Annotated in this window: 42 protein-coding genes and 1 tRNA gene (1 of these 43 running past the window's edge); 31 read left to right on the top strand and 12 right to left on the bottom strand. The window is 61.0% G+C overall.

Annotation, left to right across the window (positions count from 1 at the left end):
* The 4 genes in view from rsmI to Q1Y33_RS02865 are tightly spaced (at most 17 nt apart) and all read left to right on the top strand, a layout consistent with a single transcriptional unit that may run on beyond the window.
* Positions 1-485 carry the 3' portion of a 16S rRNA (cytidine(1402)-2'-O)-methyltransferase gene (rsmI, locus tag Q1Y33_RS02880; RefSeq protein ID WP_300798082.1) on the top strand. 247 nt of this gene lie to the left of the window's left edge, so 485 of the gene's 732 nt are visible here — the last part of the coding sequence; its start codon lies off the left edge, out of view; the stop codon is at positions 483-485.
* A 17-nt stretch (positions 486-502) separates the two neighbouring features.
* The gene (locus tag Q1Y33_RS02875) at positions 503-1,891 is read left to right on the top strand and encodes a DUF389 domain-containing protein (RefSeq protein ID WP_300798120.1); all 1,389 of its coding nucleotides are present in this window, start codon (positions 503-505) and stop codon (positions 1,889-1,891) included.
* 13 nt (positions 1,892-1,904) lie between these two features.
* Positions 1,905-2,825: a lysophospholipid acyltransferase family protein gene (locus Q1Y33_RS02870; protein ID WP_300798080.1), complete on the top strand. Its 921-nt coding sequence runs from the start codon at positions 1,905-1,907 to the stop codon at positions 2,823-2,825.
* Positions 2,812-3,822: a glycosyltransferase family 2 protein gene (locus tag Q1Y33_RS02865; protein ID WP_300798078.1), complete on the top strand. Its 1,011-nt coding sequence runs from the start codon at positions 2,812-2,814 to the stop codon at positions 3,820-3,822. The genes Q1Y33_RS02870 and Q1Y33_RS02865 overlap by 14 nt, the downstream gene beginning before the upstream one ends.
* 114 nt (positions 3,823-3,936) lie before the next feature.
* On the opposite strand, the gene Q1Y33_RS02860 is transcribed toward Q1Y33_RS02865, so the two are convergent.
* Both Q1Y33_RS02860 and Q1Y33_RS02855 read right to left on the bottom strand, forming a co-directional pair.
* A complete protein-coding gene (locus Q1Y33_RS02860; protein ID WP_300798077.1) occupies positions 3,937-4,518 on the bottom strand; it encodes a hypothetical protein in 582 nt (193 codons plus the stop codon).
* Positions 4,493-4,801, bottom strand: coding sequence for a DUF2089 family protein (locus Q1Y33_RS02855; protein ID WP_300798076.1), 309 nt, complete (start codon positions 4,799-4,801; stop codon positions 4,493-4,495). Before Q1Y33_RS02855 ends, Q1Y33_RS02860 begins: the two co-directional genes overlap by 26 nt.
* A gap of 294 nt (positions 4,802-5,095) precedes the next feature.
* On the opposite strand from Q1Y33_RS02855, the gene Q1Y33_RS02850 reads away from it, so the two are divergent.
* Entirely contained in the window at positions 5,096-5,914 is an 819-nt protein-coding gene (locus tag Q1Y33_RS02850) for a hypothetical protein (RefSeq protein ID WP_300798074.1), read from the top strand.
* 81 nt (positions 5,915-5,995) lie between these two features.
* On the opposite strand, the gene Q1Y33_RS02845 is transcribed toward Q1Y33_RS02850, so the two are convergent.
* Entirely contained in the window at positions 5,996-7,672 is a 1,677-nt protein-coding gene (locus Q1Y33_RS02845) for a glutamine--tRNA ligase/YqeY domain fusion protein (protein WP_300798071.1), read from the bottom strand.
* Between the two features lie 33 nt (positions 7,673-7,705).
* The gene (locus Q1Y33_RS02840) at positions 7,706-8,821 is read right to left on the bottom strand and encodes a hypothetical protein (RefSeq protein ID WP_300798069.1); all 1,116 of its coding nucleotides are present in this window, start codon (positions 8,819-8,821) and stop codon (positions 7,706-7,708) included.
* Positions 8,822-8,910: 89 nt separating this feature from the next.
* On the opposite strand from Q1Y33_RS02840, the gene Q1Y33_RS02835 reads away from it, so the two are divergent.
* Both Q1Y33_RS02835 and panB read left to right on the top strand, forming a co-directional pair.
* On the top strand, positions 8,911-9,450 hold the full coding sequence (locus Q1Y33_RS02835) for an RNA methyltransferase (RefSeq protein ID WP_300798118.1): 540 nt from the start codon (positions 8,911-8,913) through the stop codon (positions 9,448-9,450).
* A gap of 119 nt (positions 9,451-9,569) precedes the next feature.
* Complete coding sequence (gene panB, locus Q1Y33_RS02830; protein ID WP_300798067.1) at positions 9,570-10,385, top strand: 3-methyl-2-oxobutanoate hydroxymethyltransferase; 816 nt, start codon at positions 9,570-9,572, stop codon at positions 10,383-10,385.
* A gap of 111 nt (positions 10,386-10,496) precedes the next feature.
* Here the strand turns inward: panB and Q1Y33_RS02825 are convergent, their stop codons facing one another.
* The 4 genes from Q1Y33_RS02825 to Q1Y33_RS02810 form a co-directional block, all read right to left on the bottom strand.
* A complete protein-coding gene (locus tag Q1Y33_RS02825; RefSeq protein ID WP_300798065.1) occupies positions 10,497-11,975 on the bottom strand; it encodes an Omp28-related outer membrane protein in 1,479 nt (492 codons plus the stop codon).
* 21 nt (positions 11,976-11,996) lie between these two features.
* Positions 11,997-13,601, bottom strand: coding sequence for a DUF6029 family protein (locus Q1Y33_RS02820; RefSeq protein WP_300798063.1), 1,605 nt, complete (start codon positions 13,599-13,601; stop codon positions 11,997-11,999).
* 1 nt (position 13,602) lies between these two features.
* Positions 13,603-14,091, bottom strand: coding sequence for a redoxin family protein (locus Q1Y33_RS02815; protein ID WP_300798060.1), 489 nt, complete (start codon positions 14,089-14,091; stop codon positions 13,603-13,605).
* Between the two features lie 128 nt (positions 14,092-14,219).
* The gene (locus Q1Y33_RS02810) at positions 14,220-16,853 is read right to left on the bottom strand and encodes a hypothetical protein (protein WP_300798058.1); all 2,634 of its coding nucleotides are present in this window, start codon (positions 16,851-16,853) and stop codon (positions 14,220-14,222) included.
* Positions 16,854-17,581: 728 nt separating this feature from the next.
* Here Q1Y33_RS02810 and guaB point away from each other — a divergent pair.
* The 9 genes from guaB to Q1Y33_RS02765 all read left to right on the top strand — a co-directional run bounded on the left by guaB (position 17,582) and on the right by Q1Y33_RS02765 (position 33,108).
* The gene (gene guaB, locus Q1Y33_RS02805; protein WP_300798056.1) at positions 17,582-19,060 is read left to right on the top strand and encodes an IMP dehydrogenase; all 1,479 of its coding nucleotides are present in this window, start codon (positions 17,582-17,584) and stop codon (positions 19,058-19,060) included.
* Positions 19,061-19,073: 13 nt separating this feature from the next.
* On the top strand, positions 19,074-19,406 hold the full coding sequence (locus Q1Y33_RS02800; RefSeq protein WP_300798054.1) for a DUF3795 domain-containing protein: 333 nt from the start codon (positions 19,074-19,076) through the stop codon (positions 19,404-19,406).
* Between the two features lie 16 nt (positions 19,407-19,422).
* Complete coding sequence (gene guaA, locus Q1Y33_RS02795; RefSeq protein WP_300798052.1) at positions 19,423-20,952, top strand: glutamine-hydrolyzing GMP synthase; 1,530 nt, start codon at positions 19,423-19,425, stop codon at positions 20,950-20,952.
* Positions 20,953-21,854: 902 nt separating this feature from the next.
* A complete protein-coding gene (locus tag Q1Y33_RS02790; RefSeq protein WP_300798050.1) occupies positions 21,855-25,925 on the top strand; it encodes a DUF5689 domain-containing protein in 4,071 nt (1,356 codons plus the stop codon).
* Positions 25,926-26,005: 80 nt separating this feature from the next.
* Positions 26,006-27,232, top strand: coding sequence for a DNA/RNA non-specific endonuclease (locus tag Q1Y33_RS02785; protein WP_300798048.1), 1,227 nt, complete (start codon positions 26,006-26,008; stop codon positions 27,230-27,232).
* Between the two features lie 16 nt (positions 27,233-27,248).
* Positions 27,249-28,280, top strand: a complete 1,032-nt coding sequence (locus Q1Y33_RS02780; protein ID WP_300798046.1) for an endonuclease/exonuclease/phosphatase family protein — start codon at positions 27,249-27,251, stop codon at positions 28,278-28,280.
* A gap of 15 nt (positions 28,281-28,295) precedes the next feature.
* Entirely contained in the window at positions 28,296-31,127 is a 2,832-nt protein-coding gene (locus tag Q1Y33_RS02775; protein ID WP_300798044.1) for a TonB-dependent receptor, read from the top strand.
* Positions 31,128-31,142: 15 nt separating this feature from the next.
* A complete protein-coding gene (locus Q1Y33_RS02770) occupies positions 31,143-32,441 on the top strand; it encodes a DUF5689 domain-containing protein (protein WP_300798042.1) in 1,299 nt (432 codons plus the stop codon).
* A gap of 172 nt (positions 32,442-32,613) precedes the next feature.
* On the top strand, positions 32,614-33,108 hold the full coding sequence (locus tag Q1Y33_RS02765; protein ID WP_300798040.1) for a 3'-5' exonuclease: 495 nt from the start codon (positions 32,614-32,616) through the stop codon (positions 33,106-33,108).
* Positions 33,109-33,332: 224 nt separating this feature from the next.
* On the opposite strand, the gene Q1Y33_RS02760 is transcribed toward Q1Y33_RS02765, so the two are convergent.
* A complete protein-coding gene (locus Q1Y33_RS02760; protein WP_300798038.1) occupies positions 33,333-34,604 on the bottom strand; it encodes a porin in 1,272 nt (423 codons plus the stop codon).
* Between the two features lie 202 nt (positions 34,605-34,806).
* Between Q1Y33_RS02760 and Q1Y33_RS02755 the strand changes: the two genes are divergently transcribed.
* Positions 34,807-35,421 (top strand): WG repeat-containing protein, encoded by a 615-nt coding sequence (locus Q1Y33_RS02755; protein ID WP_300798036.1) that lies wholly within the window; start codon positions 34,807-34,809, stop codon positions 35,419-35,421.
* 104 nt (positions 35,422-35,525) lie between these two features.
* Complete coding sequence (gene tpx, locus Q1Y33_RS02750) at positions 35,526-36,032, top strand: thiol peroxidase (protein WP_300798034.1); 507 nt, start codon at positions 35,526-35,528, stop codon at positions 36,030-36,032.
* Positions 36,033-36,214: 182 nt separating this feature from the next.
* Here tpx and Q1Y33_RS02745 read toward each other — a convergent pair whose 3' ends face one another.
* The gene (locus Q1Y33_RS02745; RefSeq protein WP_300798032.1) at positions 36,215-36,787 is read right to left on the bottom strand and encodes an RNA polymerase sigma-70 factor; all 573 of its coding nucleotides are present in this window, start codon (positions 36,785-36,787) and stop codon (positions 36,215-36,217) included.
* Between the two features lie 213 nt (positions 36,788-37,000).
* Between Q1Y33_RS02745 and Q1Y33_RS02740 the strand changes: the two genes are divergently transcribed.
* The 7 genes from Q1Y33_RS02740 to Q1Y33_RS02710 all read left to right on the top strand — a co-directional run bounded on the left by Q1Y33_RS02740 (position 37,001) and on the right by Q1Y33_RS02710 (position 48,093).
* Complete coding sequence (locus tag Q1Y33_RS02740) at positions 37,001-37,972, top strand: FecR family protein (protein ID WP_300798030.1); 972 nt, start codon at positions 37,001-37,003, stop codon at positions 37,970-37,972.
* A gap of 314 nt (positions 37,973-38,286) precedes the next feature.
* Positions 38,287-41,499: a TonB-dependent receptor gene (locus Q1Y33_RS02735; RefSeq protein ID WP_300798027.1), complete on the top strand. Its 3,213-nt coding sequence runs from the start codon at positions 38,287-38,289 to the stop codon at positions 41,497-41,499.
* A 12-nt stretch (positions 41,500-41,511) separates the two neighbouring features.
* Positions 41,512-43,086 (top strand): SusD/RagB family nutrient-binding outer membrane lipoprotein, encoded by a 1,575-nt coding sequence (locus tag Q1Y33_RS02730; protein WP_300798024.1) that lies wholly within the window; start codon positions 41,512-41,514, stop codon positions 43,084-43,086.
* Positions 43,087-43,115: 29 nt separating this feature from the next.
* Complete coding sequence (locus tag Q1Y33_RS02725) at positions 43,116-44,003, top strand: glycoside hydrolase family 18 (RefSeq protein ID WP_300798022.1); 888 nt, start codon at positions 43,116-43,118, stop codon at positions 44,001-44,003.
* A 6-nt stretch (positions 44,004-44,009) separates the two neighbouring features.
* A complete protein-coding gene (locus tag Q1Y33_RS02720; protein ID WP_300798020.1) occupies positions 44,010-45,350 on the top strand; it encodes a DUF1735 and LamG domain-containing protein in 1,341 nt (446 codons plus the stop codon).
* Positions 45,351-45,382: 32 nt separating this feature from the next.
* Entirely contained in the window at positions 45,383-46,954 is a 1,572-nt protein-coding gene (locus Q1Y33_RS02715) for a DUF1735 domain-containing protein (RefSeq protein WP_300798018.1), read from the top strand.
* Between the two features lie 107 nt (positions 46,955-47,061).
* Positions 47,062-48,093 (top strand): glycosyl hydrolase family 18 protein, encoded by a 1,032-nt coding sequence (locus Q1Y33_RS02710; protein ID WP_300798016.1) that lies wholly within the window; start codon positions 47,062-47,064, stop codon positions 48,091-48,093.
* Here Q1Y33_RS02710 and Q1Y33_RS02705 read toward each other — a convergent pair.
* On the bottom strand, positions 48,065-48,412 hold the full coding sequence (locus Q1Y33_RS02705; protein WP_300798014.1) for a hypothetical protein: 348 nt from the start codon (positions 48,410-48,412) through the stop codon (positions 48,065-48,067). The genes Q1Y33_RS02710 and Q1Y33_RS02705 overlap by 29 nt on opposite strands.
* A 141-nt stretch (positions 48,413-48,553) precedes the next feature.
* Positions 48,554-48,645, bottom strand: a tRNA-Ser gene (locus Q1Y33_RS02700).
* A gap of 118 nt (positions 48,646-48,763) precedes the next feature.
* Between Q1Y33_RS02700 and Q1Y33_RS02695 the strand changes: the two genes are divergently transcribed.
* The 6 genes from Q1Y33_RS02695 to Q1Y33_RS02670 all read left to right on the top strand — a co-directional run.
* A complete protein-coding gene (locus tag Q1Y33_RS02695; RefSeq protein WP_300798012.1) occupies positions 48,764-50,155 on the top strand; it encodes a hypothetical protein in 1,392 nt (463 codons plus the stop codon).
* Positions 50,156-50,157: 2 nt separating this feature from the next.
* Positions 50,158-51,330, top strand: a complete 1,173-nt coding sequence (locus Q1Y33_RS02690) for a DUF4861 family protein (protein WP_300798010.1) — start codon at positions 50,158-50,160, stop codon at positions 51,328-51,330.
* Between the two features lie 118 nt (positions 51,331-51,448).
* Positions 51,449-53,128, top strand: coding sequence for a glycoside hydrolase family 28 protein (locus Q1Y33_RS02685; protein WP_300798008.1), 1,680 nt, complete (start codon positions 51,449-51,451; stop codon positions 53,126-53,128).
* 25 nt (positions 53,129-53,153) lie between these two features.
* Positions 53,154-55,043, top strand: a complete 1,890-nt coding sequence (locus Q1Y33_RS02680; protein WP_300798006.1) for a pectate lyase — start codon at positions 53,154-53,156, stop codon at positions 55,041-55,043.
* Between the two features lie 70 nt (positions 55,044-55,113).
* Positions 55,114-56,757 (top strand): pectinesterase family protein, encoded by a 1,644-nt coding sequence (locus Q1Y33_RS02675; RefSeq protein WP_300798004.1) that lies wholly within the window; start codon positions 55,114-55,116, stop codon positions 56,755-56,757.
* Positions 56,758-56,796: 39 nt separating this feature from the next.
* Positions 56,797-57,671 (top strand): two-component regulator propeller domain-containing protein (locus tag Q1Y33_RS02670; protein ID WP_300798001.1); only part of this gene is annotated, 875 nt, incomplete at its 3' end.

The following is a 57,671-nucleotide window of genomic DNA, read 5'->3' as shown; positions in this document are numbered from 1 at the left end:
CCGGAACCCCCGGCATCTCCGACCCGGGGTTCCTGCTCGTGCGCACGTGTGTGGAAGAGGGGATCGAGGTCGAGACGCTGCCCGGTGCCACGGCGCTGATTCCGGCGCTCGTGCAGAGCGGCTTCCCGTGCGACCGTTTCTGCTTCGAAGGCTTCCTGCCCCAGAAGAAGGGGCGTGCGGGCCGTCTGCAGGCCCTCTCGGACGAGGAGCGGACGATGGTCTTCTACGAGTCGCCCTACCGCGTGGTGAAGTGCCTCGAGCAGTTTGCCGAGACGTTCGGTGCGGACCGCCCCGTCTCGGTGTCGCGCGAGCTGACCAAGCATTTCGAGCAGACCGTGCGCGGCACGGTGGCCGAGGTGCTCGAACATTTCCGTCAGACGGAGCCCCGCGGGGAGTTTGTCCTCGTCGTGGCCGGGAAACCCCGCGCGAAGCGTCTTCGTGGCGGGTGCGATACGGAGGGTGAAACGATTTCTGAATCCGAATAAAAAACAACATGGAAGAGATGGAAAACAAACCTCAAACGAACGATACGGAACCGGCAAAAAGCGCCTTCTCGACCTGGATCGGCGAGGTGCGCGAGTTCCTCAAGGACCGGTTCAGCCTCGACGAGGATACGGCGCAGCGCGACGAGGTCGTGGCCTCGATTTCGAAAGGCGTCGAGTTCCGGGGCGTGAACCTCTGGGTGCTGATCTTCGCGGCGATGGTCGCGTCGCTGGGTCTGAACGTCAACTCGGCGGCCGTCATCATCGGCGCGATGTTGATCTCGCCGATCATGGGCCCGATCATGGGCGTCGGCCTTTCGCTGGGCATCAACGACTTCGACCTGCTGAAAAAGTCGCTGCGCAACTTCGCGCTGATGTTCATCGTGGCGATCATCACGGCGACGACCTACTTCTTCATCTCGCCCCTCTCGTCGAACAGCAGCGAGCTGCTGGCCCGCACCATGCCGACGACCTACGACCTGCTGATCGCCTTCTTCGGCGGTCTGGCGGGCATCGTGGCGCAGACGCGGCAGGACCGCACCTCGACCGTTATCCCGGGCGTGGCTATCGCCACGGCCCTCATGCCGCCGCTCTGCACGGCCGGCTTCGGCCTGGCGACGGGGCAGATACGCTTCTTCCTCGGGGCCTTCTACCTCTTCTTCATCAACTCGGTCTTCATCGCCCTGGCCACCTACCTCGTGGTGCGCTTCCTCAAGTACGAGAAAAAGGTCTTCATCGACAAGGTGCGCGAGCGCAACGTCAAGCGCCTGATGATGGCCATCACGCTCGTGACCTTCATCCCGAGCGTCATCATCGGTTTCCACATGGTCCGCGTGTCGCTTTTCGAGGCGACGGCCGACAAATACGTGGCGCAGGTCTTCAACTTCCCCAATACGCGCGTGATCGAGTGCAACAAGCACTATGCGCGCGGCAAGCACCCCTCGCAGATCGAGCTACTGCTGCTCGGCGAACCCCTCGACGACGAGGTGATCGAGAATGCCCGGGCGCAGCTGGCAGGCTTCGGGCTGGAGCGGGCCGAACTGGTCGTTCGGCAGGCCAATACGGCCGACCGCGTCGACGTGGCGTCGCTGCAGCAGAGCTATACGGAGCTGCTCGAGGAGAAGAACCGCCGCATCGGCGAGATGACGGCCCAGCTGCGCCGTTACCGCGTTACGGATGTCGAGGTGGACGACATTTCGCGCGAAGTGGGGGCCATGATGCCCGTCGTGCGGGCCATCTCGCTCACCAAGGGCGTGACGTTCGACGTCGGGGGAGAGCCCCTCGATACGACGCTCGTCTGCGTGGTGACGCCGCGCAACCCCGGCGACTCGATCGACCGCACGACGCTGGCGCAGTGGCTCCGCATCCGGACCAAGGTGGCGAATGTCAAGCTTTTCGTCGAACCCTGACCCCGCCGGACGCATGAGGAGCAATGAACTGAACGTCGCGCAGCGCGTATGGCTGGAGTGTCTGTGGCAGACATCGCGTCTGTTTGCCATGATGCCCTACTGGTTCAAGTACTACGTGGTCGAGAACCTGCTCTTCGTGCTGCTCTACTATTGCCTGCGCTACCGCATGAAGGTCGTGCGGCGCAACCTGCGCAACTCCTTCCCCGGGAAGAGCGAGAAGGAGCTCGCCGTGATCCGCCGCCGCTTCTACCGGACGCTGGCCGAGATATTCGTCGATACGATCAACATGGCCCACATGAGCGAGGAGAAGGCCCGCACGGTGCTCACCGTGAAGGATCTCGACGCACATTGCGCAGCCGTGCACGGACGCGACTGGATCGCCCTTTCGGCCCACTACGGCTGCTGGGAGTACAGCTCCTACTGGGGACTGTACGAACGTTCGCAGATGCTCGTGGCGGTCTACCATCCGCTGCGCAGCGCCGTGATGGAGGAACTCTACCAGCGGCTGCGCAATTCGGACTGTGCGATGACCGTCCCGATGAAGGACAGCCTGCGTTTCTACCTGCGCAACCGCGAGCGGGGCGTCGACGGCAAGAATCTTGTAATGGGTCTTATTGCCGACCAGAATCCGCCCAAGCGGCCCGACAGCCACTGGTTCCGTTTCCTGAATCAGGATACGATTTTCTTTGACGGCGGTGAGAAACTCGCGCTGCGCTGCCATCTGCCGGTCTTCTTCGTGCGGATGCGCCGCGTGCAGCGGGGCCGCTACGAGATGTCGTTCGAGCAGATTTATGACGGTGAGGAGGAGGTGGCCGCATACGAAATCACGGAGCGTTACGTTTATCGTCTGGAGGCGATGATCCGCGAACAGCCCGAACTGTGGATGTGGTCGCACCGCCGCTGGAAACACAAACGTCCGAATGTCAGTCGTTAAAATCGTCATACTCAACTGGAACGGAGCCGGCCACCTGCGCCGCTACCTGCCGAGCGTCGTGCAGACGGCGCCGTCGGGCGTGGAGGTCGTCGTCGCCGACAACGGATCGACCGACGACTCGCTGGCGCTGCTTGCCGCCGAGTTCCCGACGGTGCGCGTCGTGCGGCTGGACCGCAACTACGGCTTTGCCGGAGGCTACAACCGGGCGCTGGAGCAGATCGAGGCGGACTGCTATGTGCTGCTCAACTCCGATGTCGAGACCCCCGCGGGGTGGCTCGGGCCGCTGCTCGATACGCTGGAGCGCCATCCCGACGTCGCGGCCGTCGCCCCGACGCTTATCTCGTGGCTGGACCGCAGCCGCTTCGAATATGCCGGTGCGGCGGGCGGCTACATTGACTTTCTGGGCTATCCCTTCTGCCGGGGGCGCATCCTGCGCACGGTGGAGGAGGACCGGGGGCAGTACGACGATGCGCGCGACCTGTTCTGGGTGAGCGGCGCGGCCTTCTGTTGCCGGGCCGACGTCTTCCATGCGCTGGGGGGCTTCGACGACGACTTCTTCGCCCACATGGAGGAGATAGACCTCTGCTGGCGCATGCAGCTGGCGGGCTACCGCGTGCGGATCGTGCCCCAAAGCCGGGTCTACCACCTCGGCGGCGGCACGCTCCAGACCGACACCCCCTCCAAGGTCTTCTACAACCACCGCAACAACCTGGCGATGCTCTACAAGTGCTCGTCTCCGGGGCAGCGGGTGCTGGTGGCCCTCCTGCGTCCGGCGCTGGACCTCTTGGCGGCGCTGTCGTACCTCGTGCAGGGGCGTGCCGACAACTTCCGGGCCGTCTTCCGGGCATGGCGCGACTTCCTGCGCTGGCACGGGGCACTCTCCCGCAAGCGGCGGGCGATCCGCGGGGCCCGCAAGTCCGAATCCCGGTATATCTACCGCGGCTCGATCCTCCTGCGCTACCTGCTGGGCCGGCGGGTGTTCGGTGAGCTGATGTGATTTCCGGCTGCGGCGGCTTTTGCAGGAAAGGAACCCGATGTGCCGACAAGTAGAACAAGAAAGAGAGGAGTGCAGCTGCCTGCACTCCTCTCCTTTTTCATTGTTGCCGGCGTGTCACCATTCGGCGATCCAGGCCGTGCACCAGCCGCCGAGGACCTCGGCAAGCACGTAGCAGACGATGTAGCTGACAACGGCCTTCCATCCCTTGAGGTTGGCGGCAACGGCATATCCCCGGTAGCTCCAGGCGTAGAACCAGATGAGAAATACGAGTGAGGCCAGCCCGAAGCAGAGCAGGCCGACCGGGGGATTGGCTGCAAGTTCCAGCGGCGTGGTTTCGGTCAGTTGCAGCGCGGCATTCCGCAGCGGCGGCAGAGCCCCGACGAGCAGGATCGGGAGCAGGGCCAGGCGTGCGAGCAACTGGTTGCCGTAGAGGTCGACCGCCCGGATGCGGGATTTCGACAGCAGGCGGGCCGCGATGTAGAGCAGCGTGGCGAGCACGAGCCAGGCGGCGAGAATCTGGCAAAGCGCCTGCAGGAAGGTGAGGTCGGCGTATCCCGACGAGACGACGCCGCGCGTGGTCTGCCCGCCGAGACGGTTGATCGCCGCCATGACGATCCATCCGACGGCTCCGACGGCGAGGGTCTTCTCTCCGGACCAGTAGTTGAACGGGTCAGCGATTTTCCTGATATTTTTCATGTTGCAGCGTATTGAGGTGTTCGATGATTTCGTCGAGCCGGTTGCGGACGGTGGGGTAGCTCAATCCCTGTCGCGAGGCCATCTCCTTGAGCGAGCCGCTGCACGCCACGAAATCGAGGATAAATTGTTGTTCTCCTGCCGTCAGCAGCAGAAAAACCGGAAGAGGGAATGCCCCTTCGATCCGTGTTTCGCACTCCGCACAGGCGAGTGTCTGCACGTGAAGAGCCCCTCCGCACGCAGGGCAGGAGGTCGGAAGACGTTTTACGGCTGTTTTGCGGTCCATGGGATAGCGTGTTTTGTTGCATAAAGTTAAATCTATTTTTAATAATATGCAATAAATGTTTAATTTATTTTAACTATATGTTTTGGATTTATCTGTTTTCATGCGAGGAGTCTCCGTCGACGGAATGGCTCTTGCCGGAGTTTCCCGTACAGGATGCATTGGCCGTGCCGCGGCGAATATCCGGCTGTTGCGGGATGACTGCTTGCCGGTCTCTGCCCGTTTTTTTGCGGGTGCGGTTGCCGGACCGGTGGAAAAATCGTATCTTTATTCCATACCAACCAAAATCGACTGGATATGAAACGGATTCTTTTGCTGTTGGCGGCGCTGTGGCTTGCGATGCCGTCATTCGCCACGATGCAGTTCCCCGAACAGTTGATCGTGGGCCGCGATACGATGCACCTGTTTGTCCAGCCGCTGGACATGGCCGACCGTGCGACGCAGGCGCGTCTCAAAGAGCGCATGAATGAGGTCGATACCCTCTTTTGTTCGGCATGCTGGCGCGGCTACATCGGTTATTGGCGATTGGAGGAGGGGCAGCTGTGGCTTGACCGATTGGTGACCTGTGAAGGAAAACCTCTTTTTACGGCGGAGGAACTCTTCCCGGGGCAGGCCGAGCAGGGGCGTGTCCGCGCGTCGTGGTTCAGCGGCGAGATATGTTACGGCCGGGGGAAAGTCGTTCTTGTCTGGGATCGCAATTTTTTCGAGGAGGAGTGGACCGCCACCGTCGAGGCAGGCCGTGTCGGAGACATCCGCTCCTTCAGAAACTGGAGGAGCAAGCGCTGCCCAGATACACAGGAGAATGTCCGCCGGGTTTCCAAGGCCTTCGACCGGCTTGGCCCCACGGATTCGCTGCCTTCGCAAGTGCTTCTCTCCGTGAGGTTTGTTCCGGATTCCACGGGACGTCCGGCCCGAATCAAGAGAGCTACACTCTCTACCGAGGAGTCAAGCATCACGGACCCCTCCGATCCGTTGGTGCAACGGGCCTGCCAGGCCTTCCGGGAGGCGTCGGTATGGGATGTTGTCTGGATTCATGGGGAAATCCACGAATATAACTACAGGATTCCCCTGCGAAAAGACGGTGCTCCGGTATCGCCGGCGAAGGCATCCGAATGACATGTCCGGCCCGAAAACATGAAACAGGCGGAGATTCGTGCGAATCTCCGCCTGTTTCCGTCTTGAGCCCAAGGCTCGGGGTTACTTGTTGATCTTGGCCCAGGAGTCCTTGAGCGTGACGGTGCGGTTGAAGACCAGGTGCTCGGGTGTCGAGTCGGTGTCGGGGCAGAAGTAGCCCACGCGCTCGAACTGCACGGCCTGTCCGACGGGAATCTCGCGCAGCGACGGCTCCAGATAGCCCGTGATCTTGACCATCGACTCCGGGTTGAGGTTGTCCTCCCAGGTCTGGCCCTCCTCCACGTCGTCGGGGTTCTCCTTCGTGAAGAGCGGGTTGAAGAGGCGGATTTCGGCCTCCACGGCATCCTGTGCCGACACCCAGTGGATGACGCCCTTCACGCGGCGGCCGTCGCTCGACGAGCCGTTGCCCGACATCGGGTCGTAGGTGCAGCGCAGTTCCGTGATGTTGCCCTCGGCATCCTTCACGACCTCCTCGCACTTGATCAGGTAGGCGTAGCGCAGGCGCACCTCGCCGCCCGGCTGCAGGCGGAAGAACTTTTTGGGCGGGTTCTCCATGAAGTCGTCGCGCTCGATGTAGAGCACCCGCGAGAGGGGAACCTGGCGCGTGCCGGCAGCCTCGTCCTCGGGGTTGTTCACCGCGGTGAAGAGCTCGGTCTTCCCCTCGGGGTAGTTCGTAATCGTCACCTTGAGCGGGTTCAGCACGGCCATGCGGCGCTCGGCGACCTTGTTCAGGTCCTCGCGCACGCAGAACTCGAGCTTCGCCAGGTCGATGACGTTGTCGCGCTTGGCCACGCCGACCATCTCGGCGAAGTTGCGCACCGAGGCCGGGGTGTAGCCCTTGCGGCGCAGGGCGCAGATCGTCGGCATGCGGGGGTCGTCCCAGCCCATGACGGCGCCCTCCTGCACGAGCTTGAGCAGCTTGCGCTTCGACATCATCGTGTAGGTGAGGTTCAGCCGTGCGAACTCGTACTGGTGCGAGGGGTAGATGTCCAGCGCCTGGATGAACCAGTCGTAGAGCGGGCGGTGTACGTCGAATTCGAGCGTGCAGATCGAGTGGGTGATACGCTCGATCGAGTCGCTCTGCCCGTGGGCATAGTCGTACATCGGGTAGATGCACCACTTGTCACCCGTGCGGTGGTGCGTGGCGTGGATGATGCGGTACATGATCGGGTCGCGGAAGAGCATGTTCGGATGGGCCATGTCGATCTTCGCGCGCAGGACCTTCGACCCGTCGGGGAATTCGCCGTTCTTCATCCGCTCGAAGAGGTCGAGGTTCTCCTCGACGCTGCGGTCGCGCCACGGCGACGGCGTGCCCGGTACGGAGACCGTGCCGCGGTTCTCGCGGATCTGCTCCTGCGTCTGGTCGTCGACGTAGGCCAGCCCCTTCTTGATGAGGACGACGGCCCACTCGTAGAGCTGGTCGAAGTAGTCCGACGCATAGCGCTCGATGGCCCAGTCGAAGCCGAGCCAGTGGATGTCGCGCTTGATCGAATCGACATACTCCACGTCCTCCTTGACGGGGTTCGTGTCGTCGAAGCGCAGGTTGCACTTGCCGCCGTATTTCTTCGCCAGGCCGAAGTTGATGCAGATGCTCTTGGCATGGCCGATGTGCAGGTAGCCGTTCGGCTCGGGCGGGAAGCGCGTCTGTACGCGGGTTTCGCCCTTGGCGATCGACTCTTCGATGATCTCTTCGAGGAAGTTCAGCGACTTCTGGGGTGTTTCGTTGGTTTCGCTTGCCATATTGCTTGTGTGCGTTCTTTTGTTTGTTGTCCGTTATCTGTGCCCGTGGCGGTGATGGGGACCGCCGCGGTGGAATACCTTGTCGATCGCCACGGAGAGCTGTACGACCTGCTGCGTGCCGAGCCCCGTGCCGTCGCAGTGGAAGACCATGCCGGCCTCGACCTGAAGCGTGTCGTGGAAGAAGCGGCGGTCGAAGCCCACCCACGTGCGGTTGTAGATGTGCTCGGTCGTGGCGTAGAAGCTCTCGCCGGCATAGAGGCCGTCGGCGCCGTAGGTGAGCCCCAGCGTGGGATTGGCCACCAGGTTGCGCAGCGGTTGCAGGTTCTCGCCCAGGTAGAGGTTGTTCTCGACCTTCAGTCCCCACCAGGTGGTCAGCACCACGTCCAGCTGGCCGCCCCAGGGCTTTTTCCACTCGTGGTCGACGCTCCGGGCGCGCTGCGGCGCGAAGAGCGCCCCGGCGCGGATGTCGAGCCCGAGCCGTTCACCCAGCTCCCAGCCCACATAGGGATTCAGCAGGAGGTTGTCCGTGACATTCTCGTTGAGCTTCGAGCCGGCGAAGTGGAACATCGAGAAGGCGTAGCCGACGTAGAAGCCCGGCAGCGTCGTGTAGCGTCCGGCCGAGAGGATGCGGAACATCTCGCGTGACTGCTCGGAGTACATGCCCTCCCAGTCGATGGCCAACTCGATGTAGGTCTTGTCGCGCCAGCTGACGTAACGCCCGAGAAAGCCCGCCATGCGGTTGTGGTAGAAGGCCGTCGAGTCGCTGAAGAAGGCGCGCGAGTAGTCGCCCATGAGCTCCCTGCGGTTGAAGATACCTGCGTTGGCCTGCACCGCCGCGGTGCGGAACTGGTAGTACATCAGCGGCTTGATGTCGGTCAGGAAGCGGTCGCCCTCGGCATTGTACTGCCCGAAGTGCTGGAGCATCTCGACACCGAAGACCAGCCGGTTCTTGCGCTCCCACTCGATGCCGACGTAGGGCGTCAGGCGGGCGCTGAACAGGGTCTGCGACTCGTTGAAGTCGTTGTTGGCGTATTCCCGGTTGTCGAAGCGTGTGTCGAAGTCGGCGCCTGCGAGGACTTCCTGTGCCCGGGCTGCACCGGCCGTGGCGACGAGCAGTGCCGCGGCGAGAATGACCTTTCTCAATGACATAGACAATGTGTGCGATTGAACCCCCAAAAATAGGTAAAAATTTTTTATTTGACTACTTTTGCACCCGAAAACAACCGATCGTGAGCACCATGCGCAAAATCACCAATGAAGAGTTGGGCCGTCCGTCGGCCGAAGAGTTCGCCGCGATGGCCAAGATGCCCGTCACGGTCGTGCTCGACAACATCCGTTCGCTGCAGAACGTCGGGGCCTTCTTCCGCACGTCGGACGCCTTTGCCGTGGAGCGGATTGCCCTGTGCGGCATCACGGCCACGCCGCCCAACCGCGACATCCACAAGACGGCGCTCGGGGCCGAGCTGACGGTGCCGTGGCGCCACTACGCCACGACGGAGGAGTGCCTCGCGGAGCTGAAGGCCGCGGGTTACTCGCTCTGGGCCGTCGAGCAGGTCGAGGGGGCCGTGCGGCTCGGCGACTTCCGCCCCGAGGCGGGGGTGCGCTACGCGCTGGTCTTCGGCAACGAGGTGCTGGGCGTGGGGCAGCAGGCCGTGGACCTCTGCGACGGGGCCATCGAGATTCCGCAGGCCGGGACGAAACACTCGATCAACGTCTCGGTGTCGGGAGGTGTCGTGTTGTGGCACTTCTTCGACCGGCTGTGGCCGCTGAAGGGGTAGCGGGCGTTCGTGCGGCGCCCCGTCCGGACCGGCGGCACCTCGGCAACGCCAAATAAATTTGCCGTTGCGCTTGGTTTGCACTATCTTTGTCCCCCGAATCAAATTTAATACCTGAAGAAATGTCAGTAGAAAGCACCGTCCGTGCGGTTACGACCTACCGCCTGACGGAAATGAAGCAGCGCGGCGAAAAGATCGCCATGCTTACCTCTTACGATTATTCGATGGCCCGGATCGTCGATGCCGCCGGTATCGACGTCATCCTCGTCGGAGACTCGGCCGCCAATGTCATGGCCGGATACGAAACGACGCTCCCCATCACGCTCGATATGATGATCTACCACGCCCGTTCGGTCGTCCGTGCCGTCAACCGGGCTCTTGTGGTCGTCGACCTTCCTTTCGGTACCTATCAGGGTAACTCGAAGATCGCGCTCGATTCGGCCGTGCGCATCATGAAGGAGACCGAGGCCGACGCCGTGAAGATGGAGGGCGGCGAGGAGATTCTCGAGTCCGTGCAGCGCATCCTTTCGGCCGGGATTCCGGTCATGGGACACCTCGGACTGACGCCCCAGTCGATCCACAAGTTCGGCACCTACAATGTCCGCGCCAAGGAGGAGGCCGAGGCCGAGAAACTCGTGCGCGACGCCCACCTGTTGAGCGATGCGGGCTGCTTCGCCATCGTCCTGGAGAAGATTCCCGCGGCGCTGGCGGCCCGGGTGACGGGCGAGATATCCGCACCGACGATCGGTATCGGTGCCGGCGGCGCGTGCGACGGCCAGGTGCTCGTCGTGCACGACATGCTGGGCATCAACAAGGGCTTCTCGCCCCGATTCCTGCGCCGCTATGCCGACCTGCACACCGTGATGACGGATGCCGTGGGCCGCTATATCGACGACGTGAAGTCTGGCGATTTCCCCAACGAGAAGGAGCAGTATTGATTGCGGCTTCTTTTGCTGATAAAGGAAGGGCGGGAAGATTTCTTCCCGCCCTTCCTTTGTTTGTGGGCCTGCGTGTCGCCGGAGCTTCGGGCTCCGACGCGCACTCGGCGATTATTCGTACTCGAACGAAACGGCCTCGGTCAGCGAGTTGGTGCCGATGACGTTCGTCACCCGGTACGAGGAGCCGTCGAGCGCCGTGACGAAGTACATCATGTGGCAGTTATCCTTCTTCCACGACGAATCGAGCGTGATGACGAAGACGTGGTCTGCCATCTCACCGGCCTTCACCGTACCCAGATCGTATCCTCTGAAAGAGGAGGTTCTGTCGCTGTCCGCCTTGCGAAGCACGTTGTTGTGGGTGTTGAAGTTGTAGCCGTTGTCGTCCATGCCGTAGTTGCTCTGGTTACCGGTCAGGCCGTCCTCCAGCACCCAGGCGCCGACACGGAAACTGCCCTCCTCGGCGGCCTTGACCGTCACGCGGGCCACCAGCGTGTTGCCGTCGACGTCCGCACGGACCGAAATGCCTGCCTTGGCCGGGGTCGAAAGCGAATTGTCGATCGCCTTCTTGATGTTCGACATGTTCGTGGCGTAGTTGTAGTTCTGGACAATCGTGGCCATGTCGAAGACGACGGTCGGATAGCCGGTAATACCGAATGCACCGTCGACATTCTCTGCCGGAGCATACGGGTCGCCCGAGTAGGTGTGGACGGCTGCCAGTTCGGCCTTCGAGCCGTATGTCTCGTCAGCCAGCACATCGTGCAGGGCGGCGATCATGAAGGGGCAGTAGCCGCAGCCCAGTCCGGTGAACTGCGTGATCATCGAACGGCGCTTGAACGACGTGCTGCCCGGCTGCGGGTCTGCCGGACGCGTCGGAATGGCGAAATCCACGGCCGTGATGCTGATCGGGTTCTTCAGCGTGTTCGAGGTCTTGTAGGCTACCCAGAACGAACGTACCTCGGATTTGGTTGCCTGGTAGTAGGGGAGTTCATACTCCTTGCCCGATGCGGAGGTCTTGGTCACCGTCGGAAGGGTGATGCTTCTGTTTGTGTCGGCATCGTAAATGGTATAACCCTCCTTGAGCACTTCGCCGTCGTAGCGGATGACGAAGATGGCCTGGTCGACACCGGCCTGTACGACCGTTGCGGATACCGACATGGTCAGACCGCTCTCGCCGTTGGGCTCAAGGTCGATCTCGTCGTCGCTGACAGCCCCGTCAACGGCGTTGATGCGCAGTACGGCGGAGGTGTATTCGGCCTCCTCACCCTCCTGCGGAGCCAGATTGGCGTATTTTACGTAGAAAGAGTAGGTTCCTGGATCGGTTGTAGTGAATTTCATGTCGGGCATCTCGACTACCGTATTGTCGTCGGCATTGTAGAAGGTTACCTCGTCGGCCGTGAGTTTCGTGCCGCGGAAGCGCACATCGAAAACCGCGGCGTCGACACCGTCGGCCGAGATTGTCGTCGGGGAAACCGTCGCCTTGAACACGGCGCCTCCCTGATTCTCGTTGTCATCGCCCGATCCCGTGCAGGATGCGGATGCAAGGCATAAGGCGGCCAGCAGCAGCGTTTTGCCAATCAGTCGTTTAATCATGGATTTGTGATTTAGATGTGTTTAGAATGAAGATGTGATCGCAATGTTGCATCCGGTGTAGGCCGGAGAGTAGCGGCAGACGCCGCCCGAGCAGATGTAGCCGGCGCGGTTGCGGCCGTAGCTGATCTGTACGCGCGTGCGGTTGTGCGTGTAGCTGAATCCGCCGTTGTAATAGTTCTTGTTCGTCGCGCCCTCGGTTCCTCCCTGGTTGTACATGTCGCTGAAGAAGAAACTCCACTTCGGCGCCAGTCCGAACTCGATCAGTCCGGCCACCCAGTTGCCCTCGTACTCCTGCGAGATGAGGTATTGCACCTCGGCGCGCAGCGACTTCTTGCGGTCGAACTTGTAGGTCACGTCGCCGACGAAGATGTTCGAGACGTAGGTACGGCTCGAGTATCCGTGGTCGGGATTCCACTCCTGGCAGGAGAAGAGCAGCGACGTCTTGAGCTTCTTGTTCCACTGCCGCTCGACATCGATGTTCATGTCGCGCCACAGCAGTTCGCGCTTGCCCGATTTGGCCTGTTCGTCGCGCAGCGTGTAGAAGTTCGACACGTTGGCGTGGAAGTTCCAGTAGCGGTAGCGGTTGTGCTTGTTGCGGAGCGAGTAGTTGATGTCGATCTGTCCGCCGATCTCACCTTCGACATTGACCTGATAGGGGTTCAGGTTCGCCAGCATGTAGGTGTACTGGCGCGTGAGGGCCGGCAGGTAGTTGAGCGTGTTGCCCGTACCGGTGCCGTAGAGCGAGATGAGCGTTCCCATGTTGTCCAGCACGCGGAAAGCACCCGACACGCTGAAGGTCTTGTAGTGGTAGCCGATCTCACCCAGAATGGCCTTGCCGTCGACCGCCTCGGATGCTACGGCCGTCGGCAGGTCCTTGCTCTTGTAGGCGTATTCACCGCGCAGCGAGAGGTTCTTCCAGCCGAAGTTCACGCGGCCCGAATAGAGATTCAGGTCGGGGCTCGTCAGACCGACCGAAGCGAAGTGATCAGTCATCGTCTCATCCTTGTCGAGTGCCTCGTGGCGGTTCATGTAACTGCCTTCGAGAGAGAGCAGCACATTGTTGAATCCGAAGATGTCGGTCAGCGAGATGCTCACGTCCGCACCGCGCGCCCACGAATCGGCATACTCCGTATAGAGGCGCGGGCGTCCGTAGAGACCCTTCAGCGTCACGTAGTTGCCGAAACGGTAGATGCCGCGGATACCCTCCACCGAGGTGTTGATACCCAGCTGACGGTCCTCGAAGCTGCGGAAGATGAGTCCGTTTCCGAACTGGTCGAAGATGTCGCCCACGAGGATCTCGAAATTCTTGTCGGCCCACTGGATGTACTTCGACGAGAGGTAGAACTTCTTGTATCCGGGCTGTTCGCCGAGCTCGTATCCCTGCAGCGCCGGGAGATAGGCGTCGGCCTGAATGCCGGCCGAGAAGTTCTTGTAGGTGTAGTCCAGTTTGAGGTAGTTGTTCGATCCGAAGTGATCCTCCATCTCCGATCCGATGACCGAATCGTCCACGTAGTAGATCGTGTTCGTCTCGAAACTGCCCGTCAGCTGACCCTCTCCCAGCTTGATCTGGGCATGCGTTGCGGCCACACAGCAGGTGCCGGCAATCAACAGTGCGATTTGCTTCATTCTATTTCTCTTTGCTGATTTCGATTACCTTGTCGATCAGTAACTGCTCGCTGCCCGGCGTGTAGCCCGAGTGCGAGAAGACAATGTTGCCGTCGGCATCGACCACGAAACTCTGGGGCGTGAGCGATACGTTCATGGCCCGCTTGAGCGTCTGGTTGGCATCGAACAGGCAGATAAAGTCCCATCCTAACGATGCGGCCTTGGCCTTGGCCGTGGCCTTCAGACGCACGTCGTCGACCGAGACGGCCACCACGTCGAAATCGGCCTCCTCGCGCCACTCCTCGAGCTGGTCGTTGATCGCGTTGAGCTCCTGCAGGCAGGGCTTGCAGGCAATCGACCAGTAGGAGATGATGAGCGGTTTGCGGCCGGTCAGCGACGCGGTCGAGATGATTTCACCGTCGGCGTTTTCAATCTTCACATCCGGAAGCGACTGTGCCGAAACAGCCGTGAATGCCAGGAGGGCACCAATGAGACCGAGTACTTTCTTCATACCTTTTTGCGGTTAAAAAATTAGGGTGAAACTTGGCGGGCCGAGGCCCTTGATCGGTTGCTCTTGTAAAACCGCACAGAAACTCCCCTTGCGGAGAGTTTCTGCTCGGTTGTATGGTCGGGGCGGAGTTAGTTCCGCTTGCCGAATCTCTTTTCCAGGAACTTGCGTGCGTTGGCATCGAACTCGTCGACGGTCACCACATGCAGCTTGACCTGCTTGCGCTCGACGGCCGGCTTGGTGGGCATGGCCGTTCTGCTGTTGGCCTTCTTGACCGGCGTTACCTTGTAGAGCGGCTTCATGTTTGCGGGATCGGACAGCTGGCTGTCGGTGCCTGCGGCGGCTGCCTTGGCGGTTGTGCCGCTCTCATTCCAGCCGCGGGTCAGCGTGATGGGCGCAATGATGCGCGACGAGAGCTGGTAGGAACCGTAGTAGTAGCGTCCCGGATTCATATAATAGGTGTCGCCGTTGTACGACAGCGGGTTGATCGTGATCGTGTTCTTGTCGGCCGATACCTCTACGGGGAAGTAGCCCGTCTGTGCCGAGGTGCCGTCCGTTACGTAGGGCAGCGACGCGGTCTCGCTCGCACCGATCAGGTGATACTCGTTGGTCGACCATGCCGAGAGCGGCGTGAAGAGGTTGGCGTTGAACGGAACCGATACCTTGTCGCCGTCAGCGATCTGCAGATACCACTTCGGACCGAAGTCATATACGGGCGACTCGCTGTCGAATCCGTTGTAGTCCTCCGAAATGAAGAGGTCGTAGGGCGATGCGTACTCCAGGTAGTTCTGGTAGGTTACGATCTCCAGCGAAAGACCCTGGCAGATCAGACGGTTCTGGTTCTTGGCCTTCTCGTTGAAGAGATCGACGGCATCCTTGAACTCACCGTAGACGGCGTCTACCTGCTCCTTGGTCGTGTGCGACGTATTGGCGTAGTAGTACTCGTAGACCTCGTCGGGCAGCGGATCAGCGTAGCCCACGTTGCCGATGGTAACCTTCGACGAAATTTCGGAGGTCTTCGTTACGTAGTCGAGCGTGCTGGAGTCGTACTCCTTGTACTGAATGGTCGTCGTGGCGGTCCAGTCACCCTGCAGATCGGTGAAGAGCGACGACGATACGGGATCGGCGGCCGGCTCGATGATCGTGCTGTTCTTGGCAACGGCGGGTTCGCTGGCCGTACCCTCGTAGTTGTAGACGATGACGCCGAGGTAGGTCTCCGAATCCTCACGCGACGAGAAGGAGATATTGAGACCTGCGTCGCTGTTGATCTCGCCGATCTGGGCGCTCGAGAGTTCATAGCCGCGCTCGATCAGGGTCTCTTCCGTGTAGCCGCTGTCCAGGGCGCTTTCCCACTCGCGCTTGTAGTTGCAGGCGTAGATACCCGAGGTTGCATCCTGCGTCGGGCACTTCACGTTGAACCATACCTCATAGGGCGACTCCTCGCCGTTGGGGTTCTTGATCGGGGTGACAACCACCTCGGGAGCCGGCAACGTCGGGTCGGGCAGCTGGAAGGTGATGTGCTCGAAGCACTGCGACGTACCCTCTTCGTTACCCATGCCGGTTGCGAAGATGTGGTAGGTGGCCTCCTTGTCGATGTAGAGCATGTCCTCGAGCGTGATGTCCATCGGACCGCTGCCCGACATGGCGTAGATCGTGAACATGGCGTTGTACGTGGTGATGTACCACTGCATGTTGTCGGGATCGTTGTTGAGCACCATCGAGAGCACCTGCTGGTAGGTCATGTCATCCAGTACGGTGATGCAGTAGAGCTTGACGGCCTCGTCGGGCGAAACCGAAACCACGCCGCCGATGGGACGGAGGTTCGTCGTGATGTTGAGCGAGGCGTTCAGCACTTCGGGAGCCTTGGTGTCGACGCTGACGTTCTGGTAGAAGCCCGTCCAGTAGTCCTTCTCCTGGGGGTTCTCACCCATCCACTGGGCCGTGTAGAAGCCCTCGACGTCGCAGAGCGGCGAATAGTATCCCTCGCCGAAGCCCCACGAGTGCTCGCCCCAGGCGAACTCGCCGAACATGGCGAAGTATTTGCCGCCCGGCACGATCGGGTCGTAGTAGACCAGCGTCGCGCCCGTCTCGTCGAGCTGCGGATCGCCGTTCTCGTCGTAGACGATGCTGTTTTCGTTGTTGAACTCGTAGGTCCAGTCCTCGTTGAAGTAGTTGTGGTAGTACTCGTCGCTCAGGTTCAGCCGCTCGGCATCGCAGTAGCTCGAGTTCATGTAGTAGGTTGCCAGATCGCAGAGGCCCCACCTGATTACGTTTCCGGTTTCGGCCAGACTCTCGGGCACTTTCAGGTGTACCTTGAATGAGGCATAGTCGATGTCGTAAATCGAGAGATCATCCTCGAAGTCGGCCGTCGTCAGGGAGACGGAGGCCACCTGATCGAAGAACTCCTCCTCTTCGGTGATGCCGGCCACGTAGATCACGTAGTCGGTGAGCGGTTCGAGGTTGCGAACCGTCACGCTCGTCTCGCCCTCCGCGCAGCTGATGCCGCGGGTGCCGGAGGCGAAGATGACGGTGGGGTCAAGGGCGTCGTCGCCCGCTTTGGTCACGGCATAGGCGGCCTCTGTGATGGCCGTTGTCGTGAGCCGGAGTTCGGCCGTCGTCGAGGTGGCGGCGACCAGTTCGGCCGTCAGACTCGGTTCGACAGGCTTGGGACCCTCCTCGGTCGAGTCTTCCTTGCATCCCGTCGACAGCACGCTCACCGCAAGGGCGAGGGCTGCGACCTGAAAATAGCGCAAAAAAACTTTCATACGATAAATTTTAATTGTTTTTTGGGGTGTTTTTGCCCGCTGCCTGCGCAACGGGACCTTGTTCAAGAGTCAAAAATACGAAAAAAAATTTTTTTAATATGTCTTTTGCCCGCAAATTGTCAACAATTTTTCAACGGTGCGTAGGGGGAGCTCCCTACTGAATATGATGATATAATATTGATAATCAATGGTATAATAGCTGTTTTGCCACTTGGAGTGCCCCGCTCTCCCCGGCATCGAATTATTCCGATAAAGACTAATTATGTAGTGCTTTTGAACTATTTGAAATACGCCTTTCGGCTGATTCTCTTGCCTTTGCGCGAGGAGAGCCTCGGCACAGCCTTTGGAGCTTCGTCGTGATGCGGCGGAGTGGTCGGGAGGGGATGCCGCCCGGCTTGCCGTCGGTGTTGCTGTGACACGATCGGCGTGTCGCGGTCCGGTTTGTTGTCGGTAGTGCGGCGACGCAGTCGAGGAGGTCGCTGCCCGGCTTTCCGTTTATTTTTTTTGTTGTGTGACCTTCGCTTTCCGTGTCCGCTCCGTCGCGCAGCTGCGGTCGTCCCGGCTTTGCCCGGCTGTGCGGCCGCATCTGTCTGCTTTTGTCTCGCTGTGCAGCTGCGGCCGTCCGGCTTTTGATAAAATGTTGATAAAAAAAACGCTCCCCGGGACGGTTTGTTGGGCCGTTTGGGAAAAAATCACTACATTTGCGAGCAACAAAATCCACGTTCATTATGTCTTTTATCAATGAAAGGGTTCAGCCCGAAGGACTTACGTTCGACGATGTGCTGCTCGTACCCGCCTATTCGGAAGTGTTGCCGCGTGAGGTCAGCGTTAAGACCCGTTTCTCGCGTAATATCGCGCTCAACATCCCCATCGTGTCCGCCGCCATGGACACCGTAACCGAAGCGCCGCTGGCCATTGCGCTGGCCCGCGAAGGCGGCATCGGCGTCATCCACAAGAACATGTCCATCGCCGAACAGGCCGCGCAGGTGCGCCGTGTGAAGCGTGCCGAGAACGGCATGATCTACGATCCGGTGACCATCTCGAAGGACCACACCGTCGGTGACGCACTCAATCTGATGAAGGAGAACAAGATCGGCGGCATTCCGGTCGTGGACGGCGGCCGGAAGCTGATCGGCATCGTCACGAACCGCGACCTGCGCTTCCAGCAGGACATGCGGCGTCCCATTTCCGAGGTGATGACGCCGGGCGACCGTCTGATCACCACCCACAAGACCGAACTGGAGCATGCCTCCGAGGTGCTGCTCAACAACAAGATCGAGAAACTGCCCGTCGTGGACAACGAGGGTCGTCTCGTGGGGCTTATCACCTATAAGGATATTACGAAGGTGCAGGACCATCCGAATGCCTGCAAGGATGCCAAGGGGCGTCTGCGCGTGGCGGCGGGCGTCGGCATCACGCCCGACGCGCTGGAGCGCGTGGCGGCGCTTGTCGCCGAGGATGTCGACGCCGTGGTGCTCGATTCGGCGCACGGACACTCGCGCAATATCGTCGAGACGCTCAAGCGCATCAAGGTGGCCTACCCGACGCTCGACGTCGTCGTGGGCAACATCGCCACGGGTGAGGCGGCGAAGTTCCTGATCGACGCCGGAGCCGACGGCATCAAGGTCGGCATCGGCCCGGGTTCGATCTGTACGACGCGCATCATCGCCGGCGTAGGCGTTCCGCAGCTGTCGGCCATCTATGCCGCGGCGTCGGCCGCCAGGGGGTCCGGCGTGCCGGTCATTGCCGACGGCGGTCTGCGCTACTCGGGCGACATTGTCAAGGCGCTGGCTGCGGGCGGCGACTCGGTCATGATCGGTTCGATGTTCGCCGGTACGGAGGAGGCTCCGGGCGAGACGATCATCTACAACGGCCGCAAGTTCAAGGCTTACCGCGGCATGGGCTCGATCGACGCCATGAAGGCCGGCTCGGCCGACCGCTACTTCCAGAAGGGCTGCGAGGGCAACATCAACAAGCTCGTGCCGGAGGGCATCGTGGCGCGCGTGCCGTTCAAGGGGGCGTTGAGCGAGACGGTCTACCAGCTCATCGGCGGTCTGCGCTCGGGTATGGGCTATTGCGGTGCGAAGGACATAGCGGCGCTTCAGACGGCCCGCTTCATCCGCATCACCGCATCGGGCATGCTCGAAAGCCATCCGCACGACGTGACCATCACGCGCGAGGCTCCGAACTATTCGAGCGAACGTTGATTTCCGGCCGAAGATGAATCCCGAAATTGCCGCATGCGGTCTCTTTTGCGGGGCCTGCCGGAAATTCCGCAAGGGCGCGTGCCCGGGCTGTCATCCCAATGAACGGGCGACGTGGTGTACGGTACGGAGTTGCTGTATTGACCACGACTGGCAGAGTTGCGCCGAGTGTACGCTCATGCCCCTTTCGGAGTGCCGGAAGTTCAACAGTTTCATCGGAAAGGTCTTCGGCTTCGTCTTCCGTTCCGACCGCAGCGGATGCATCCGGCGGATTCGTGAGGTGGGGGCTGACGCCTTTGCCGGGGAGATGCGCCGGGCGGGCGCCTACAACCGCCCCGTAAAGCGATAACAAACAATCTACGATCATGCAGGAAAAAATATTGATTCTCGACTTCGGATCGCAGTACACGCAGCTCATTGCGCGGCGTGTGCGCGAACTGAACGTCTATTGCGAGATTCACCCCTTCAACAAAATCCCGGCGCTCGACGCGTCGGTGCGGGGCGTGATTCTCTCGGGCAGCCCCTCGTCGGTGCGCGATGCGCAGGCTCCGACGCCCGACCTCTCGGCCATCAAGGGACGGCTGCCGCTCCTGGGCGTCTGCTACGGAGCCCAGTATCTGGCCCACGCCTACGGCGGGGAGGTGCAGCCCGCGCCGAGCCGCGAGTACGGCCGTGCGATGCTGACGGTGGCCGATGCCGGTGACCCGCTCATGGCGGGCCTTCCCTCGCCCACGCAGGTGTGGATGTCGCACGGCGACACCATCACGCGCGTGCCCGACAACTACCGCATCGTTGCCAGCACGGAGGACGTGCGCGTGGCGGCCTTCCGCATTGACGGTGAGCAGACGTGGGGCATCCAGTTCCATCCGGAGGTCTACCACTCGACCGACGGGACGCAGCTGCTCCGCAACTTCGTCGCGGGCATCTGCGGCTGTGCGCAGTCGTGGACTTCGGAGAGCTTCGTCGAGACGACCGTGCGCGAGTTGCGCGAGAAGCTGGGTGGCGACAAGGTCGTGCTCGGGCTCTCGGGCGGTGTCGATTCGTCGGTGGCCGCCGTGCTGCTGCACCGCGCCATCGGACAGAATCTCTACTGCATCTTCGTCGACTCGGGGCTGCTGCGCAAGAACGAGTTTGAGGAGGTGCTCGCCTCGTACAAGGACATGGGGCTGAATGTCAAGGGCGTGAAGGCCGGTGAGCGGTTTCTGGGCGACCTGGCCGGAGTCTCCGATCCCGAGACCAAGCGCAAGATCATCGGCCGCGACTTCGTGGAGGTCTTCAACGACGAGGCGCAGCGCATCCGCGACGTGCGGTGGCTGGCGCAGGGGACGATCTATCCCGACGTCATCGAGTCGTGCTCGGTGAACGGCCCATCGGCGACGATCAAGTCGCACCACAATGTGGGCGGCCTGCCCGAGAAGATGAACCTGCGCATCGTCGAGCCGCTGCGCCTGCTCTTCAAGGACGAGGTGCGGCGCGTGGGGCGTTCGCTTGGTATTCCGGAGCGGCTCATCGGCCGCCATCCCTTCCCGGGTCCGGGCCTTGCGATCCGCATCCTCGGCGACATCACGCCCGAGAAGGTCGAAATCCTGCAGAATGTCGACCGGATTTTCATCGACGCGTTGCATGCTGCAGACCTTTATAATAAGGTATGGCAGGCGGGTGCGATCCTGCTGCCCGTGAAGAGTGTCGGCGTGATGGGCGACGAGCGCACCTACGAGAGCTGCGTGGCACTGCGGGCCGTGACCTCGACCGACGGCATGACGGCCGACTGGGTGCACCTGCCTTACGAGTTCCTGGCCGACGTCTCGAACGAGATTATAAACAAGGTGCGCGGCGTCAACCGCGTAGTCTACGACATCTCCTCCAAACCGCCCGCCACGATCGAGTGGGAGTAGGGGAGCGGTGTTCCGCTGTCGTCGTGCGCCGTGTCCGGTCTCCGAGCACGGCTTTTTTTTGTTGCGGCCCTGCCAAGTGCAGCCGCCATTTCGACCCGTATGCTCTCCCTGCCGCCGTGACCCGCACTTTGTCGCCGCGTGTCCTGTGCCGCCTTTTCGGCCGGAATCCACTCCTTGCCCCGGTGCGCCGTGCCGTTGCGGTGCGGTGCGGTTCCGGTCCGGCGGCGGGGGTCGGGATGCAAGACCGGAGAGGAGGCGGTGCGCCCGGCGCGGGGAGGGAAAAAACGGGCCGGATGCTCCGGTTCGGACCTTTCGGGCCGATCCGGCTGGCCTGCCGCCGGTTACGGTCTGCGGGCTTCGGAAAAGCCTTTTGTCGGCGGACGTTTTCGTCCTTTCGTCACGGTTTTGTCATGGTTTTGTCACGGGATCATCCCGCCGGAGACCTATTTTTGTACCGTGAATCGTTACTGCGAGACGGTGCGGCTCTCCGTGAAAGCCGTTGTTATGAGAAATTATAGGAACTGTTTTCGTCCTTTCGGGAACATTCCGAGCCCATTTTCGGTGCTCCCGAAAAATCCGAAACCGGGTTTTCCGGCTTTTCGGCGTATGCCGTTTCGGCCGCTGAATGGTTCAAATTCAGGATTTTTGCCCGAAAAATTAAATATTGTTGTGAAATATGTCCTCAAATCTTTTTTATTTCCGAAAAAACGGTTTACCTTTGTGTAAGTTTCACCTTTGAAAAACGGAAAATTTGTAAGTTTTTTTAATAAACAACTGTTAGTTTATAACCCTAATCAAAAACTTTTATGAGTAAACATCTTTTCAGATTTGTTTTCGGAGCTCTGTTCCTCGTAGCCGCCACGGCTTTTACGGGATGTTCGGAAACCGACGACAAAACTCCGATGCCGACATTGAGCGTCTCGACCCAGTCGCTCGTGTTTACCGATGCAACGGAGAAGACGCAGACCGTGGACATCAAGGCCAACTGCGAATGGAAAGTCGTAACTTCCGATTTGAGCTGGGCAACGGTCGAACCGATGAACGGCCGCGGCAACGGGACGATTTCCGTAACGGTTCAGGAACTGCCTGCGGGTACGAACTCGCGCGAGGGCAAGATCTCCTTTACGCTGATCCACGCCGAATTCGGCAACTGGGGTACGGCCGAGCAGTCGATCGCCGTGTCGCAGGTCGCCGGCAACGAGGCGCCCACGGGTGAGATTGCCTACGCCAACGACTTCGACAAGGAGGCTGCCACGCAGACCTACGGCAGCGGCTCGTCGTGGCCCTATACCGACCAGTTCGAGGGCTGGAAGAACGAGACCGGCTACGGCATCGAGAACGTGACCTACACGACCTCGGGCATCAGTGTACGCACCAACTCGCCTTCGGATGCCAATTTCTCGGACTACGCAGGTTCGGGTACGAACAACCTGTTGTTCAGCTCGAACTCGAACTTCACGATTGAGAAAATTGCCGTGAACAGCGTCAACCTGCGTCTTTCGTTCGGTACGGAGCGCTACGCCTACGGTCAGGACGACAATACGTTCAACCACGACGAGTTCAAGGTGCAGCTGAGCAACGACGGTACGAACTGGTCGGCTCCCCTGACCTATACGTTCGCCAAGGGTGTCGATCCGAACGGCCGCTGGGACCTCGCTACGGCGGACTTCTCGCTGCCCGAGGGCACCACAACGCTCTATGTGCGTTTCAAGTCGACGTTGAGCGGTGCTCACCGTCTCGATGACGTGACGCTGCTCGAGGGTGCGGGCGGTCAGGCCATCACCTTCGACTTCACCGAGGAGCCCGATGATCCCGTAGGTCCGGACCCGGAGAATGCCATCTATTTCAACAACCTGGACAAGGAGGTCGCATCGCAGACCGACGGCAAGTGGCCCTATGCCGATGAGTTCGAGGGCTGGAAGAACCAGACCGGCAGCGGCGCCGCCAACGTGACCTACACGACGTCGGGCGTCAGCGTGCGCAGCAACTCGCCTTCGGACAGCCAGTATTCGGATTATGCCGGCTCGGGCAACAATAACCTGCTCTTCGGTACGAACGGCGTGGTAACGATTGAGAAGATTGCCGTCTCGGAGAAGAACCTCTCGCTCTCGTTCGGTACGGAGCGCTACCTCTACGGCGCAAGCGACAATACGTTCAACCACGACGAGTTCAAGGTCGAGTTGAGCAACAACGGCACGAACTGGTCGTCGCCGCTGACCTACAGCTTCGCCAAGGGTGTCGATCCGAACGGCCGCTGGGACCTTGCTACGGCAGACTTCACGCTGCCCGACGGCGTGACGACGCTCTACATCCGCTTCTCGTCGACGTTGAGCGGCGCTCACCGTCTCGATGACGTGATCCTTTCGGCCGGCAACGGCGGACAGCAGGTTTCGTTCGACGGCGGCGAAGAGCCGGAGCCGGGCGACGCTGTCAAGACGACGATTCCCGAACTGATCGCCTTGTGCGAGGCCGCCGGCAGCGAGCAGCAGGTGATCGACGAGGCGAACGACTACTACTTCGAGGCTGTCGTCGTAACCGACAAGGATGGCGGCAACACGACCTCGAACAATCTGCAGCTGATGACCGAGGGCGCCACGACCGCCAAGAACGGCATCACGCTCTACGGCAGCGGTATCTATACCAACCCGGCAGACGAAGGCTTCACGTTCAAGGCCGGTGACAAGGTGAAGGTGACGCTGAAGGCCGGCGAGGCCCGCGTGACCACTTACAACAAACTCTATGAGGTGACGGGTTCGCAGGGCGCCTCGTGGGTCGTAGTCGAGAAAATCGGCACGGCAACGGTAACGCCCGTGGAGATTGCTCCCGACCAGATCACCGACTTCCAGGCCATGCCCATTTCGATTAAGAACGTAACGTCGCCCAGCACGGCATCGACGTGGAACGGCACCAAGACCTTCACGCAGAACGGTACCTCTGTGACGGTATACACGTCGCAGGGCGCTCCCTGGGCCGACCAGCAGTTCGTTGCGGGTGTCACCGGCACGATCACCGGCTATGCCGCCCTCTACAAGGGTGCCGCACAGGTTTCGCCGCGCAGCACCAAGGATATTGCCGACTTCATGAGCGGCACGACGCCCGATCCCGACCCGGATGTGACGCCCATCGGCGAGATCACGACCGAAGGCACCTACAAGACCGAAGGTACGGTCGTGGCCCGCGGCAAGATGGCCTACATCATCGCCGACAACACGGGTGCCATGATGGTTTACCACAAGGACAACGAGCGTTCGGTGGGTGAGAAGATTTCGATTTCGGGCGAGGTGACCCTCTACAATGCGCAGTCCACGCCGCAGTTCTCGGCATCGGCCGAGGTGGAGGTGCTCTCGACGGGCAACTCGTGGTCGTACAACCCGACCAAGATGGATGCTTCCGCCATGGATGCCCTGCTGTCGGGAACGCCCGTCTGCAAGGAGATTGAGTTCGAGGGCAACCTCGCTGTCGACGGCAACTATGTCAACGTGACGATCCCCGGCGCCGCATCGGCCATCGGTTCGATCAAGTACATCGACAACTCGACGATTTCCCAGTTCAACGGCAAGGACGTTGTTGTCAAGGGTTACTTCGTGGGCACGTCGAGCGGCAAGTACGTGAACGTGCTGCCGTACAGCGTCGAGGAGGTCGGTGGTTCGACCGATCCCGATCCCGATCCGGAAAAGACGCCCATCGGCGAGATCACGACCGAAGGCACCTACAAGACCGAGGGTACGGTCGTTGCCCGTGGTCGGCAGGCCTACATCATCGCCGACAATACGGGTGCCATGATGGTTTACCACAACGGCAACGAGCGCTCGGTCGGTGAGAAGATATCGATCTCGGGCGAGGTGACCCTCTACAATGCACAGTCCACGCCGCAGTTCTCGGCTTCGGCCGAGGTGGAGGTGCTCTCGACGGGCAACTCGTGGTCGTACAACCCGGCCCAGAAGGACGGCGCCGCCATGGACGCCCTGTTGTCGGGCACGCCCGTCTGCACGGAGATCGCCTTCCAGGGCAACCTCGCCATCAGCGGCAATTATGTCAACGTGACGATCCCCGGCGCTTCGACGGCCGTCGGTTCGATCAAGTACATCGACAATTCGACGGTCGCCGCCTACGACGGCCGGGATGTCCTCGTCAAGGGCTACTTTGTGGGCACGTCGAGCAGCAGGTACGTGAACGTGCTGCCGTACAGCGTCGAGGAGACCAATCCGTCGACCGATCCCGAGATGACGGTGGATCCCGCGTCGCTGTCGTTCCCGGCAGCCGGCGGTGAGAAGAGCGTGACGGTCACGACGCGCAATGCCGACGGATGCACGATCGAGGCTTCGGCCGACAACGCCAAGTTCTCGGTATCGGTAAGCGGTACGACGGTGACGGTCGCAGCCGGGGAGAATACCTCCGAGTCGGCGATCAACGCCACGCTGACCGTCAAGCTGATGAAGTCCGGTTCGGCTGTCGTGACCCGCACCGTGGCGCTGACGCAGAGCGGCGTCTCGTCGGGTAACGATACGAAGGGTACATACACCTCGATGGACATCTTCACCAGCACGAAGGACGACTCTCCGTCGGCCTCCTATACGCTGGGCAACTCGACCACCTTCAACGGCATGGAGGCTTCGGGCGTGAAGCTCGGAACCAGCAGCAAGAGCGGCTACTTCACCTCGCAGGCCGTAGGTGTCACCGGATCGAAGAAGCTCTCGTTCTACGCCGTGGCTTGGAAGGGCAAGTCCGCCACGCTCTATGTCCGTGTGAACGGCGGCGGTTCGGTAACGTCTGACGGCACGGCTCTTGTGGCCAACGACGGTGCTGCGGGTAATCCTCCCTTCACCATCACGGTATCGGATTCGGATTACTACACGCTCGACGTGACGGGCCTGACTGCTTCGTCGACGATTACGATCTCGACCAGCCCCAATTTCACTAACGAATCGAGCTCGGCTCCCCGTGCCGTTGTTGCCGGTATCCAGCTCTATTGATTAACCGTTAATCCAGAATCAACCCTCGACGGGGCACCCGTCTCGTCGGGGGTTGATTTTTTCTCTACTTTTTTTCGCAGATGACATTGAAGATCGGGATGCTGAAGCCGTGGGGATGTGCGTTGTTTGCCGCGATCCTCGTCTTAACTTTCGGTGCTTGCAGCTCTTCGAAGGGTGGAGAGGAGAATCCCGCCTGTTCCGCATTGTTCTTCGACTCGGAGTCGACATCGCTTGTCGCCCGCGGCTATGAGAACGAACCCAGAATCGTGTTGACCGGCAAGGTCGGCACCTCCTACACCATTACCATTACGGAAGGCGGCTCCTGGTGCTGGACCTCCCGCAGAACCAATGCAACGACCGCTTCGGGATCGCTCGTGACCAAACGCCAGGTTGTATATGTCTACCTGGATGCCAACGAAACGACCGACTCGCGCCATGCGGAGATCTCCGTGACGTTCGACGGCGGCGAATCCTTCCTCTTGACGCTCGACCAGGAGAGTTACACCATTCCTGCCAATCTGGACCATGACTGGGCCGAGTTGCCCGCCTATGTCGATGACGACGATTTCCTCTATGTGACGCATTACGCGCCCATCACGTCGACCGTCACGGCCCGCAACTATACGATCTGCTTCGACAAGACCAAGCGCATCGCCAACTGGGTGGCCTACCCGTTGCACGACTGCTACATGTCGGGCACCTACGTGCGTTCCGACGCCTGGGCCTATGATCCCGACGTGCCGGCCTCCTATCAGGCCGACCTGACACGCGGTTCCTATCAGAACTGGCAGACGAACGGCATCCGCGGCCACCAGTGCATGTCCAACCACCGCTATGTCCCCTGCAGCGACGAGTTGAACCGACAGACCTTCTACTCGACGAACATCATGCCGCAGAACTCGGATTTCAACAGCGGGTCGTGGGGCAGCATGGAGTCCGTCGCTTCGGCGCAGCGCTGCAGCGATACGCTCTACATCGTGACGGGCACCTATGGTGTGCGGAGCTGGAGCCAGGACAAGTCCGGCACGAAGGTCGCCATGCCGGAATACTGCTGGAAGGTGCTCCTGCGCACCCGCACGGGGCGCACCGGCAAGCGGATCGACCAGATCACCGATGCTTCGGAGCTCAAGTCGGTCGGTTACTGGGCCGAGAACTCTTCGGCCAGCAAGAACGGGCTGAAGGAGTATATCGTATCGGTGGACTACATCGAGCAGCAGACCGGCTACAAGTTCTTTACGATGCTCGACGAGGCGATCGCCGATGAAGTGAAATCGCAGAACAACCCCTCCGACTGGGGCATACACTAAATGAACCATAACCAGTATGAAGAAAATTCTCATTACAGGGCTTTTTGCCGCGTTGATCGTGGCCACGTTCGCCCAAAAACCCTACAAGGTGGTTTTCTACAACTTCGAGAACCTCTTTGACACGATCCGCAATCCGGAGATCTACGATGAGGAGTTCACGCCCGAAGGCCCCAAGAAGTGGAATTCGACGAAGTACAACAAAAAGCTCAACAACCTCTCGCGTGTGCTCTTCGATGTCGCAGCCATGGATAAGGACTATCCCGTGGTGATCGGCTGCTCGGAGATCGAGAACCGCAACGTCATGGAGGATGTCGCCTCGACGCCCAAGCTCGCTCCGGCACAGTACCGCATCGTGCACTACGATTCGCCCGACGCCCGCGGCGTGGACGTGGGATTCTTCTACCGCTCCGACGTCTTCAAGCTCGAGGGCAGTGCTCCGATTCCCTTCACGATGGAGGATATGCCCGATTTCCGCACGCGTGACATCGTGACGATGTGGGGTACGATCGAGGGCGAGCCCTTCTACTTCATGGTGGCGCACTGGCCGTCGCGCCTGGGCGGCAAGGAGGCCTCGTCGCCCAAGCGTGAGCGCGCGGCCGAGATCATGCGTCATGCCGCCGACTCGGTGCTGGCGATCAACCCCGCCACGAAGGTCGTGATGATGGGCGACTTCAACGACGATGCCACCGACAAGAGCATCGTCGAGGTGCTCGGCGCGCGCGACGAGATCAAGGAGCTCCGGCCGGGTGACTACTACAACCCCTACATCAAGGTGCTGAAGGCCGGTATCGGCACGCTGGCCTACCGCGACCAGTGGAACCTCTTTGACAACATCGTCGTCTCGGAGAACCTCGCCACGGGATCGACCGGTGAGCTGAAGCTGCAGCGCGTGGCCAAGTCGAAGTTCTACGGCGGCGTCTTCCGCGCTCCGTACCTCTTCCAGAAGGAGGGTCAGTTCAAGGGTTATCCGCTGCGCACGTTCGTGGGCAACAACTTCCAGGGCGGTTTCAGCGACCACTTCCCCGTGTTCATCTATATCGGCAAATAACTCAAAACGTATTATATGAAGATCAGAAATTTACTCGTTCTGCTGCTCACACTCGTCTGCTTCGGGGCGTATGCCCAGGAGGGCGGTGTGAAGGGTACGGTCGTTTCGCGTGACGGCCGTGCGGCCCTGAGCAACGTAAAGGTGGTCGTCGAGCCGCTCGGCGTCGCCGTCATGACGGACGGTCATGGCAATTTCGACATCGGGCAGCTGCCCGAGGGCGATTACCGCCTGAAGTTCGAAGCCCCCGAGTTCGAGAACCTCGACATCGCGGTGCGCGTCGGCAAGACCGTCAAGAACATGAATTCCGTCGTGATGATTCCCGACGTGCAGGCCATCATCGACGATTCGGTATTCGCGGAGTTCGATTCCGACATGGCGACCGATGCGCAGGCGCTGCCCTCGTCGCTCTCCTCGTCGAAGGATGTCTTCAACAACATCGCCTCGTACAAGTTCAGCGAGATGCGCTTCAACGTCCGCGGCTACGATTCGCAGTATTCGAACATCTACCTGAACGGCATCCGCTTCAACGACGCCATGACCGGCTACGGCCCCTGGTCGTTGTGGAGCGGTCTGAACGACGCCACGCGCAACCAGGAGAACACCTCGGGGCTGAAATCCTCGGGCTTCGGCATCGACGGCATCGGCGGTACGACGAACGTCAACGCCCGCGCCTCGCAGATGCGTCAGGGCTTCCGCGCCAGCATCGTGAATGCCAGCTCGATGTATCGTTTCCGTGCGATGATCTCCTACGGTTCGGGCATGCTGGACAACGGCTGGTCGTATGCGCTGTCGTTCTCGACGCGCCAGGGCGGCAACGGCTATGTGGACGGCATCTACTACAATGCCTACGGCTACTTCGGATCGGTGGAAAAGCGTTTCGGCGGCGACCGCCATTCGCTGGCCCTGACCGTGCTGGGCGCCCCCACGGAGCGCGGTGCGCAGCAGGCTTCGACGCAGGAGGCCTACGACCTGCTGGGCAACAACTACTACAACCCCAACGTGGGCCGTCAGAACGGCGAACTGCGCAACACGCGCGTGCGTACCTACCATGAGCCGATCGTGATGCTCAACTACGGCTTCGACATCTCGTCCAACACGCGTCTGCAGGCTGCGGCTTCGTACCGCTTCGGCAAGAACGGCTACTCGGCCCTCACGTGGACCGACGGTCCCGACCCGCGTCCGGACTACTACCGCTACCTGCCGAGCTACTACGAGAACCGCATCTACCAGACGGCCGACGGAGCGATCGACGAGATCGGTTCGGGCACGTACAACGATCTGGCCATGCAGGTCAAGCGCGAGTGGATTTCCGATCCGAACAAGAGCATGATCGACTTCGACAAGATGTACCAGCGCAACTACCTGCGCAACCAGGCCGGCGAGGGCGGTATCTACATGATCGAGGAGCGCCATACGGACCAGCGCGACTTCAACTTTGCGGCCAACATCTCGCATACGTTCAAGAACCAGTCGGTGCTGCGCGGCGGTCTTTCGGCCCGCATCAACCGCACGGAGTACTACGATGAGGTGAAGGACCTGCTGGGCGCCGAGTACTGGCTCGACGTCGACAAGTTCGCGCTGCGCGACAACGGCAACGTCAATCCGGCGATCTACCAGAACGACCTGCTCTACTACATGGAGCACGGCGATGCCCGCCACGTGAAGGAGGGCGACAAGTTCGGCTACGACTACTACGCCAACGTGCGTCAGGGACAGGTATGGGCCCAGTACAGCGGCACGTTCGGCGGCTTCTCGATGAGCCTCGGCGGCGAGGTGGGCTACACGACGATGTGGCGTGAGGGTCTCTGGATGAAGGGTCTCTTCGCCGACAATTCGCTCGGTGACTCCGAGAAACTCGAATACCTCACCTACAAGCTCAAGGGCGAGTTCTCGTACCGCTTCTCGGGTGCGCATGCCCTCTCGGCGAACGTGGCCTACCTGGTCAACCCGCCGCAGTTCCGCGACGCCTTCGTGTCGGCCCGTACCCGCAACACGACGACGCCGGGTCTCGACACCGAGAAGGTCTTCGGCGCCGACCTGACCTACAGCGTCAACCTGCCGTGGATTACGGCCCGCGTCTCGGGTTACTACACGACCATTACCGACCAGTCGAAGGTGATCTCGTTCTACGACGATACGCAGTCGTCGTTCACGAACTTCGCCATGAGCGGCATCGACAAGCGCTACTACGGTCTGGAGGTGGGTGTTCAGGTGCCCATCTGGGGCGGCATCTCGTTCAACGGTGCTTTGAGCCTGGGCGACTACCGCTACACGTCGAACGCCGACTTCACGCAGACGCGCGACAACAGCGAGGAGGTGCTCCGCGGCGACAAGGTGCTGTGGAAGGACCTGCGCGTGGAGAGCACGCCGCAGACGGCCCTGAATCTGGGTCTGAACTTCCGCGGCCCGAACAACTGGTTCGCGTCGATCGACTGGAACTACTACAACAACATCTACCTCTCGATGAACCCCGCGCGCCGTACCAGCTCGGCCTACGCCACGGTGCTGCGTCCGTCGGCCAGCAACCAGCTCCCCGGCCCGGTGAAGGCCGAGGCGCTCTATGCGCTGCGTGACCAGGAGACCTTCGACCCGGCCTACACGATGAGCCTGAGCGTCGGCAAGACGTGGTATATCCACCGTGTCTACCAGCTCGGCTTCAGCCTCGAGGTGAAGAACCTGCTCAATGACCAGAACATCCGCACGGGCGGTTACGAGCAGATGCGTCTTTCGCGCCGCACCTATGTGAATGCCGACAATGCGTCGATCCAGTACTACTCGCCGTTCGATTCGAAGTATTTCTACCTGCTCGGTACGACCTATTACCTGAATGTATATTTCCGCTTCTAATACGATATGACGACTATGAAACAGATATTTCGGATTTTCGCCGCAGTGGCCGTGATGGCGGCCGTTGCGGGGTGCTACAACGACTTCGACACGCCGCAACCGGTCAAGCCCAGTACGGACAAGGACTTCGAGGAGATGACCAAATTGGATATTATGCAGGTTAAGCAGTTATTCTTAAAGGAGCATAAAACCCTTAACCACACCGGAGATAATACCAGTTGGGATGATACGAAGTATACTCATATCGGTTGGTTCTCTCAGGCTCAATATGATAAGGATATGGCTGCCCTTGCAAATGGCGAGAGCATATATGACCAGGATATGCCGGGATATGTGCCGGGTGATTGGGACAAACCTGCCGATGCCGTAGAGTATTATATCTTGGGTAAGATTCAGTCGAGCGACGAGGAGGGCAATATCTACAAGTCGCTGCATCTGGTCGACGAGACGGCCGCCATCGAGGTGAAACTCGGCACGGGTCTCTACATCGACTTCCCGATGGGACACTACGACCGTGAGACCGGCACAATCGACACGCACTATGTCTACGTGAAGATATCTGATCTCTATGTGGGCAACTACCGCATGATGCTCTCGATTGGCAAGGGCCCGACGGACTCCTACAACAAGGTGGGCGAGCACAAGTTCTACGCCAACTCCAACATGGAGAATCCGGCCGAGATCAAGGAGCGCGTCTTCCTCGGTGAGGCCACACAACTGAAGGTCAATAAGGAAATTCTGGTAATTGACGAGAATAACTACGAAGATTTCTTTGGTGAGACTAATCAGGACAAGCTGGGCCGCATGGTGCTCATCAAGGGCATCACGTGCCGCTACGGCGATGTGGACGGCAACCTCTATCCCTCGTGGATGTGTACGGACCTGCGTCCCGTGGAGAGCAAGCACTGGTACAAGTGGGCTGCCAACGAAAACTTCTTCTCGTCGACCTCGCAGCGCAACATCCATTGCAACTTCTACGGTTCTGTGCTCTTTACCTTCGGCGCTTCGCTGCCTACGCAGACGATGACCGCGGGCGTCTTTACGGTCCGTACAAGCGGCTACTCGCGCTTTGCGCGCCAGCCGATCGTCCGTGACGGTAAGACGGGCGACATCCTCGCCATCATGGGCGTCTACGCCAAGTATTGGGGTCAGAGCTACGGTGCCTACCAGTGCTCGGTCAACCGCTTCGAGGACATCATGTTCGCCGAGGAGGACTTCCTGACCGAAGCCGAGGTTAAGGCCCAGAGCGAGGGCGGCATCACGCCCGACGACTCGTTCGTGACGGCGCTTTCGAACAGCGACTACGAGGAGTAATCCTCCGGTCCGGTTTTATGGCGGCCGCATCCCCGACGGGGTGCGACCGTTTTTTGTCCGCATCTCGCGCGGGCGGAGGCGGGGGATGGGTACGGCGGATATTTTGTCGGGGCGGAAGGGTACAGCGTGCGGCGGATTTGCGTATCTTTGTTCCCGGAAAATTTCTTCTGCGATGACGGATTTTGCAGCCATAGATTTCGAAACGGCCAATGCCCACCGTGCGAGCGTCTGCTCGGTCGGGGTGGTGGTCGTGCGCGGCGGCGAGGTGGTCGATACGCTCTACCGGCTGATCCGCCCGCGCCCCAACTTCTACAGCCGCTTCACGACGGCGATTCACGGCCTGACCTATGCCGATACGGCCGATGCACCCGACTTCGAGGAGGTGTGGCGCGACGTGGCGCCGCGCATCGAGGGGCTGCCGCTCGTAGCGCACAATGCCCCTTTCGACGAAGGGTGCCTGCGCGCGGCGTTCGACCTCTACGACATGCCCTATCCGGGGTATGAATTCTACTGTACGTGCCGCGCTTCGCGCCGCGTCTTCGGCAAGCGCCTCCCGAACCATCAGCTGCACACGGTCTCGGCCGCCTGCGGCTTCGACCTGCAGCACCACCACCATGCGCTGGCCGATGCCGAGGCCTGCGCCCGCATTGCACTGAAGATTCTCTGACGCCCCGGCAACGGAGCGCGCCCGCGTGGCGGTCGGTGCTGGAAAGGTGGGCGAAATACCCGTTTCCGGATCGGAGAGGACGCCCGGCATTGCGGGGCGGGCAATGTGTCCGCTTCCGGATTGTGAACAGAAAAAGCGGCCCTGCATCGAGCGGGGCCGCTTGTTTCATTGGGGACGGGCTGTCGGGGCCGGGTGCTGTACCGCCCGGCGGGTGTGGAGCTGTGTCAGAGCCCCAGCTCCACCTGGAAGCGCACCTCCCAGCGGTTGTAGTTCGGCGTGAGGGACTCGCTGCGGTGGTTGTACGAGAGGTCGGCCTGCACCTTGAGGCTGTGGCCGATGATGTAGCGCGTGACGCCCAGCGTCGTCTGGTTCCAGTTGCGGTAGCCGGCCAGCCGACGCACCTCGGCATCGGGCAGCAGTGTCGAGTTGCGCAGCGCCACCTCCCATTTGCTGTCGAACAGGTAGCTGGTCTGGATGTTCACGCCGCAGCCCTTGTAGACGAAGGCGTTGGCATCCTCGTCGAAGAGCGGGTCGTCGCACGTGCGGCCCATGAAGTCGGTGTAGAAGGCGAATCCGCGGTATTTGAGGATGAAGTCCACGAAGTAGGAGCCCAGGTTGCGCGTCGCACCCTCGGGCATGACGGCGCCGCGCGGCCCCTGCAGGCGCGTGGCCTTGTGGTTGTAGGCATAGGCGCCGGCCAGCAGGATGCGCACCTGCTCCTCATGGTCGAAGTCGCCCTCCAGCAGGTCGCCCTTCGCCGAGAAACGCCCCAGCGGGTAGAGCTCCAGACGCCCCATGTAGATCATGCCGCCGTTGGCTGTCGAACCCCAGTTGCGACCCTCGCCCAGCGTGACGGAACCCTTGGCCGAGAGGTTGAAACCCTCGCCCTCGCGCATGTTGTATTCGCCGAAGATACCGAAGTCGCGGTCGAGGTTGAACTGGCTGTTGACGATGCTGCGGTCGACGAACTGCAGGGCGCTCGATGAGTTGATGCGCGCACGGTTGGCCTTGATCTTGGTCTGGCCGAAGCCGATGTTCCACTTGGCGTTGGGCACGTAGTAGACGATGGCGTCGCGCACGATGTTCATGTTGCCGTTGGGCAGCACTTCGGCGTCGTAGGCCGTGAATCCCAGCTGGATCGAGTAGACCAGCTTGGGCGAGTAGATGTAACCGTCGAAGCGCAGGCGGAGCCGCTTGACGCGCGCCTCGGTCTGCGTGAGCGAGAAGTCGCGGTCGAACGACAGTCCGACCATGTTCTGCATGCGGAAGCGGAGCGTCATCTCGAAGAGGTTGTTGCGCGGACGGAACGTGATGCCGCGCCCGACCTCGATGTTGGGCATGTTGCGCAGGCGCGCGAGCAGCTCGGGATCGGTTGCGAGCGAGTCGGTCGGGAAGACCGTCTGCGCAAGCAGGGAGCGTTCTGCGTTCCGGTCGGGGTTCTGGGCCGAGGCCGCCGTGGCGCCGCAGAGCAGCAGCAGGAGGAGAAGGTGTTTCATTGTCGAATCGTTGAGTGTGTGCAAAAATACGAATTTTATGGCATTTTCAATCCGTCCGCTGCAAAGTTGGGGCGGGAATCTGTAAGGAATCTGAAACGCGGAGACTGCCTCCGGGCGAAAATGCGGCCCGGGCTGCCAGGGCGGGGTTGGTTCGTTGCGTTTTTTTTCGTAAGTTTGTCTTTACCATCAAAAAAACCAAGTCATGAAACCCTTTATCCAACTGCTGACATTGGCGGCGGCAGCTTTGTCCGTCTCCTGCGCCGCACTGTCGAATCTCATGTTGCCGGTGACGCAGGGCGGCACCATGACCTTTGCCGGAGGCGGCGACCTGACCCTCTCGAAGGATCGCGGCACGGGCCTTTACGGCTATCTGAACGACCTCGGAATGTGGGCGATCCCGCCCCAATACAAGAGTGCTTCGAGTTTCAACAGCGACGGCCTGGCCTGCGTGCAGGTCGGGGGCCTCTTCGGTGCCATCGACCGCCTGAACCAGTTTGTCATCCAGCCCCGGTTCCGCTCCTGGTCCGACATCCGCAATGCGGTCACATCGCTGACCTCGGGACGCTATGCCGGGATCGAGCTCTGGGCACAGGACGACCCCGCCACGGGGCTTGTCGGCTATCTCAACCACTTCGGCGAGTGGGCCATCCCACCCCAGTACGAGACGGGCTACGACTTCTACGACGGCTATGCCATCGTCTCGCCCGGGCAGCGCCGCTGGGGCGTTATCGACCGCATGAACCGCTTTGTCATCCAGCCCAACTTCGGCTCCTCGGGCGAAGCGCGCAGTGCGCTCAACCGCCTGAAGGGGCATTGACCGGCGGCGGAGATTCCGGAATCGTATTTGCAGGGCAATATGTCGGGCGGATTTTCCGTTCCGATGGAGTGTGAATCCTAAAAATCTTAAACGAAGTTACGATCATGTCCAAGACGAAATTTCAGGGTGCGCCCGTGCAGCTCGAGGGCGAGTTCATCCGGGTGGGAGCTCCGGCTCCCGATTTCGAGCTGGTCAAGGGCGACCTCTCGCCGCTTCGCCTGGCCGATCTGAAGGGGCAGCGCGTGGTGCTGAACATCTTCCCGAGTCTCGACACGGGGGTCTGCGCCGCATCGGTGCGCCGGTTCAACAAGGAGGCGGCTTCGCTGCCCGATACGGTCGTCGTGGCCGTATCGAAGGACCTGCCCTTTGCGCAGAGCCGTTTCTGCTCGGTGGAGGGCATCGACCGCGTTGTGGCCGCTTCGGCCTTCCGCGATGCGGCGTTCGGCCGCGACTACGGCGTCGGCATGGAGGACGGACCGCTCAAGGGGCTGCTGGCCCGTGCCGTCGTGGTGCTCGACCGCGAGGGGAGGGTAGCCTACGCACAGCTGGTTCCCGAGATCACCGAGGAGCCCGATTACGCGGCGGCTGTCGAGGCGGTGCGGAACATCTGACAAACTGATCACGGACCCGGCCCGTTCCGGCGTCGGTATGTATGGACGGCAGGCTGCCGCGGCAATCGCTGCGGCAGCCTGCCGCCGTTTTGTCCGCAACTCTGCGCATGAACGGTTTGCGGCCCGCCGGATGGGTCTGCTGCGGAAACCAAACGCCCGGACGTTCGGTCCGGGTGCGCATCTTATTTGAGGTAGAGGAAAATGAAGAGCAGCGTGAGGTAGTCCTTCAGCGAGAGCCGCAGCTTGCGGATCGCGTATTGCAGCTCCCTGTCGACCTTTTTCATCGTGATGCCGTTCATGTCGGCGATCTCCTTGTAACTTTTGCCGTCGAATTTGCTGGCCGTGAAAATCTGGCGCCGCAGCTCGGGCATCTGCTCGATCTGGCGGCGGCATATCTCCATGATCTCGCTGCGGAACAGCTCGTTCGGGTTGCAGCACTCGATCGTGCGCGTGTAGTAGTCCATCACGCCGCGCTCGCGGACGAGAATCTTCTCGTAGACGGCCCGCTCGAGCTGCCGGTTCTTACGGTAGTTCAGGCAGCGGTTCCGCACCGACTGGAAAAGATAGGCCTCGATGTTCGACTCGATGTCGTTGCGGTGGTTCCACACGGACGCGAAACTGTCGTTGACGATGTCCTTCGCCGTGTCGGCATCCCGCACGAAGGAGTAGGCCACGGCGCACAGCTTGCGCTCGTACCGCTGGAAAAGCTGCTCGAACAGCTCCTGTGTCAAAACGGTTGTTTCGGTCTGCTGCATGTTTTTTTACTTGAAACAAAGATACAAAAAAAATGCAATATGCCATCTGTTGCTTGATTGGTGTAAAACACAGGTTGTCAATGTATTTCAAGGATAATGACAAATTAATATTTTTTCAGAATTTATTAAATAAATTTATTTGCAGCCGCCGGCGGGAATCGCGGCCGTTCGGTTGTCAATATATTCAGAAGGGTTGACAGAAACACTTATGTTATGAATACGATGAATACCGAGATTACCGATAAACTGTTGTTCAGGTTCTTTGCCGGGCAGACCTCCAACGAGGAGACCGACCTGATCGCCGCGTGGCTCGACGAGAATCCCCGCGAGAACCAGAAACGGCTCAACGAGGCGAACGACCTCTTCCTGTTGAGCATCATGAGCGAACCGGACCTGGTGCCCGAAGCCGACCGGAGCTGGCGCTACCGCATCGTCCACTCGCGTCCCCTGCGCTATGTGGCGGGCTTTGCCGCGGCCCTGCTCGTGGCTGCCGGGGCAAGCTATCTCTTCTTCTCCGCACGGTTCGACCGGCTGCTCGAGGCGCCGACGTCGATCGAGGTGCCGGCCGGGCAGCACGTGTGCGTCGCCTTGAGCGACGGCACGACCGTCGAACTCAACTCCCGGAGCCGGATCACCTATCCGGCGGTCTTCACCGGAAAGGAGCGGCGCGTGCAGCTGCAGGGCGAGGCGATGTTCGACGTGCACCACGACGCGGAGCATCCGTTCATCGTGGAGACCTACGCCTGCGACGTGAAGGTCCACGGCACGCACTTCAACGTCACGGCGGACGAGGCGGAGCAGAGTTTCTCGACGGCGTTGTTCGAAGGCTGCGTCTCGGTGCGCAACCGCATGAACGGCGAGTATCTGGTGATGGAACCCAATACGGTCGTCGACCTGCGCAACGGGCATCTCTATTTGAGCGAGATGACCAGCCGCGACGATTACCTCTGGACCGAAGGCATCGTCTCGTTCGGAGGCGACTCCTTCGCCGAGATCATCGGGAAACTGGAGCGCTATTACGGCGTGGAGATCGAAGTCCGGCGCACGACGCTTCCCGAGGTCCGTTACAAGCGGCTGAAGGTCCGCACGTCGGAGGGGATCGACCACATCCTGCGCATCCTGCAGCGCTCGTCCGACTTTACCTACGAATACGACGATCTGAAAAACCGGATCATTATCAAGTAACGCAACTCCACTTTATTGATGTATAACCCGCAAAACCGCCTGCCTATGAGATAAATCCTGCGTAGATCAACCAGAAAACGAGACTTTTTGGCGGATACGCAAAGGCCTGCAGGTGCTGCCACACCCGCAGGCCGCAGTTCAGCCAAAAATACTAACCGATTTTTATTTGAACCTTAACTCACAAATGTATGAATAAAAAGATTATTCAGCAAATCCGTCTGTCTATTCTTTTGTTCGTTCCGGCCCTGCTGTTTCCCCTGTCGGGCGTCCTTGCACAGAACGTCCGGGTCACGATCCGGGAGAAAGGGGTCAAGATGGAACAGGTAATCAGTGCGATAGAAGAGCAGACGCGTTATCTTTTCGGTATCGGGGACGATGTGGATACCGATCTTCCGGTCACGGTACAAGTCGAAAACGAATCGTTGAAAAAGGCCCTCGACGAGATGGTCCGCGGCACGGACATCGCCTATTCGGTCGAGGGGACGAACATCCTGCTGTTCCGCCGGAGCGATACGTCGCGCAAGGAGGCTCTCTCCGTCTCGGGCGAGGTCCGGCTGCCCAACGGCGAACCGGCTGTCGGTGCGTCGGTGATCGTGCGCGGCACGACCGTCGGCGTTTCGACCGATGCCGAGGGCCGGTTCGCCCTCGAGGTGCCGGCGCCGGCCGCTTCGCGCCAGCTGGAGATCGGCTATCTGGGCTACGAGACAGCCGTCGTCCCGGTCGGCACGCGCACGTCGTTCGTCATCACGCTGCAGGAGTCGGCGTCGGAGATCGAGCAGGTGGTCGTCACGGCCCTCGGCATCAAGCGCCAGGAGAAGGCCCTCTCGTACAACGTACAGCAGATCGAGGCTTCGGACATCACGACGGTCAAGGACGCGAACTTCATGAATTCGCTCGCCGGCAAGGTTGCGGGCGTGACGATCAACTCGTCGTCGTCGGGCGTGGGCGGCGCCACGAAGGTGGTGCTGCGCGGTAACAAGTCCATCTCGCAGTCGTCGAACGCGCTGTATGTGATCGACGGTATTCCGATGTACAATTTCGGCGGTGGCGGCGGCACGGAGTTCGACTCGAAGGGCGAAACCGAGGCCATTGCGGACCTGAACCCCGAGGATATCGAGTCGATCTCGGTGCTGACGGGCGCTGCGGCCGCGGCCCTTTACGGATCGGAGGCGGCGAACGGTGCCGTGATGATCACGACGAAGAAGGGTGAGGCCGGTGCGCTGAAGGTGACGCTCTCGAGCAATACGGAGTTTTTGAGCCCTTTTGTGCAGCCGGAGTTCCAGAACCGCTACGGCACGGGTCTGAACGGCGTCCGCAGCGGGTCGAACATCTACAGCTGGGGTGAGCTGCTCGCCCCTTCGGCCCGCTACGGCTATACGCCCAATGACTTTTTCGAGACGGGGCATGTCTATACGAACGCCTTTACGCTCTCGGGCGGTACGGACCGCAACCAGACCTACTTCTCGGCTGCGGCGGTCAACTCCGACGGCATCATCCCCAACAACGAGTACGACCGATACAACTTCACGTTCCGCAACACCTCCTATTTCCTGCACGACCGGCTGCGTCTGGACGCCTCGGCGAGCTACATCTACCAGCAGGACCAGAACATGACCAACCAGGGCGTCTATTCGAACCCGCTGGTCTCGGCCTACCTCTTTCCGCGGGGCGAGAATTTCGACCTCTACCGCCGTTTCGAGCGCTACAACGAGGGTACGAAGCTCATGGAGCAGTTCTGGTCGTCGGACATGGAGGGCGGCGACCTCCGCATGCAGAACCCCTACTGGATCGCCTACCGCAACCTGCGCAATACGGACAAGAAGCGCTACATGCTCTCCTTCTCGGCATCGTATGACATCCTGCCGTGGCTGAACGTCACGGGGCGTATCCGCATCGACAACGCCAATTCGCTCTATACGCAGAAACTCTACGCGTCGTCGAACACGACCATTACGGACGGCGGCAAGAACGGCCACTACACCGAAGCGCGGGCCTACGACTCGCAGACCTACGGCGACGTGATGCTCAATATCGACAAGACGTTCGGCGACGACTGGTCGCTGCAGGCCAACATCGGCGCCTCGATCAACAACGTGAAGACCGACGAACTCTCGTACCGGGGCCCGATCCAGGAGAACGGCCTCCCGAACGTCTTTAACGTCTTCGATCTGGACGACACGAAGAAACGGGCCGAGAAGACCGGCTGGCACGACCAGACGCAGTCCGTGTTCGCCTCGGTCGAGGTGGGGTGGAAGCAGATGCTCTACCTGACCCTCACGGGCCGCAACGACTGGGCTTCGCAGATTGCCGGCTCCTCCTCGTCGTCGTTCTTCTATCCGTCGGTGGGTCTGTCGTGGGTCCCCACGTCGCTGTGGGACCTGGGCGACGGGTTGAGCTACCTGAAATTCCGCGGCTCGATCGCCTCGGTGGGTATGCCGTTCCCGCGCTACCTGACCGTCCCGACCTACGAGTACGACGCCACGAACCGCGTCTGGAAAGACAAGACGCACTATCCGATCGGCGACCTGAAGCCCGAGCGCACGACGACCTACGAGGTGGGTGTCGACCTGCGGCTGTGGCGCAACATCAGCCTCTCGGCATCGTGGTACCAGGCCGACACGAAGAACCAGACCTTCGACCCCTCGCTGCCTCCCTCGTCCTCCTATACGACGATCTACCTGCAGACGGGCCATGTCCGCAACACGGGTGTCGAACTCTCGGCGGGCTATGACAACCGGTGGGGGAATTTCCGCTGGGCCACGAACTTCACCTACTCGTGGAACCGCAACGAGATCATCGAACTGGCGGCCAATGCCGTGAATCCCGTGACGGGGCAGCCGCTGAACCTCACCAAGCTCGACATCAAGGGGCTGGGCAAGGCGAAGTACATCCTCAAGGAGGGCGGCACGCTGGGCGACCTCTACACGACTTCGGACCTGCGCTTCAACGACAACGGCTATGTCGAGGTCGACAAGAGCGGCAACCTGCTCCTGACGGACGACGGCGAGGACATCTACCTCGGCTCGGTCTTTCCGGACCATACGCTGGCCTGGCGCAACGACTTCTCGTGGAAGGGCGTGAACCTCGGGCTGCTCTTCACGGGCCGCATCGGCGGAGTGTGCTACTCGGCGACGCAGGCCAACTTGGACCTCTACGGCGTGTCGGAGGCCTCGGCCGCGGCGCGCGATGCGGGCGGCGTGTGGATCAACGGCCGCGAGATGGTCGACGCCCAGAAGTGGTATCAGGCCATCGGTTCGCAGTCGGGTCTGCCGCAGTACTACCTCTACTCGGCGACGAACTTCCGCCTGCAGGAGCTGTCGCTCGGTTATACGCTCCCGGCCAGGTGGTTCCGCGACAAGATGCGCATGACCGTCTCGTTCGTGGGGCGCAACCTCTGGATGATCTACTGCAAGGCGCCGTTCGATCCCGAGTCGGTCGCCTCGACGGGCCTGAACTACCAGGGCATCGACTACTTCATGATGCCGTCGCTCAGAAGCCTCGGCTTCAGTGTCAAATTCCAATTCTAAACGACTACGGGCATGAAAAAGATAACGACATATACCGGCCGTCTGGCCATGGCGGCCGCACTGCTGGGAGCGGTTGCCTGTACGGGTGATTTCGAGGACATCAACCGCAACCCCAATCAGGTGACCGAGGAGCAGATGGAGGCCCTGAACTACAAGACGGGTACGAAGATCAAGACGCTGCAGAGCCTCGTGATTCCCGTCGAGGAGCACATGTACCAGTTCAACGAGTCGCTCACGGGCGGTCCGTTCGCGGGCTATATCGGCGCCACGGTCGATACGTGGCAGACGAAATTCGAGACGTTCAACCCCTCGGCCGACTGGCGCAAGTGGCCCTTTGCGAACGTCATCACCGAAACCTACACCCCCTACAAGGGCATCGTGGGCGGCACGGATGACGAGGTGGCCATCGCCTTTGCGCGGCTGCTGCGCGTGGCGATCATGCAGCGCGTGACGGACTCCTACGGCCCGATTCCCTACTCGGAGCTCGAAAACAACGAGTCGGTCTACGTGGCCTACGATTCGCAGGAGAAGGTTTACACGAAGATGTTTGAGGAGCTGGATGCCGCGATCGAGGTGCTGGGACGCAATACGACGCTCTCGTCCGAGGCGTGGAGCCGCTACGACGGGGTCTACTACGGCAACATCTCGCAGTGGCTGAAGTACGCCAATTCGCTCAAGCTGCGCATGGCGATGCGCCTGACGGAGGTGAAGTCCGACCTGGCGCGCACGAAGGCTTCGGAGGCGATTGCCGGGGGCGTCATCACGGCGAATGCCGACAATGCCCAGATGCACGCCGCGGAGAACCGCACGACGCTCATCTACAACGACTGGGGCGATCACCGCGTCGGCGCCGACATCCTCTGCTACATGACGGGTTACAACGATCCGCGCGTGGAGAGGATGTTTCTGCCGAACGACGTGGGCAACTACGTCGGCATCCGCATCGGCATCGACGTGGCGGGCAAGTCGACCGCCATGGCGAAGTATTCGAACCTGATCGTCGAGTCGACGACCCCATACCTGTGGTTCAACGCCGCCGAAGCGACCTTCCTGCGTGCGGAGTACGAGCTGCGCTGGGGATCGGAGGAGACGGCGCAGTCGCTTTACGAGGATGCGATCCGCCTTTCGTTCGAGGAGCGGGGCGCGAGCGGTGCTGATGCCTACGTGGCCGATGCCGCGAGCCGTCCGGCCGCCTACACGGACCCGTTGAGCATGTACAGTGCCCCGGCCCAGAGCACGATCACGATTGCATGGGCGTCCGGAGCGGAGAACTTCGAGGCCAACCTCGAGCGGATCATCACGCAGAAGTGGATCGCCATTTTCCCGCTGGGCGTCGAGGCGTGGTCCGAACACCGCCGCACGGGCTACCCGCGGCTGATGCCGGTCGTGGCCGACAAGTCGGGCGGTGCGGTCGACGTGGCGCAGGGAGCACGGCGCCTGCCGTATCCCGTCGAGGAGTACCAGCAGAACAACGCGAATCTGCAGGCCGCGATCCAGCAGCTCGATGCCGAGCAGCAGAACGGCAACCGCACGGGCGACCAGATGGGTACGCGCGTATGGTGGGACTGCAAACCCTATAACAACTGACGACCATGAAACAGAAAAGAACATACCGAATGATCCTTCCGATCGCGGCACTGCTGCTTGCGGCCTCGTGCAGCGACTGGACGGAGATGGAGACGGTCGAGAATACCGTAAGCAAACCCTGGGAACAGGACCCGGCGCTGTGGGCCGACTATACGGCGGCGTTGCGGGCCTACAAGCAGTCGGAGCACTACCTGTCGTATGCCCGGCTCTACAATTCGCCCGCGCAGGCCGCGAGCGAGCAGGACTTCATGCGCTGCCTGCCCGATTCGCTCGACATCGTGACACTGACCAACGCCGACAACTTCTCGGCCTACGACGCCGAGGACATGGAAGTGATGCGTGAGAAGGGCACGCGCGTGCTCTATCAGGTGGACTATGCGGCCCGCAAGGCGGAGTTCGCCGATGCCGCGGCCCTTGAGTCCTATCTGGACGGCGTGGTCGCATCGGTCGCCGCGAACGGCCTGGACGGCTACTCGTTCACGGCCGATCCGCTCGATGCCGCGGCGACGGCGTCGATCGTCGGGAAACTCGCAACGGCTAAAGCCGAAGGCCAGCTGCTCGTTTTCGAGGGCAATCCGTTGTCGGTGGATGCCGGAGACCGTGACAAGCTGGATTATGTGGTGCTCGATACCGAGAAGACGGAGAATACCACCGAAGTGCGGCTTCAGGTCCTCAATGCCACGGGTTATGCGGGCATCGCGCCCGAACGGCTGCTGCTGGCCGCCGAGATCGACGCGCCGCTGCAGGATGCCGACCGCACGGAGTATGCCGCCGTGGAGCTGATGGCGCGCTGCGTCGTGGAGTTCGGCCCGCTGGCGGGCTTCGCGGCCTACAATATCGCCGGGGACTACTACCACGCCGACCGGAACTACAGTACGATCCGCGAGGCGATCCAGACGTTGAACCCTTCAAAATAGAGAGCCATGAAACGATACCTCATAACCTTTTTCGTGCTGCTCGGGGCGCTGACGGCCTGCGAGCGGTATGATGCCGACGACCACAAGTTCGGCAACGTGGTCTATCTGAACGTCTCGCAGACGAGCCCCGTGCAGCTGGCGACCTTCAGCAACAACCGCGAGACCTACGACTGCACGCTGCAGGCGGCGCTGACCTATCCCGCGGGGCAGGACGTGACGGTCTCGCTTGCGGTCGATCCGTCGCTCGTGGCGACCTATAACTCCCGCTACGGCACGCAGTGGCCGATGCTCGATGAGAAGTACTACACGCTTTCGGCCGATGCCGTGACGATCGCCGCCGGCCGCACCGTCTCGGATGTCGTGACGCTGCAGCTGCACGAGCTCATGGGCGAGGGCGAGGAGCAGACGGGTGCGCTGCCTCTGGACGAGACCTTCCTCGTGCCGGTGCGCATCAGCGGCGCGTCGCTCGACGTGATGCGGGGCTCCGACGTGGCCTATTTCGTCGTGAAGCGCTCCTCGGCCATCACCGTGGCGGCACAGCTCGGCGAGGGCAACTGGATCAACTTCCCGACCCTCGACAAGTACGGCGCAAACAGCAGCGCCTGGAACGGCCTTACGGCCATGACCTACGAGGCGCTGATCTACATCGACCAGTTCGCCACGAAGGATTCGGAGGAGCTGCCGGTGAACATCTCTTCGGTCATGGGTGTCGAGCAGTACCTGCTGCTGCGCATCGGCGACACGAACTTCGAGCGGCAGCAGCTGCAGTTCGACGGCTCGGGCAGCGGTTCGCAGTTCGGCAAGTTCCCGGGCAAGGATGCTACGAAGAACCTCGAAGCCGGGCGCTGGTACCACGTAGCCTGCACCTACGACCAGATGACGCAGACCGTGCGCATCTATGTCGACGGTCAGATTCAGAGCGAGGAGACCGGCGTAGGTATTGCCACGCCGAGCGAGGACAACCGCATCAACCTGGCCATGCGGGCGCTGTACGACTACTATCTGAACAACCCGACGCCGGACAACGAGAAGAAATACGGCGGCTTCGTCGACGCCTACCAGTTCTTCATCGGCAAGTCCTACGACGAGAAGCGTCCGTTGAACGGCAAGATCGCCGAGGCGCGCGTATGGTCCGTGGCACGCACTCCCGAGCAGATTTGGGAGAACATGTACAACGTCGAGAACCCGGCCGACGATCCGACGCTCCTGGGCTACTGGAAGTTCAACGAGGGTGCGGGCAATACCGTCAGGGACTACTCGATGTACGGCAACGACGGTGTGGCCGAGAGCGACATCACGTGGCCTGCGGGCATCGAGATTCCGAAAATCAACGAAACAAATGAATAATTATGAGAAAGACGAATAATATAAAACGAGGAATGGTGACACTCCTTTGCGCGGCGGTATTCGCAGGTTTTTCGGCCTGCACTACCGATCCGGTGGAGCGCGAAGGCGGAAAGTTGCCCGACCAGGAGGCCATCGAATCGACCTACGGCATGTTGCGGAGCGGAACCTCCACCGGGAATCTGGTCGACGTGCTGCTGACTGAAAACAGGGGTGACCTGCTGCGTGAATTCTATTTCGAACAGACCCGTCCGGCTGCCGAAGGCGCGACGCTCACGTTGCGAGTGGATGAATCGCTGGTCGATGTCTACAATGCTGAAATAGGAGATGACCGGACGTTGCTGCCTGCGGAGAACTACGAGTTCCCGGATGGCCAGACGCTGGAGTTGGCTGCATCCGATCAGCGGACAGCCTCGAAACGGATCAGGTTCATGTCCGAGAACCTTGCGGCCGGAGAGTATGTGCTTCCGATAACGATTGCCGAAGAGGGTTCGACGGCGGACAATCAGACCCTTTATTACCTGATTTCCGTTCGTGAACCCTACATGGGGCAGTACGAGCTGCACGACGGCAGCGATCTGTTCTTTGTCTTCTATATCAATACCAAGGATTATCAGCCGCTTCTCGCTCAAGACTATTTATTGCGGAAATGGCTGCTTTTGGGTGGCGATTTGTGGACCAAGACAATCGGTAACATCATCAATCTGCGGACCGTGACCGTCAAGTACGATGATTCGACAGGGCGGGCCATGCTGGATTTGGGATCGGATATGACCTATGTGCTCGGTCATGCGTCGAAATATATCTGGCCGCTGCAGGAGGAGGGCCGCAAGGTCTGCATCAGTCTCGAAGGGGGCGGAACAGGTCTCGGTTTCTGCAATATGAACGATGCGCAGATTGCCGATTTCGCGGCGCAGGTCAAGGCCGTGGTCGAGACCTACAATCTGGACGGCATCAACCTTTGGGACCGCAATGCCGGTTACGGCAAGGAGGGTATGCCGGAAACGAATACCACCTCCTATCCGAAACTGATCCAAGCGATGCGTACAGCTCTCGGAACGGACAAGCTGCTGACATTGACGGTTTATGAAGAACCGACCTCGACCTTCTGGGATACGGAGGCTACGGGCGGAATCGCGGTCGGCGACTACCTCGACTATGCCTGGTCGGGCTACAACAGCAAGGACGAAGCCGTCCAGCTGCTCGATCCGTGGCATCCCGACGAATCGTATGTCTCGGCCTATACGCAGAAACCCATCGCCGGACTTGATCCCTCGCAATTCGGCTGCATCAATTTCCCGATCTATCCGGGTACTACCGACTCTGAAGAGGTGCAGTGGCGTTCTCCGACTTTTATTAAAGATTGGGTAAATGCAGGATTTCAACCGAATCTGCTGATTATATTTGATGATATTCGGGCTCATCTGCAGGATGAATATGAAACTCAGTGGGATCGTTATTTTGCTTCATTTTGTCAATATATGGATCCGAATAGCCAGCAATATGCAGGAGTACTGAACGGTTGCTGGTACACCTTTCAGAAAAGCATGCTATCTCTGCGGCCTGACGGTACGATCGGATATGGTAAATGGTTGAAGGATTGGTAACGAGTAAACTTTCGGTCAACAGATACAGTCTTCCTTTTTATTCTCTCATGGCTCCCGTATGGGAGCAACCGCAAAACAAATTAACTTAACCTAAAAACTTAAGCGTTATGAAAAAGACTTTGAAACTTATGGCAGCTCTGTTTGTCGGAGCAATGTTTATGGGTGCATGCCAGCAGGTCGAGGAGCCCGCTATGGAGCCGGGGCAGAATGATGCTGTCGTAACTCGGGCTTATGGAGACAAGACACCGAAGATCACCATCTATGTGGAGACGAATGATGTGAATCCGCTCAATGCCGGCGATTACGTGCTCGACTCCAACGGCGAGCCCTATGCGGATATTGTGGAGTTGTTTGCCGCGAATATCCGCAGACGGACCGTCAACGGCGTAACGGAACCGGTGCTCTATCTGAACGACAGGATGACCAACCTGATGGAGAACGACGGGTATCTGACCTACATCAAACCGTTGCAGGACAAGGGCATCAAGGTGCTGCTGACCATTCTCGGAGACCATCAGGGAATCGGTTTTGCCAATCTGGATGATACGCAGACTACGCAGTTCGCCAAGATATTGGCCCATGCCGTGGAGAAATACGGACTGGACGGTATCGGCTTCGATGATGAATATGCTGATTATGATTCTTCTCTTGTACCTGGTTCATTTGGTAATCTGATTCTCAAGCTTCGCAATGAAATGCCGGCAGGGAAACTGATCTCACTGTTCCAGTATGGGAATATCGGGACTACGCAGATTAATGCGGCTGCAGGTGCAGAAATAGACCATGTTTATAGTGATTTTGGATACGATACATATATCAGAGTTGCTGGTGTAGACCCGATTGACTATGCTCCGTTATCAATTAATTTGGGCTATGTGTATTCATTAGAAGAGATGCTTGAGTATGGGGCGTATGCCTATGCTGCAAAGCAGAGCGGTTATGGCGGTATTATGCATTTCAATCTGCGCAGAACATCGGATGTGGATCAAACGACTTTATTCAGTGTGATATCGCAGAATATCTACGATTCGACTGTCAGCGTAAGTTCTACTCCTTCCAATGCCGGCGACCGTCCGCAGGACTGGACGTTCGTTACGGGCGGCCACTACATCACCATGGATGACGTAAATGCCCAGTAAATTCCGCGACAGGAAGTCTGTTCCTGTTGTCCGGGATCGGGAAATTCAGTAATGCAGCGCGGGTATTCTCCGAAAGGAGGATACCCGTTTTCTGTTTCGGCAGCTGTGTATGTGGTGTAGATGATGAAAAAAGAAAAGTTGTCTGTTCCTGTTGTCCGGGATCGGGAAATTCATTCGGCAGCGTGTTCGGTAGACAACTTTTCTTTTCCGTGGGGCGGATCGGACCTTTTTCAGCCCATCTCCGCAAAATCGGTGCCTCTCCGGGCTCGGCAAGAAGAACGGACCGGATTTCCGTTGCGGGGCTGCCTGCTTCCGGCATCTGTTCCGGGGTTTCGGTGCACCGGTGTGAGGCCTTTCGGAGCGCAGTCAGCCTTCAATGCGCCGCCCGTCTCCGGCCTGCCGATAAAATCAAGCCCTGCAAACCGATCGGTTGCAGGGCTTTGTGCTTCTGCGGGCACTTTGGCGGAGAGAACGAGATTCGAACTCGTGGTACGGGTTACCCCGTACGTCGGTTTAGCAAACCGGTGGTTTCAGCCACTCACCCATCTCTCCGGGCCGCCTTCCAGGTGTTTCCATCCGAAAGGGTGTGCAAATATAGAATCTTTTTGGGTAAATACAAAAAAATGCGGCCAAAATTTCTATCTTTGCATCATCCCCAAACTCCGAACCGGTGAAATTCCTGCGTTTCATTCTCCTTGCGTGTGCCCTTTGTGCGGGTGTCGGCGTCGCGGCGCAGCCTGTTGCCGCGGAGCGGTTTGACCGTCCGCTCGACGGGGTGCTCGACGAGGTGGCTGCCCGTTTCGGCGTGCAGATTCGCTGCAAGCGCTTCGCCGCGGATACCGTCGTGGCCCGTTGTGCCGACTTCCGCCTGAGGCCCTATTCGCTCGACGAGACGCTCGACAACCTGCTCCGTCCGCTGGACCTCGTCTGGGCCCGCGATGCGAAGCACGAAGGGCGGATCGTCGTCCAGCCTTACGAATACTACCGCCGCACGCCCGACGACGGCCGCAAGCTCCTGGCCTGGCTCTCGGCGCAGTATGCCGACAGTGCGGCGTGGGCGCGGCGCCGCGTAGAGGTGCTCGACGGCGTGCGTGAAATCCTTGACCTCGAACCCTTCGAGCGGGCGCTGGTTGCCCGGCCCGACATCCGGCTGGGGCGCGTCGTCCGCCACGACGGCTACACGACGCAGAACTACGCCCTCGAGACGCTGCCCGGGCTCTATGTCTGCGGCACGGTCTATGCGCCGCTGGCGCGCGGCCGCCATCCGCTCATCGTCTCGCCCGCAGGGCATTGGGAGGGCGGGCGTTACCGTTCGGACCAGCAGCTGCGCATGGCCACCTTCGCCCGCATGGGCGCCGTGGCCGTCGACATGGACATCTTCGGCTGGGGCGACTCCGAACGGCAGGTCGGGCGCGAGGCCCACACGACGGTCTACGCCATGCAGATGCAGGTGCTCTGGTCGAAGGCCGTGACGCGGTGGATCGTCTCCGCGCGCCGTGACATCGACACGGCACGCATGGCGGCGACGGGCGGCTCGGGCGGCGCGACGCACGCCCTGCTGCTGGCCATTGTGGAGCCGCGCTTCGCCGTGCTGGCACCCGTGGTGCATCTGGTCTCACACTTCGACGGCGGCTGCCCGTGCGAGAGCGGGCGTCCCGTGGCGCTGGCCGCCGGCGGGAGCTGCATGCCCGAGATTTTGGCCGCGGCGATGGCCCCGAAGCCCGTGCTGACGGTGAGCGACGGCGGCGACTGGACGGCGACCTATCCCATGTTGGAATATCCCTATCTGCAACGTATCTGGGGCTTTTGCGGTGCGGCGGAGCGGGTGGAGAATGCCCATTTCCCCGACGAGCGCCACGACTACGGCGTGAACAAGCGCCGGGCGGTCTATGAATTTTTTGCCCGAACGCTGGGGCTCGACCTTGCGCGGGCGGACGAGACGCGCGTGAGCGTGCAGTCCGAAGAGGCGCTGCGCTCGTTTGCGGACGGGCTGCCCGCCGGGGCGGTGCGCAGCCGCGGGGAACTGGAAGCGATGCTCGGAAAACTTGAAAAAACGGAATAACGATGAAACGATTGACGATTCTCATGCTGGCGCTCTGCTTCGTCGGAAGCCTCCGCGCCGAAACCCGCCGGGATGTCTACCGCGTGACGGTCGACGGCCGGCGGACGCAGTGTCCCGTGGTGATCCGCGACGTGCCCGACTGGGCCGTGAGCGCCGTGGTGCGCAGCGGCGGGCGGGAGATACCCTCGCAGCTCGATGCGCCGCTGCGCGAGCTGGCCTTCGTGGCCGACGTCGACGGCACGCGCAAGTTCCGCGTCGAGTGGTCGTCGGAGCCTGCGCGGCGGGAGTATCCCGCGCGCGTGCATGCCCAGATGTGGCTCAAGAACGAGGACAAGAGCCTCCGCGCCGCGGACACCGTCGCGTCCGATCGCGACAACATGTACCACCGGCTGCACCACCACGGCCCGGCCTTCGAGTCGGAGTATGCCGCCTACCGCATCTATTTCGACAAGAAGCAGACAATCGACACCTATGGTAAAAAGAGCCCGCGGCTGGAGCTGGCCGAGACGATGTGGTATCCTTCGGACGAGCAGCTCGCGGCCGGATACGGCCACGACAACCTGCGTGTCTTCGGCTCGGTGGGCGTCGGGACCCTCAAGGGGTGGGACGCCGACAAGGGCAGGATGATCCACATCACGGAGTTCGACCGCCGCGAGGCGCGCATCCTCGCCCGGGGGCCTGTGCGCACGGTGGTCGAGATGGCCGTCGAGGGGTGGAGCTACGGCGGACGCCGCATCGGCATGGTCTCGCGCTACATCCTCTATGCGGGCCACAGCGACGTGCAGGTCGAGAACCGCATCGAGGGCGACAGCGACGGGCTGCTCTTCACGACCGGCGTGATGAAGATGGCCGGCAACAGCTTCCTGCGCGTGGGCAATGCCATGGCGGCGGTGGGGTGCGACTTCCCGGAGAACGACACCCTGAAGTGGGAGCGCGAGCGCGTGGCGCTGGCCGTGGCCGTGCCGGCCGGGCAGGTGCGCGCCGATGCGGAGGACAAGACCAGCTACCTCTGGCTGCTTGCGCCCGACGAACGCGGGCACATCGACTACGTCTTCGACATGTGGTGGCGCAAGAGCCGCTGGCTCGAGGACGTGAGCGACGAGGCGATGCTCACGGGCGTACTGGAGGCCGTGCGGCGGGCCGCTGCACCCGTCGTGGTGGAGCGTCTGCGGTAGATTTGACGAAAAATACATCGTTTGCGTCAAAAAATCCCTGTTCAATGGGCGGGATCGTTCTACTTTTGTATACCTGAAATTACGAATCAACCATACGAAAGTAAAACCTGACTGCCTTATGAACTTCAAACACGTCATGTTGTACGCTTTGGCGGGGGCCATGCTCTCCGCCGCAAGCTGCGGGACAGATGCTGCGGGCGTCTCGTCCGATGCCGGGCTTCCCTTCTCGCTGTCGGACGTCTCCCGTCCCTCGATTCCCGACCGTTCGGTCAGCGTCGCCGACTTCGGCGGCGTGGGCGACGGCTGCACCCTCTCGACGCAGGCCTTCGCCGATGCGATCGAGTCGCTCGTGCGGCAGGGCGGCGGCCGTGTCGTCGTGCCCGAAGGGGTTTGGTACACGGGCCCCATCGTGCTCAAGGACAACATCGAGCTGCATCTCGAGCAGAACGCCGTCATCGTCTTCAGCAATGACAAGAGCCTCTATCCGCTGGTCGAGACCACTTTCGAGGGGCTCGATACGTGGCGCTGCCAGTCGCCCCTCTCGGCGCGCGGCGTGAAGAACGTCGCCATCACGGGCCGCGGCGTCATCGACGGAAACGGCGATGCATGGCGTGCCGTGAAGTACGACAAGCTCAACCCCCGTCAGTGGAAGGAGAAGATCAGCAGCGGCGGCGTGCTTTCGGATGACGGCAAGACGTGGTATCCGTCGGAAAGCTACAAGTTCGGCGCCACGTCGGGGGCAGACCAGAACGTCTCGACGTGGGCCAAGACGCGCGAGGATTTCGAGCGCATGCACGATTTCCTGCGTCCGGTGATGGTCTCGATCCACCACTGCGAAAATGTCCTGCTCGAGGATGTCACCTTCCAGAACTCCCCCTGCTGGAACATCCACCCGGCCATGTGCACGAACCTGATCGTCAACAACATCACGGTCCGCTGCCCGGATTATGCACAGAACAGCGACGGCATCGACATCGAGTCGTGCAAGAATGTCCTGGTGACCAATTCGCGTTTCGACGTGGGCGATGACGGCATCTGCATCAAGAGCGGCAAGGACAAGGCGGGCCGCGACCGCGGCATCCCGTGCGAGAACATCCTCGTGGATAACTGCATCGTCTTCCACGGCCACGGCGGCTTCGTCGTGGGCAGCGAGATGTCCGGAGGCGTGCGCAACGTCAAGGTCTCGAACTGCATCTTCTCCGGCACGGACGTCGGCCTGCGCTTCAAGTCGACGCGCGGCCGCGGCGGCGTCGTCGAGAACATCCACATCGAGGACATCGCCATGAACAACATCCTGCAGGAACCGCTGCTGTTCGACCTCTTCTACGGGGGCAAGTCCGCCTCGGAGGCGCGGGCCGAGGGGCCCGAGGCCGAGCCTACGGACCTCGAGGCGAAGCCCGTGGACGAGACCACGCCGGCCTTCCGCAACATCCATATCCGCAACGTCTGGTGCCGCGGCGCCAACCGCGCGATGTACTTCAACGGCCTGCCGGAGATGAACGTCGAGCACGTGACCGTCGAGAATACGCAGATCTACGCCCGCACGGGTGCCCGGATCAACGAGTCGTCGGACGTCGTGCTGCGCAACGTGCAGGTCGTTCCCGAAGAGGGCCCGGCACTGATGCTCAACAACGTGAAGAACTTTACGGCCGAAGGGTTCGCATGCCCCGAGGGGCTGGAGACGGCCCTCGAGGTGACGGGCAGCCGCAACCGGGCGATTGAGGTGCGGTCGGCGCAGATCGGCGCGGCGAACGCCCGGCTTTCGAAGAGCGCCGTGGAGCAGGTGGCAATCAACTAACTTCAAATAAACAGAGATCGAAATTATGAATCGTTGCATTCATTGCATTGTGTTGAGTGTGCTGTTCTGCCTGGCGGCATGCAGCAGCAACTCCGCCGAGGAGACTCAGAACGACGGAGCCAAGACACTGCCTGTGCCGACGGTCACCGTGACGGTGTCGGACCTGACGGCCAACGTACGCTGGAGCATCTCCGAGAATGTCACCAACGTGCGTTTCACCTATGAATTTTACAAGGATGGTGCCGAGACGCCGCTCGAGACGGCCACCACGCGTCAGAGTTCGCACGACTTTGCCCTCGAGGAGGACGTCCTCTACAAGGTTCGCGTGCGCGCGACGGCTCCCGTCGGCACGAACGAGTGGAAGGACTCCGACTTCTCGGAGTTCGTCGAGGTGTCGACCGAAAACGGCGGTGACGACCCCAACCCCGATCCCCAGCCGGGCGTGGATGTCGGTCTGCCGCTGGCCGGTGAGGACGACGGCGTGATCCGCGCCTTCCCCGGCGCCGAGGGTGGCGGCATGTACGTCACGGGCGGCCGCGGCGGCAAGGTCTACCACGTGACCAAACTCGACGACGACGGCTCGGTCGGCACGCTGCGCCATGCTGTCAGCCAGTCGGGTGCGCGCATCATCGTCTTCGACGTCTGCGGTACGATCCGCCTGACGAAGACGCTCGAGATCAAGAACGACAACCTGACCATCGCCGGCCAGACCGCGCCGGGCGACGGCATCTGCCTGCGTGACCACTCCGTGCAGGTGAAGGCCGACAACGTCATCATCCGCTACCTGCGTTTCCGCATGGGCGATGTCGCCAAGTCGGAGGACGACGCCATCTGGGGCCGCTACAACGAGAACCTGATCCTCGACCACTGCACCATGTCGTGGTCGACCGACGAGTGCGCGTCGTTCTATGCCAACCGCAACTTCACGATGCAGTGGTGCCTGCTCTCGGAAAGCCTGCGCAACTCGATCCACGGCAAGGGCAAGCACGGCTACGGCGGCCTGTGGGGCGGCCGCAACGCATCGTTCCACCACAACATGCTCGCCGACCACGACAGTCGCAACGCGCGCATCGACCACCCGGGCATCTACGTCAACGGATCGACCGACTACCGCCCGACACACCGCGGCAACGTCGACCTGCGCAACAACGTGATCTACAACTGGGGTGACAACTCGACCTACGGCGGCGAGGACGGCAGCTACAACCTCGTGGGCAACTACTATAAGCCCGGCCCGGCCTCGAAGCAGCGCAAGTACTTCGTCGATGCCTACTGGTACAACTCCTCGTTCGACATGGGCTCGGCCTATCCGCGCATCTACATGGAGGACAACTACCACGCCGGCAGCTACGCCTCGGCGCTCAACAGCGACAACTGGAACGGCGGCGTCTCGTACCACGACCAGTCGAAGTACGGCACGAACCCCTCAACGGAGGCGGGCCATCTGACGGCGCCGCTCTCGATCAAGGCCGACGATGCGACGACGTGCTACACGACGACGCACCCCGTGGCCGATGCCTACGAGCGCGTGCTCGCGTATGTGGGTGCCTCGCTGCGCCGCGATGCGGTCGATACGCGCGTGATAAGCGATGCCCGTGCGGGCAAGGCCACCTACACGGGCAGCAACGGCTCGACGGGCGGTCTGATCGACACGCAGGAGGATGTGGGCGGCTGGCCCGTGCTGACGGCCACCGACGAGGAGATCGCCCGCGCGGCAACCGACACGGACGGCGACGGCATTCCCGACTACTACGAGGAGCTGCTCGGCCTCGACAAGAACGACGCGTCGGACGCTGCGGCCAAGACGCTCGATCCGCAGGGGCTCTATTCCAACCTGGAGGTCTACCTCCACTACCTGGTCAAGGACATCACGGCGGCCCAGGTGGCCGGCGGAACCTACACGGCTCTTGACTGATCGTTCGGAATGTGAAATCGGCGGATGAGGGGGCAACACCTCTCATCTGTCGTATAAAGCGATGTGATCTATGAAACTGCGTCATGCCTTGCTGGCGGCCCTGCTGCTGGCCGTCCTCCCCGCCGCGGGGCAGGACTCGCTGCGGGTCTTCCTTATCGGGGACTCGACCTGCGCCACGAAGGAGCTGAAGAAGCAAAATCCCGAACGGGGCTGGGGACACATGTTCGCCCCGCTGTTCGACGCTTCGGTGACGGTCGAGAACCACGCCGTGAACGGCCGTTCGACCAAATCGTTCCGCGACGAGGGGCGCTGGGATGTGGTCCTGTCGAAACTGCGGCCGGGTGACTACGTCTTCATCCAGTTCGGCCACAACGACCAGAAGATCGCCGACCCGGCGCGCTACTCCTCGCCTGCGGACTATGCCGGGAACCTGCGGCGCTACGTGCGCGAGGCGCGGGAACGGGGGGCCGAGCCGGTGCTGCTCACCTCCGTCGTGCGGCGCCGCTTTGTCGACGGCGAGCTGACGGACACCCACGGGGAGTATCCCGCCGCCGTGCGGCGCGTGGCTGCGGAGGAGCGTGTGCCGCTGCTCGACATGGAGCCCCGGACGCGCGAGTGGGTGTCGTCGCTCGGCGACGAGGCCTCGAAGGGGTATTTCATGTGGGTCGAGCCGGGCGTCTGCCCGCTCTATCCCGACGGACGGCAGGACGACACGCACCTCAACGTGCGGGGCGCCCGCACCGTGGCCAGCATGGTGGCCGACGAGGTGTGCCGGGTGTTTCCCGCACTGGGGGCGCACCGGGTCGATTACGATTTCGTCGTGGCGAAGGACGGCTCGGGCGACTTCTTCACGCTGCGCGAAGCGGTCGCCGCCATTCCCGACTTCGGACGCGACACGACGCGCGTGCTCATCTGCGAAGGGCTCTACCGCGAGAAGGTCTCCATTCCGGCGACCAAGCGGCTGGTGGCGCTCGACGGCCGCGGCGAGGTGCGCATCTCGTGGGACGACTACGCTGCGCGCATCGGCTCGACGGGCCGTCCGCTCGGCACGTCGGGTTCGGCGACCGTCTACTTCGGCGGTGACGGCTGGACCGTGCGCAACATCACCTTCGAGAATACGGCCGGAAGGGTAGGGCAGGCCGTGGCCGTGCAGTGCCTGGGAGACGGGCTGCGCTTCATCGGCTGCCGCTTTCTGGGCAATCAGGACACGCTCTACCTCTACGCCTCGGGCAACCGCGACGGCGAGACGGTCGAAGAGAATGCCCGCATGCGCTTCGACGACTGCTATGTCGAGGGGACGACCGACTTCATCTTCGGCGCCGCGTCGGCACTCTTCCGCCGGTGCGAGATACGCTCGCTGGCCGACTCCTACGTCACGGCCGCCTCGACCTGCCGCGGGCAGTCGTGCGGGCTGATCTTCGAGGAGTGCCGCCTGACGGCCGCCGAGGGGGTCACGCGCTGCTACCTGGGACGCCCGTGGCGCGACCATGCGCAGACGGTCTTCCTCCGCTGCCACCTGGGGGCGCATATCCTGCCCGCAGGGTGGCACGACTGGGACAAGCCCCGGACGCACAAGACGGCCTTCTATGCCGAATATGCCTGCGAAGGACCCGGTGCCGACGCCGCACGGCGCGTGCGCTGGTCGCGGCAGCTCTCGGCCCGGGAGGCCCGAAAGATACTTTCCGCGTTCGAAAAATTGGACAATTCCCGATAATTTTTGTATATTTGAATTCTACCGGAACTGCCTGACCTCATGAAACGCCTGCTGCTGACCCTTTCGATCCTGCTCTGCGGAGCGGCGGCCTCTGCCGCCGAGACACCCCCGCAGTGCATCTTCCAAACCTATTCCACGCTGGACGGACTGACGCACGACCGCATTGCGGACATCTATACCGATTCGCGCGGCTTCGTGTGGGTCTGCACCTGGTACGGGGTCAGCCGCTTCGACGGCTACACGTTCAAGAACTTCAGCACGGCGCCGGGTGACTTCTCGCCGCTGTCGCACCACCGCTTCATCTCCGTGAGCGAGGATTCGAACGGACACCTCTGGTTCACGACCTATAACTTTCACGTCTACCGCCTGAACCGCTACACCGAGCAGTTCGAGGATGTCGTGTCGCTCATCGAAGGGGTCGATTCGAAGCATTACCGCGCGAGCTGCTGCCTGCATGACGGCGACGGCGGCACGTGGGTCGCCATTACGGGGCTCGGCGTCGTGCGCTTCGTCGACGCGGAGGACGCTTCGCCCGTCTGCGTCGATGCCTTCATCGACATGCCGGTGCTCGGCGGCGACGTCACGGCAATGTATGTCGACGACCGCGACAACGCCTGGATCGCCGCGGCGGACGGACAGCTCAATTTCGTGGCGGCGAAGGAGCCGCGGCGCGCCCGCACGGTCTGCGAGACGATGCTTCCGGGCTTCGCCTTTGCGGCCGATGCCGAGACGGTCTACTGCGCCACGCCGCGGAGCGTCGTGCGGGCCGACAAGCTCGGCGGCAGTGTCGTCGAGATACCCTTCGCCGCCTCGACCTTGACGGCCATTGCGGCCGATACGGCGCGGCGCGAGGTCTACGTCGGCAGCCGGGCCGGCGAGCTGTACCGTGTGGCGGGCGACCGCCTGGCGCGTCT

Source organism: uncultured Alistipes sp. (assembly GCF_949296715.1).
In the GTDB taxonomy this organism is placed as follows: Bacteria; Bacteroidota; Bacteroidia; order Bacteroidales; family Rikenellaceae; genus Alistipes.
Note: the sequence above shows the minus strand (reverse complement) of the source record. Positions and strands in the feature narration are given on the sequence as shown.

What these genes read in the sequence shown, in the direction of transcription:
- Q1Y33_RS02875 (WP_300798120.1), top strand. Translation starts at nt 503, where the DNA reads ATGGAAAACAAACCTCAAACGAACGATACGGAACCGGCAAAAAGCGCC.
- Q1Y33_RS02870 (WP_300798080.1), top strand. Translation starts at nt 1,905, where the DNA reads ATGAGGAGCAATGAACTGAACGTCGCGCAGCGCGTATGGCTGGAGTGT.
- Q1Y33_RS02865 (WP_300798078.1), top strand. Translation starts at nt 2,812, where the DNA reads ATGTCAGTCGTTAAAATCGTCATACTCAACTGGAACGGAGCCGGCCAC.
- Q1Y33_RS02860 (WP_300798077.1), bottom strand. Translation starts at nt 4,518, where the DNA reads ATGAAAAATATCAGGAAAATCGCTGACCCGTTCAACTACTGGTCCGGA.
- Q1Y33_RS02855 (WP_300798076.1), bottom strand. Translation starts at nt 4,801, where the DNA reads ATGGACCGCAAAACAGCCGTAAAACGTCTTCCGACCTCCTGCCCTGCG.
- Q1Y33_RS02850 (WP_300798074.1), top strand. Translation starts at nt 5,096, where the DNA reads ATGAAACGGATTCTTTTGCTGTTGGCGGCGCTGTGGCTTGCGATGCCG.
- Q1Y33_RS02845 (WP_300798071.1), bottom strand. Translation starts at nt 7,672, where the DNA reads ATGGCAAGCGAAACCAACGAAACACCCCAGAAGTCGCTGAACTTCCTC.
- Q1Y33_RS02840 (WP_300798069.1), bottom strand. Translation starts at nt 8,821, where the DNA reads ATGTCATTGAGAAAGGTCATTCTCGCCGCGGCACTGCTCGTCGCCACG.
- Q1Y33_RS02835 (WP_300798118.1), top strand. Translation starts at nt 8,911, where the DNA reads ATGCGCAAAATCACCAATGAAGAGTTGGGCCGTCCGTCGGCCGAAGAG.
- panB (WP_300798067.1), top strand. Translation starts at nt 9,570, where the DNA reads ATGTCAGTAGAAAGCACCGTCCGTGCGGTTACGACCTACCGCCTGACG.
- Q1Y33_RS02825 (WP_300798065.1), bottom strand. Translation starts at nt 11,975, where the DNA reads ATGATTAAACGACTGATTGGCAAAACGCTGCTGCTGGCCGCCTTATGC.
- Q1Y33_RS02820 (WP_300798063.1), bottom strand. Translation starts at nt 13,601, where the DNA reads ATGAAGCAAATCGCACTGTTGATTGCCGGCACCTGCTGTGTGGCCGCA.
- Q1Y33_RS02815 (WP_300798060.1), bottom strand. Translation starts at nt 14,091, where the DNA reads ATGAAGAAAGTACTCGGTCTCATTGGTGCCCTCCTGGCATTCACGGCT.
- Q1Y33_RS02810 (WP_300798058.1), bottom strand. Translation starts at nt 16,853, where the DNA reads ATGAAAGTTTTTTTGCGCTATTTTCAGGTCGCAGCCCTCGCCCTTGCG.
- guaB (WP_300798056.1), top strand. Translation starts at nt 17,582, where the DNA reads ATGTCTTTTATCAATGAAAGGGTTCAGCCCGAAGGACTTACGTTCGAC.
- Q1Y33_RS02800 (WP_300798054.1), top strand. Translation starts at nt 19,074, where the DNA reads ATGAATCCCGAAATTGCCGCATGCGGTCTCTTTTGCGGGGCCTGCCGG.
- guaA (WP_300798052.1), top strand. Translation starts at nt 19,423, where the DNA reads ATGCAGGAAAAAATATTGATTCTCGACTTCGGATCGCAGTACACGCAG.
- Q1Y33_RS02790 (WP_300798050.1), top strand. Translation starts at nt 21,855, where the DNA reads ATGCCGACATTGAGCGTCTCGACCCAGTCGCTCGTGTTTACCGATGCA.
- Q1Y33_RS02785 (WP_300798048.1), top strand. Translation starts at nt 26,006, where the DNA reads ATGACATTGAAGATCGGGATGCTGAAGCCGTGGGGATGTGCGTTGTTT.
- Q1Y33_RS02780 (WP_300798046.1), top strand. Translation starts at nt 27,249, where the DNA reads ATGAAGAAAATTCTCATTACAGGGCTTTTTGCCGCGTTGATCGTGGCC.
- Q1Y33_RS02775 (WP_300798044.1), top strand. Translation starts at nt 28,296, where the DNA reads ATGAAGATCAGAAATTTACTCGTTCTGCTGCTCACACTCGTCTGCTTC.
- Q1Y33_RS02770 (WP_300798042.1), top strand. Translation starts at nt 31,143, where the DNA reads ATGAAACAGATATTTCGGATTTTCGCCGCAGTGGCCGTGATGGCGGCC.
- Q1Y33_RS02765 (WP_300798040.1), top strand. Translation starts at nt 32,614, where the DNA reads ATGACGGATTTTGCAGCCATAGATTTCGAAACGGCCAATGCCCACCGT.
- Q1Y33_RS02760 (WP_300798038.1), bottom strand. Translation starts at nt 34,604, where the DNA reads ATGAAACACCTTCTCCTCCTGCTGCTGCTCTGCGGCGCCACGGCGGCC.
- Q1Y33_RS02755 (WP_300798036.1), top strand. Translation starts at nt 34,807, where the DNA reads ATGAAACCCTTTATCCAACTGCTGACATTGGCGGCGGCAGCTTTGTCC.
- tpx (WP_300798034.1), top strand. Translation starts at nt 35,526, where the DNA reads ATGTCCAAGACGAAATTTCAGGGTGCGCCCGTGCAGCTCGAGGGCGAG.
- Q1Y33_RS02745 (WP_300798032.1), bottom strand. Translation starts at nt 36,787, where the DNA reads ATGCAGCAGACCGAAACAACCGTTTTGACACAGGAGCTGTTCGAGCAG.
- Q1Y33_RS02740 (WP_300798030.1), top strand. Translation starts at nt 37,001, where the DNA reads ATGAATACGATGAATACCGAGATTACCGATAAACTGTTGTTCAGGTTC.
- Q1Y33_RS02735 (WP_300798027.1), top strand. Translation starts at nt 38,287, where the DNA reads ATGGAACAGGTAATCAGTGCGATAGAAGAGCAGACGCGTTATCTTTTC.
- Q1Y33_RS02730 (WP_300798024.1), top strand. Translation starts at nt 41,512, where the DNA reads ATGAAAAAGATAACGACATATACCGGCCGTCTGGCCATGGCGGCCGCA.
- Q1Y33_RS02725 (WP_300798022.1), top strand. Translation starts at nt 43,116, where the DNA reads ATGATCCTTCCGATCGCGGCACTGCTGCTTGCGGCCTCGTGCAGCGAC.
- Q1Y33_RS02720 (WP_300798020.1), top strand. Translation starts at nt 44,010, where the DNA reads ATGAAACGATACCTCATAACCTTTTTCGTGCTGCTCGGGGCGCTGACG.
- Q1Y33_RS02715 (WP_300798018.1), top strand. Translation starts at nt 45,383, where the DNA reads ATGGTGACACTCCTTTGCGCGGCGGTATTCGCAGGTTTTTCGGCCTGC.
- Q1Y33_RS02710 (WP_300798016.1), top strand. Translation starts at nt 47,062, where the DNA reads ATGAAAAAGACTTTGAAACTTATGGCAGCTCTGTTTGTCGGAGCAATG.
- Q1Y33_RS02705 (WP_300798014.1), bottom strand. Translation starts at nt 48,412, where the DNA reads ATGCCGGAAGCAGGCAGCCCCGCAACGGAAATCCGGTCCGTTCTTCTT.
- Q1Y33_RS02690 (WP_300798010.1), top strand. Translation starts at nt 50,158, where the DNA reads ATGAAACGATTGACGATTCTCATGCTGGCGCTCTGCTTCGTCGGAAGC.
- Q1Y33_RS02685 (WP_300798008.1), top strand. Translation starts at nt 51,449, where the DNA reads ATGAACTTCAAACACGTCATGTTGTACGCTTTGGCGGGGGCCATGCTC.
- Q1Y33_RS02680 (WP_300798006.1), top strand. Translation starts at nt 53,154, where the DNA reads ATGAATCGTTGCATTCATTGCATTGTGTTGAGTGTGCTGTTCTGCCTG.
- Q1Y33_RS02675 (WP_300798004.1), top strand. Translation starts at nt 55,114, where the DNA reads ATGAAACTGCGTCATGCCTTGCTGGCGGCCCTGCTGCTGGCCGTCCTC.